The 57,191-nt window shown below is 70.8% G+C and carries 51 protein-coding genes (2 of these 51 cut by a window edge); 18 read left to right on the top strand and 33 right to left on the bottom strand.

Annotated elements, in window-relative coordinates; translation table 11 throughout:
- Positions 1-724 carry the 5' end (the start) of a sigma-70 family RNA polymerase sigma factor gene (locus tag KXC43_RS21090; RefSeq protein ID WP_221377815.1) on the bottom strand. 1,127 nt of this gene lie to the left of the window's left edge, so 724 of the gene's 1,851 nt are visible here — the first part of the coding sequence; the start codon lies at positions 722-724; its stop codon lies beyond the left edge, outside the window.
- Positions 725-886: 162 nt separating this feature from the next.
- Between KXC43_RS21090 and KXC43_RS21085 the strand changes: the two genes are divergently transcribed.
- From KXC43_RS21085 to KXC43_RS21075, 3 genes are all read left to right on the top strand, one after another.
- Positions 887-1,279: an ATP-binding protein gene (locus tag KXC43_RS21085; RefSeq protein ID WP_221377814.1), complete on the top strand. Its 393-nt coding sequence runs from the start codon at positions 887-889 to the stop codon at positions 1,277-1,279.
- Between the two features lie 92 nt (positions 1,280-1,371).
- Positions 1,372-2,514 (top strand): PP2C family protein-serine/threonine phosphatase, encoded by a 1,143-nt coding sequence (locus tag KXC43_RS21080; RefSeq protein WP_221377813.1) that lies wholly within the window; start codon positions 1,372-1,374, stop codon positions 2,512-2,514.
- Positions 2,515-2,582: 68 nt separating this feature from the next.
- On the top strand, positions 2,583-3,041 hold the full coding sequence (locus KXC43_RS21075; protein WP_221377812.1) for a MarR family winged helix-turn-helix transcriptional regulator: 459 nt from the start codon (positions 2,583-2,585) through the stop codon (positions 3,039-3,041).
- 80 nt (positions 3,042-3,121) lie between these two features.
- Here the strand turns inward: KXC43_RS21075 and KXC43_RS21070 are convergent, their stop codons facing one another.
- Entirely contained in the window at positions 3,122-3,475 is a 354-nt protein-coding gene (locus KXC43_RS21070; protein ID WP_221377850.1) for a histone-like nucleoid-structuring protein Lsr2, read from the bottom strand.
- A 233-nt stretch (positions 3,476-3,708) separates the two neighbouring features.
- Here KXC43_RS21070 and KXC43_RS21065 point away from each other — a divergent pair, with 233 nt between their 5' ends.
- Positions 3,709-4,137 carry a hypothetical protein gene (locus KXC43_RS21065; protein ID WP_221377811.1) on the top strand — a complete coding sequence of 143 codons (429 nt, stop codon included), beginning with the start codon at positions 3,709-3,711 and terminating at the stop codon, positions 4,135-4,137.
- Complete coding sequence (locus tag KXC43_RS21060) at positions 4,137-5,381, top strand: D-alanyl-D-alanine carboxypeptidase family protein (protein WP_438870905.1); 1,245 nt, start codon at positions 4,137-4,139, stop codon at positions 5,379-5,381. Before KXC43_RS21065 ends, KXC43_RS21060 begins: the two co-directional genes overlap by 1 nt.
- Before the next feature lie 8 nt (positions 5,382-5,389).
- Here KXC43_RS21060 and KXC43_RS21055 read toward each other — a convergent pair whose 3' ends face one another.
- Complete coding sequence (locus KXC43_RS21055) at positions 5,390-5,905, bottom strand: DUF456 domain-containing protein (protein WP_221377810.1); 516 nt, start codon at positions 5,903-5,905, stop codon at positions 5,390-5,392.
- Between the two features lie 344 nt (positions 5,906-6,249).
- On the opposite strand from KXC43_RS21055, the gene KXC43_RS21050 reads away from it, so the two are divergent.
- Positions 6,250-7,167, top strand: coding sequence for a sigma-70 family RNA polymerase sigma factor (locus KXC43_RS21050; protein ID WP_221377809.1), 918 nt, complete (start codon positions 6,250-6,252; stop codon positions 7,165-7,167).
- 39 nt (positions 7,168-7,206) lie between these two features.
- On the opposite strand, the gene KXC43_RS21045 is transcribed toward KXC43_RS21050, so the two are convergent.
- On the bottom strand, positions 7,207-9,492 hold the full coding sequence (locus tag KXC43_RS21045; protein ID WP_308129177.1) for a HelD family protein: 2,286 nt from the start codon (positions 9,490-9,492) through the stop codon (positions 7,207-7,209).
- Between the two features lie 302 nt (positions 9,493-9,794).
- On the opposite strand from KXC43_RS21045, the gene KXC43_RS21040 reads away from it, so the two are divergent.
- Complete coding sequence (locus KXC43_RS21040) at positions 9,795-10,310, top strand: hypothetical protein (protein ID WP_221377807.1); 516 nt, start codon at positions 9,795-9,797, stop codon at positions 10,308-10,310.
- A 64-nt stretch (positions 10,311-10,374) separates the two neighbouring features.
- On the opposite strand, the gene KXC43_RS21035 is transcribed toward KXC43_RS21040, so the two are convergent.
- Positions 10,375-11,214, bottom strand: a complete 840-nt coding sequence (locus KXC43_RS21035; protein ID WP_221377806.1) for a sigma-70 family RNA polymerase sigma factor — start codon at positions 11,212-11,214, stop codon at positions 10,375-10,377.
- Positions 11,215-11,508: 294 nt separating this feature from the next.
- Here KXC43_RS21035 and KXC43_RS21030 point away from each other — a divergent pair, with 294 nt between their 5' ends.
- Positions 11,509-13,002 (top strand): DEAD/DEAH box helicase, encoded by a 1,494-nt coding sequence (locus tag KXC43_RS21030; protein WP_221377805.1) that lies wholly within the window; start codon positions 11,509-11,511, stop codon positions 13,000-13,002.
- 58 nt (positions 13,003-13,060) lie between these two features.
- On the opposite strand, the gene KXC43_RS21025 is transcribed toward KXC43_RS21030, so the two are convergent.
- Positions 13,061-13,894 carry a helix-turn-helix domain-containing protein gene (locus KXC43_RS21025; RefSeq protein ID WP_221377804.1) on the bottom strand — a complete coding sequence of 278 codons (834 nt, stop codon included), beginning with the start codon at positions 13,892-13,894 and terminating at the stop codon, positions 13,061-13,063.
- Between the two features lie 100 nt (positions 13,895-13,994).
- On the opposite strand from KXC43_RS21025, the gene KXC43_RS21020 reads away from it, so the two are divergent.
- Positions 13,995-15,065, top strand: coding sequence for an NAD(P)/FAD-dependent oxidoreductase (locus KXC43_RS21020; protein ID WP_221377803.1), 1,071 nt, complete (start codon positions 13,995-13,997; stop codon positions 15,063-15,065).
- On the opposite strand, the gene KXC43_RS21015 is transcribed toward KXC43_RS21020, so the two are convergent.
- From KXC43_RS21015 to KXC43_RS21005, 3 genes are read right to left on the bottom strand one after another with little or no spacing between them, the layout of a single operon-like run.
- Positions 15,041-15,574: a YceI family protein gene (locus KXC43_RS21015; protein ID WP_221377802.1), complete on the bottom strand. Its 534-nt coding sequence runs from the start codon at positions 15,572-15,574 to the stop codon at positions 15,041-15,043. The genes KXC43_RS21020 and KXC43_RS21015 overlap by 25 nt on opposite strands.
- 35 nt (positions 15,575-15,609) lie before the next feature.
- A complete protein-coding gene (locus tag KXC43_RS21010; protein WP_221377801.1) occupies positions 15,610-18,255 on the bottom strand; it encodes an ATP-binding protein in 2,646 nt (881 codons plus the stop codon).
- 16 nt (positions 18,256-18,271) lie between these two features.
- Positions 18,272-18,934: a hypothetical protein gene (locus KXC43_RS21005; RefSeq protein WP_221377800.1), complete on the bottom strand. Its 663-nt coding sequence runs from the start codon at positions 18,932-18,934 to the stop codon at positions 18,272-18,274.
- Positions 18,935-18,951: 17 nt separating this feature from the next.
- Here KXC43_RS21005 and KXC43_RS21000 point away from each other — a divergent pair, with 17 nt between their 5' ends.
- On the top strand, positions 18,952-19,128 hold the full coding sequence (locus KXC43_RS21000; protein WP_221377799.1) for a hypothetical protein: 177 nt from the start codon (positions 18,952-18,954) through the stop codon (positions 19,126-19,128).
- Here the strand turns inward: KXC43_RS21000 and KXC43_RS20995 are convergent.
- The 5 genes from KXC43_RS20995 to KXC43_RS20975 all read right to left on the bottom strand — a co-directional run bounded on the left by KXC43_RS20995 (position 19,102) and on the right by KXC43_RS20975 (position 22,851).
- Entirely contained in the window at positions 19,102-20,169 is a 1,068-nt protein-coding gene (locus KXC43_RS20995) for an App1 family protein phosphatidate phosphatase (protein ID WP_221377798.1), read from the bottom strand. The genes KXC43_RS21000 and KXC43_RS20995 overlap by 27 nt on opposite strands.
- 80 nt (positions 20,170-20,249) lie before the next feature.
- The gene (locus KXC43_RS20990; RefSeq protein ID WP_221377797.1) at positions 20,250-20,978 is read right to left on the bottom strand and encodes a hypothetical protein; all 729 of its coding nucleotides are present in this window, start codon (positions 20,976-20,978) and stop codon (positions 20,250-20,252) included.
- 82 nt (positions 20,979-21,060) lie between these two features.
- Positions 21,061-21,609 (bottom strand): hypothetical protein, encoded by a 549-nt coding sequence (locus KXC43_RS20985; RefSeq protein ID WP_221377796.1) that lies wholly within the window; start codon positions 21,607-21,609, stop codon positions 21,061-21,063.
- A gap of 121 nt (positions 21,610-21,730) precedes the next feature.
- Positions 21,731-21,946, bottom strand: coding sequence for a hypothetical protein (locus KXC43_RS20980; RefSeq protein ID WP_221377795.1), 216 nt, complete (start codon positions 21,944-21,946; stop codon positions 21,731-21,733).
- A gap of 83 nt (positions 21,947-22,029) precedes the next feature.
- The gene (locus KXC43_RS20975; RefSeq protein ID WP_221377794.1) at positions 22,030-22,851 is read right to left on the bottom strand and encodes a class I SAM-dependent methyltransferase; all 822 of its coding nucleotides are present in this window, start codon (positions 22,849-22,851) and stop codon (positions 22,030-22,032) included.
- A 102-nt stretch (positions 22,852-22,953) separates the two neighbouring features.
- On the opposite strand from KXC43_RS20975, the gene KXC43_RS20970 reads away from it, so the two are divergent.
- Positions 22,954-24,192, top strand: coding sequence for an ROK family protein (locus KXC43_RS20970; RefSeq protein WP_221377793.1), 1,239 nt, complete (start codon positions 22,954-22,956; stop codon positions 24,190-24,192).
- Between the two features lie 139 nt (positions 24,193-24,331).
- Here the strand turns inward: KXC43_RS20970 and KXC43_RS20965 are convergent, their stop codons facing one another.
- The 8 genes from KXC43_RS20965 to KXC43_RS20930 all read right to left on the bottom strand — a co-directional run bounded on the left by KXC43_RS20965 (position 24,332) and on the right by KXC43_RS20930 (position 33,889).
- Positions 24,332-25,720 (bottom strand): GH1 family beta-glucosidase, encoded by a 1,389-nt coding sequence (locus KXC43_RS20965; protein ID WP_221377792.1) that lies wholly within the window; start codon positions 25,718-25,720, stop codon positions 24,332-24,334.
- A 66-nt stretch (positions 25,721-25,786) separates the two neighbouring features.
- The gene (locus tag KXC43_RS20960) at positions 25,787-26,791 is read right to left on the bottom strand and encodes an ABC transporter ATP-binding protein (RefSeq protein ID WP_221377791.1); all 1,005 of its coding nucleotides are present in this window, start codon (positions 26,789-26,791) and stop codon (positions 25,787-25,789) included.
- Between the two features lie 63 nt (positions 26,792-26,854).
- A complete protein-coding gene (locus KXC43_RS20955) occupies positions 26,855-27,937 on the bottom strand; it encodes an ABC transporter permease (RefSeq protein WP_221377790.1) in 1,083 nt (360 codons plus the stop codon).
- Between the two features lie 3 nt (positions 27,938-27,940).
- On the bottom strand, positions 27,941-28,921 hold the full coding sequence (locus KXC43_RS20950) for an ABC transporter permease (protein ID WP_221377789.1): 981 nt from the start codon (positions 28,919-28,921) through the stop codon (positions 27,941-27,943).
- Positions 28,918-29,991 (bottom strand): ABC transporter ATP-binding protein, encoded by a 1,074-nt coding sequence (locus KXC43_RS20945; RefSeq protein ID WP_221377788.1) that lies wholly within the window; start codon positions 29,989-29,991, stop codon positions 28,918-28,920. The genes KXC43_RS20950 and KXC43_RS20945 overlap by 4 nt, the downstream gene beginning before the upstream one ends.
- A gap of 73 nt (positions 29,992-30,064) precedes the next feature.
- Entirely contained in the window at positions 30,065-31,753 is a 1,689-nt protein-coding gene (locus tag KXC43_RS20940; protein WP_221377787.1) for an ABC transporter substrate-binding protein, read from the bottom strand.
- A gap of 108 nt (positions 31,754-31,861) precedes the next feature.
- Positions 31,862-32,863, bottom strand: a complete 1,002-nt coding sequence (locus KXC43_RS20935) for a LacI family DNA-binding transcriptional regulator (protein ID WP_221377786.1) — start codon at positions 32,861-32,863, stop codon at positions 31,862-31,864.
- A 165-nt stretch (positions 32,864-33,028) separates the two neighbouring features.
- Positions 33,029-33,889: an NAD-dependent protein deacetylase gene (locus tag KXC43_RS20930; protein ID WP_221377785.1), complete on the bottom strand. Its 861-nt coding sequence runs from the start codon at positions 33,887-33,889 to the stop codon at positions 33,029-33,031.
- 46 nt (positions 33,890-33,935) lie between these two features.
- On the opposite strand from KXC43_RS20930, the gene KXC43_RS51060 reads away from it, so the two are divergent.
- From KXC43_RS51060 to KXC43_RS20910, 4 genes are all read left to right on the top strand, one after another.
- A complete protein-coding gene (locus KXC43_RS51060) occupies positions 33,936-34,439 on the top strand; it encodes a TM2 domain-containing protein (RefSeq protein ID WP_308129176.1) in 504 nt (167 codons plus the stop codon).
- Positions 34,440-34,568: 129 nt separating this feature from the next.
- Complete coding sequence (locus tag KXC43_RS20920; RefSeq protein WP_221377784.1) at positions 34,569-34,931, top strand: DUF2203 domain-containing protein; 363 nt, start codon at positions 34,569-34,571, stop codon at positions 34,929-34,931.
- Positions 34,932-35,031: 100 nt separating this feature from the next.
- A complete protein-coding gene (locus tag KXC43_RS20915) occupies positions 35,032-35,697 on the top strand; it encodes a hypothetical protein (RefSeq protein ID WP_221377783.1) in 666 nt (221 codons plus the stop codon).
- Positions 35,694-36,449 carry a hypothetical protein gene (locus KXC43_RS20910; protein WP_221377782.1) on the top strand — a complete coding sequence of 252 codons (756 nt, stop codon included), beginning with the start codon at positions 35,694-35,696 and terminating at the stop codon, positions 36,447-36,449. The genes KXC43_RS20915 and KXC43_RS20910 overlap by 4 nt, the downstream gene beginning before the upstream one ends.
- Before the next feature lie 152 nt (positions 36,450-36,601).
- On the opposite strand, the gene KXC43_RS20905 is transcribed toward KXC43_RS20910, so the two are convergent.
- From KXC43_RS20905 to KXC43_RS20895, 3 genes are all read right to left on the bottom strand, one after another.
- Positions 36,602-39,124: a DNA gyrase/topoisomerase IV subunit A gene (locus KXC43_RS20905; protein WP_221377781.1), complete on the bottom strand. Its 2,523-nt coding sequence runs from the start codon at positions 39,122-39,124 to the stop codon at positions 36,602-36,604.
- 14 nt (positions 39,125-39,138) lie between these two features.
- Positions 39,139-41,190: a DNA gyrase/topoisomerase IV subunit B gene (locus KXC43_RS20900; RefSeq protein ID WP_221377780.1), complete on the bottom strand. Its 2,052-nt coding sequence runs from the start codon at positions 41,188-41,190 to the stop codon at positions 39,139-39,141.
- A 150-nt stretch (positions 41,191-41,340) separates the two neighbouring features.
- Positions 41,341-41,973: an adenylate/guanylate cyclase domain-containing protein gene (locus tag KXC43_RS20895; protein WP_221377779.1), complete on the bottom strand. Its 633-nt coding sequence runs from the start codon at positions 41,971-41,973 to the stop codon at positions 41,341-41,343.
- A 188-nt stretch (positions 41,974-42,161) separates the two neighbouring features.
- Between KXC43_RS20895 and KXC43_RS20890 the strand changes: the two genes are divergently transcribed.
- Positions 42,162-44,963: an ATP-binding protein gene (locus tag KXC43_RS20890; protein WP_221377778.1), complete on the top strand. Its 2,802-nt coding sequence runs from the start codon at positions 42,162-42,164 to the stop codon at positions 44,961-44,963.
- A gap of 166 nt (positions 44,964-45,129) precedes the next feature.
- Positions 45,130-45,906, top strand: a complete 777-nt coding sequence (locus tag KXC43_RS20885; RefSeq protein ID WP_221377777.1) for a DUF5995 family protein — start codon at positions 45,130-45,132, stop codon at positions 45,904-45,906.
- Here the strand turns inward: KXC43_RS20885 and KXC43_RS20880 are convergent.
- From KXC43_RS20880 to KXC43_RS20865, 4 genes are all read right to left on the bottom strand, one after another.
- Positions 45,892-47,106: an RNA polymerase sigma factor gene (locus KXC43_RS20880; RefSeq protein WP_221377776.1), complete on the bottom strand. Its 1,215-nt coding sequence runs from the start codon at positions 47,104-47,106 to the stop codon at positions 45,892-45,894. The genes KXC43_RS20885 and KXC43_RS20880 overlap by 15 nt on opposite strands.
- Positions 47,107-47,132: 26 nt before the next feature.
- Positions 47,133-47,501 (bottom strand): YciI family protein, encoded by a 369-nt coding sequence (locus KXC43_RS20875; RefSeq protein ID WP_221377775.1) that lies wholly within the window; start codon positions 47,499-47,501, stop codon positions 47,133-47,135.
- 243 nt (positions 47,502-47,744) lie between these two features.
- The gene (locus tag KXC43_RS20870) at positions 47,745-49,304 is read right to left on the bottom strand and encodes a methyl-accepting chemotaxis protein (RefSeq protein WP_221377774.1); all 1,560 of its coding nucleotides are present in this window, start codon (positions 49,302-49,304) and stop codon (positions 47,745-47,747) included.
- Between the two features lie 190 nt (positions 49,305-49,494).
- The gene (locus tag KXC43_RS20865; protein ID WP_221377773.1) at positions 49,495-50,529 is read right to left on the bottom strand and encodes a LacI family DNA-binding transcriptional regulator; all 1,035 of its coding nucleotides are present in this window, start codon (positions 50,527-50,529) and stop codon (positions 49,495-49,497) included.
- Between the two features lie 156 nt (positions 50,530-50,685).
- Between KXC43_RS20865 and KXC43_RS20860 the strand changes: the two genes are divergently transcribed.
- Positions 50,686-52,083 carry a DUF1996 domain-containing protein gene (locus KXC43_RS20860; protein WP_438870904.1) on the top strand — a complete coding sequence of 466 codons (1,398 nt, stop codon included), beginning with the start codon at positions 50,686-50,688 and terminating at the stop codon, positions 52,081-52,083.
- Positions 52,084-52,132: 49 nt separating this feature from the next.
- Here the strand turns inward: KXC43_RS20860 and KXC43_RS20855 are convergent, their stop codons facing one another.
- The 4 genes from KXC43_RS20855 to KXC43_RS20840 all read right to left on the bottom strand — a co-directional run.
- Entirely contained in the window at positions 52,133-52,705 is a 573-nt protein-coding gene (locus KXC43_RS20855; RefSeq protein ID WP_221377772.1) for a DUF305 domain-containing protein, read from the bottom strand.
- Positions 52,706-52,806: 101 nt separating this feature from the next.
- On the bottom strand, positions 52,807-53,178 hold the full coding sequence (locus KXC43_RS20850) for a VOC family protein (RefSeq protein WP_221377771.1): 372 nt from the start codon (positions 53,176-53,178) through the stop codon (positions 52,807-52,809).
- A 121-nt stretch (positions 53,179-53,299) separates the two neighbouring features.
- Positions 53,300-56,371: a discoidin domain-containing protein gene (locus KXC43_RS20845; protein WP_221377770.1), complete on the bottom strand. Its 3,072-nt coding sequence runs from the start codon at positions 56,369-56,371 to the stop codon at positions 53,300-53,302.
- A 195-nt stretch (positions 56,372-56,566) separates the two neighbouring features.
- Positions 56,567-57,191, bottom strand: the 3' portion of a protein-coding gene (locus KXC43_RS20840) for a calcium:cation antiporter (RefSeq protein WP_221377769.1). The gene runs 476 nt beyond the window's last position; the window shows 625 of its 1,101 coding nt (coding positions 477-1,101); its start codon lies off the right edge, out of view; the stop codon is at positions 56,567-56,569.

Here is a 57,191-nt window from a genome sequence, read left to right as displayed (position 1 = left end):
CGGCCAGCAGGCGCTCGGCCGCGACCAGACCGTTCCAGGAGGGTGAGCAGGAGCGGCACTCGCGGGTGTGCCGGGCGATGCGCTTGCGCCAGAGCGGGCTGGGCCGCCCGTCCCACTCGACGGTGATCATCTGCAGCTCGGCGCAGGGCGGGCTGGCGGTGAGCGCCCGCACCACGACCCGGGCCGTCTCGAGCTGGCCCTTCATGCGCTGGATGCGGACGGCGGCGTGCTGGCGGGTCACCTCGGTGGCCTCGACGATCTCGTCGCGGGTCAGCTCGCCCGAGGCCTCCAGCCACCACAGCGACAGCAGTTCGCGGTTGTCCTCGTCGAGCCAGCGGGTGGCCTCGGCGGTCTCGCGGCGCTGGCCGCTGAGTTCGAGCCGGGTGATCGCCAGATCGGTGAAGTCGGCGCCGGGATCGCGGACGTCCTCATGCAGAAGCGGCTCGGGGGCGCCGCGGCGGGCCCGGAAGCGCTCGCGCACCTGCCGCACGGTGATGGCCACCAGCCACGACCGGAACGCCTCGGGCTCGCGCAGGTCGCCCAGGTTGCGCAACACGCGCAGCATGACGTCCTGCACCACGTCGTCGACGTCGGCGTGACCCTCGAGCGCCCGCCCGACGATCGTGTAGACCAGCGGCAGGTAGCCGGCCACCAGCCGGTCGACCGCCACCGGATCGCCGGCGCGCGCGGCGATCACGACCGTGATGTCGGGTTGTTCCGCCATTGTCCAACCTTCCCGAGGGGACTCCCATACCGATGGCCAACCGGCCACGGGAAGGGAGACGTCCGTGCCACCACTGGATAACACGTATTTTCGTGATGATCGGATGAGGCGGTGCGCCGCAGGCCACGATTAGCAGCCGGGCGGAGCGGGCACCACAGGACCATGCGTATGACAGTCCGGCTGGATCTGCCCCGTGAAGCGGGAAGTGTGCCCACCGTCCGCCGGCTGCTGCGTTCCACCCTCGCCGTGCTGCGCGTCGACCACGAGGCCCAGGACGACCTCGAGATCGCGGTCACCGAGGCCTGCTCGAACGTCGTCCGGCATGCGACCGGCACCGACATGTTCGAGGTCTGCCTGGACGTCGGCGACGGCCACTGCTCGATCGACGTGCTCGACAACGGCCCCGGATTCGATCCGGACCAGGTCGGACCGTCGAAAGCCGGGAGCGAGAGCGGCCGGGGGCTGGAGCTGATCAAGGCTCTGGGCGAGAACGTCCGCATGCACTCCGTGCCGAGGAGCGGCAGCTTGATCCACTTCGAGAAGTCATTCGCCTAGGCACCTGGTGCCGGAGTCCCGGGAGCACCGCATATGATGCTTGCTCTTCGGCAACTATTGCCCTGCCCACGTCTTCGCGGAGAGGAGATCGAGTGTCCGTACGTCCGGCTTTCGTCGGCACGTTCCTGCGCGCAGCGCCACCCGACCGACTTCCCGAGGTGGTGGCCCAGCATCTGCGCACCTGGTTTCCCGTCGACGACGTGGAACTGTTTCTGAGCGACCTGACCATGACCGCGCTCTGGCCGGTCATCGACCCCGAGGCCGCGGCCGGCGGCCCGCTCGCGCAGCGCTGTTTCGGCAGCCAGCAGCCGGTCACCGACAACGGCACGGGCACCGTGCTGCTGCCGCTCACGACGTGGGGCGACCGGCTGGGCGTCCTGTACGTCCGGTTCACCAGCACTCCCGACCGGGAGACGCTGGCCGAGCTCGCCTCGGTGGCCGACGAGCTGGCCATCGCCCTGCGCGCCGCCGACAAGGACACCGACCGCTACCGCCAGGTGGCGCGGCGGCAGCGCCTGACCATGGCCGCCGAGTTGCAGTGGGAACTTCTGCCCGGCCGCTCGCTCGCCGGCGAACGGTTCCGCCTGGCCGGTCAGCTCGACCCGGCGTACGCCATGTACGGCGACCACTACGACTGGTCCGTCACCGGCGACCGGCTCACCCTCACCGTGCTCAACGGCGACGGCGACGGCATCGAGGCCGCCCTGCTGACGACGGTCGCGGTCAACGCCATGCGCAACGCCCGGCGCTCCGGGGCCAACATCGTCGAACAGTCCGAACTCGCCTCGGACGCCGTCTACTCGCGCTACGGCGGCAAGTCGCACTTGGCCACCCTGTTGCTCGAGATCGACCTGACCGGCGGCACCGTCGAGGCGGTGGACGCCGGCTCGCCGAAGGCCCTGATCGCCCGCGACGGCGACATCCGTCCGGTCAGCCTGGAACAGCAGTTGCCGCTCGGGATGTTCGGCGACAGCCGCTACGAGACGCAGAAGTTCCAGCTCGAGCCGGGCGACCGCCTGCTCGTGGTGAGCGACGGCGTACACGCGGCAACGCCCGGCGGCAAGCCCCCGTACGGCGACTCCGGCCTGCTCAGCGCGTTGCGCCGGACGCGGCTGCAGCCCCCGACCGAGGCGGTGGGTACGGTGATCCGCGCGTTGCGCGACTACCACGCCGGCGCCGAAGCAGCGGACGACGCAGTGATCGTCTGTCTCGATTGGCTCCGCCGGACGGCATGAATTCGGCCGCGGGCGGGTAGGGGCCACTGCGTAACCGAATACGTCCGACGGACAGGAAAACAGCCGCCATGGATCGGGTCACCGACGTCGCCGCCTCCGTCGAGTCGTCGGTCGGCGCGCTGGTGGCCGTGCTCGACGGCGCCGACCAGGCGCAGAATCCGGGCGTGCCGCCCGCTCAGTTGCGAGTGCTGACGATCGTCGCGCAGAACCAGCACACGAACATGAGCCGGCTCGCCGAGGCGCTCGAAGTGGTGCCGTCGTCGGCGAGCCGGCTGTGTGACCGCCTCGAGGCCACCGGGCTGCTGCGCCGGGTGCCCGACCCGCGCGACCGTCGGGAGGTGCGGCTGCTGCTCACCCCGTCCGCGCGCAAATTGCTCGACGAATTGCGGGAGCGCCGCCGGCAGGCCCTGGCCGACGTGCTCGGCCGCATGTCGGCCACCGACCGCCACGAGCTCGTGCACGCGTTGCGCGCCTTTGCCGACGCGGCCGGCGGCGAGGTCGGGAACGAGACCTTGCGGACGGCCTGAAAGCTTTACTTTCCGGGCAGCTGCCATTGCCCGGCCCCGCTTTTCCTCCGGCCGGGACGCAATTCGCCGCCGGCGGCGGGTCAGTGACCGTTCGCTGCGCGGTATGCCTGCGTCACGCTCTGTGGAATGCGGCCGCGCTCGGAAATCTGATGTCCGTTGGCCGCCGCCCACTCACGGATCTGGCGATTCTCGTCGCGCGAGCCGGCCGTGCGACCGGCCGGCGCGCCCGCACGCCGGGGTGAGACGCGAGCAGTCGCGCGGCCGAGCCGGGTGCCCGCGTTGATGTACGGATCCAGGGCCTTACGCAGCTTCCCCGCATTGGCCTCGGAAAGGTCGATCGTGTAGTTAATGCCGTCCAGACTGAAGTCGACCGTGCGATCGGCCTTCTTTCCGTCCAGATCGTCGATCAGAGTGGTGATTACCTGGCGCGCCATGACGACTCCCGAGTCCATCCGACCAACCGCGCCCAAGTGTTGCGCGCCGCTGCCTTCGTGCGCAACTGTCCCGGCCATATTCGCATTCTTTCGCCTCGTCAATTCCCATCCGGCCGCCCCGTCCGCCGGTCCGGAACAGACGGAAGGCGAATTATGGCCGGCGACATTCACCGGAATCACCACGGGAAAGCTCGGCTTGGCCGGTCGGCCGGGCATCACCTAGTGTCGCTGGCATGGACCGCGACGCCGACTGGCAGGAACAGCGACGGCAGGCCATCGCCGGTCACGCCGCCGCGCTCGAGGCCGGCCGGGCCGCCGAGGCCCGCGAGGCGTCGGCCCTGATCGACGACTTCGTGCGCCGGGCCGCCGAGCGTGGTTTGACACCAAATATCCTGATGGCTCGAACCTTCGACGGCCGCGCCACGTATCGAACCCATGTGCGTGGCTGGTATCTGAAGTCCAACCGTTCGGTCGCCGTGGGCGACGACGGGGAGTACTACGTGCTGACCGTCCCGGCGTCGTTGCGGGCCCGCTTCACCGGGGCCGAGCTGACCCCGAGCACGCCCCGGCTGATCGTCGGCGCGGGCGGCGGTGACGGCGAGACGGTGCCGCTGCGCCAGCTGCTCGATCAGCGTCTCGAGGCGGGAGTCTCCTGGCCTTGATCCGCCGCTCCCTGGCTGCGCTGGGCGCGGCCATGCTGATCGTCCCCCTCGCCGCCCCCACCGCCGCGCACGCGGCGGGCCGGGCGCGTGCCGCGGTCGACGTTCCCTGTCCCAAGCCGAAGGTCGCGCCACCGCCCAACCGGCCACCGCGACCCGTGCCGCCGCCGGACGATCCGGTGGGCAGCGCGATCGGCGGCGACGCGCTGGCCACCCACGGCCTGGTCATCCCGGCCGGGGCCCGGCAGCCGCCCGCCGTCACGGCCACCACCTGGATGGTCGCCGACCTCGACACCGGCGAGGTGCTGGGCGGCTGCGGCCCGCACGTCTTCCAGACCCCGGCCAGCGTCCAGAAGACCCTGCTGGCCGCCACCGTGATCGACAAGCTCGACCCGAAGCAGCGGATCACCGTCGCCCGCAGCGACCTCGACATCGAACCCGGCAGCTCGGCGGTCGGCCTGGTCGTCGGCGGTCAGTACCCGATCTCCACGCTGTGGCTGGGCCTGATGCTCAACTCGGGCAACGACGCCGCCAACGCGCTGGCCCGGCTGGCCGGTGGCGGCGGCCCGGACGGCGTGGCGAAGACCGTGGCGGCGATGAACGCCAACGCCAAACGCCTGGGCGCGTACCAGACCCACGCCGTCACCCCGTCCGGCCTGGACGGACCGGGCCAGTTCACCAGCGCGTACGACTTGGCTCTGATCGCCCGGGTGTGTTTCGCCAATGCCGACTTCCGCCGCTACGTACTGACGAAAAGCGCGCAGATGCCCGCCCAGCCCAAGTTGAAGAAGGGCGGCTTCCAGTTCCAGAACGAAAACAAACTGATCTTCAACTATCCGGGTGCGCTCGGCGGCAAGACGGGATTCACGACGGTGGCCCGGCACAGTTACGTCGGCGCCGCCGAACGCAACGGCCGCCGTCTGGTGGTCACGCTGCTCGGCGCCGAGGCCCGCCCCCAGCGCGGCTGGCAACAGGGCGCCGCCCTGCTCGACTGGGGCTTCGCCCTGCCCCGCGACGAATCCGTGGGCAAGCTCGTCGCCCCCGGCGACCTGGCCCCGGCCGCGCCGACGCCGAAGCCGGCACCCGCCACGCCCCAGGCAGCCGCGACCCGGTCCGATCGCGATGACTCGTCACAACCGTTGTCGTTCGTCGCGGCAATCACGGTGGCCCTGGTGCTGGCCGTGACCCCGCTCCTGCTCCTGCTGACCCAGCGCCGCCGCCGGCGCCCGGGCCGCCGCACCAGCTGATCACGTCGTCAGGGCAACTGCCAGCCTGACCAGAGCAGGCCGAAGACCCAGATGACGGCCACGGCCAGGGCCGCGGTGAACTCGATCAGCAGGGCCATGCCGGCCGCGGCGAGGGCGCGCTTCGTCGAGGGCCAGGCCTGGCCGGGGCCCAGGCGCGTGCGTTCGACCAGGTAGATGCCGAGGACGAAGCCCAGCGGCAGGCCGATCACCGGAATCACGAAGAAGCCGATCACGCCGAGCAGGCCGCCGGCCAGCAGGGCCGAGTTGGGGACGCCGGCGCTCTTCAGGCGGCGTCCGGGAACCAGGTACTTGATCAGGGTGCCCAGCAGCACCACGGCGGTGGCGACGCCGAAGGTCAGCCAGCGGACCGCGACGCTGCCCTCGCCCAGCACGGCCCACAACAGCACGCCGGCCCAGCTCAGCAGCAGGCCGGGGAGGACCGGCACCACAACCCCGACGACGCCCACGGCGATCGCCAGGCCGGCGATCAAGTTGATCACCCATCCGCTGTCGGTCAGACCCATGCGCCCAAGGTGCCAGCCCGGCGCACGCGCGCAAAGACACGAAGCCGAAGTCTCAACCAACCCACAGCCAAACCGATGACCCAGGCAACCAGAACTCGCGATCGCCCCGCTGAGGAGGAGGCAGTCGGTATTTCGACGTCGCGGGGTTTGCGACGGCGGAAAATCGCCTGCCTCCTCCTCAGCCCCAAAGGGGCGAGCGCCGCGGAGCGAAGCGACGCCATGTAACAGCAACAGCAACTGTCGCGCACCCCGATGCGACTTCACCGGGACCCGTCCCCTTCCGAACCTCCTTGTGTACGCCGGAGAGCCCCGCACACGGGCCGCCGACCACAGGGGGAAATCACATGACCAGCACCGCGACGACCGTTGCCGACATCGCTGCCGACACCGCCGCCACGACGGTGCTGTCCGCCGCCGAGCAGGAAGAGATCATCCGCACCCACATGCCGCTCGTCGGCCACCTGGTGCGCGACATGCTCAGCCGCATCCCGAACCACATCCACCGCGACGACCTGACCAGCGCCGGCCTGCACGCGCTGGTCACCGCGGCCCGCGGCTGGGACCCGCAGCGCGGCATCCCGTTCCACCGCTTCGCCGGCACGCGCATCCGCGGCGCCATCCTGGACGAGCTGCGCGCCCTCGACTGGGCGACCCGATCGGTGCGCACCAAAGCCCGCGCCACCGACTCCACCCGTCAGGCGCTGACCACCACGCTGGGCCGCACGCCCTCCGCCGACGAGCTGGCCCAGGCCCTCGGCACCACGACCACCGACCTCAAGCAGACCGACACCGACGTGCAGCGCGCGACCGTGCTGTCGCTGCAGGGCTTCACCACCAGCAGCGCCGACGACCTGGTGACCGAGAAGACCCCGGGCCCGGAGGACATGCTGCTGCGCCGCGAGCAGATCGGCTACCTGCACCATGCGATCAGCTCGCTGCCCGAGCGGCTGCAGGTCGTCATCACCGAGTACTTCCTGCACGAGCGCCCGATGGCCGACATCGCGGCCGACCTGGGTGTCACCGAGTCGCGGGTGTCGCAGCTGCGGGCCGAGGCGCTGTCGCTGCTCAAGGATGGCCTGAACACCCACCTGAACCCCGAGCTGGCGCCGGTTCCGGACAACCCGGAGAGCATCGTCGCGCGGCGTCGCGCCAACTACTACAACAGCATCGCGGAGAGCACGTCGGTGCACAGCCGGCTCGCGATGACCAACGCGCACGGCCACACCTCGTTCAGCCGGGGCATGCCGGTCGCGGCCGCGTAACTGACCGCAGGGGGCTCGGCTTTCGCCGAGCCCCCTTTTTCATGCGAGCGCGCTGAGCACCTTGGGCAGATCGGCCGTGTGCAGCACGCCGAGCCGGCGGGTGGCCCGGGTGACCGCGACGTAGAGGTCGGACAGGCCGCGCGGGCTCTCGGCGATGATCTCGTCGGGCTCGACCACGATCACGGCGTCGAACTCGAGGCCCTTGGCCTGCCGCACGGTCAGCAGGACGACCTGGTTGAGCAGGTCGGGCTGCTCCCCCACGGCCGCGCCGGGGACGGCCTCGACCAGCGCGCGGCCGAGCTCGGCCTCGCGGGCCTCGGGGACGATCACGGCGACGCGCCCCGCACCGGCTTCAGCGGCCTCGAGGCGTACGGCCGCGATCACCTCGGACGGCAGCGCGACGGCCGGCACCCGCAGGGCCCACGGGTCGACGCCGGCCGTGCGGACCGAGCGGGGTGGTTCCAGCGCCGGGTCGACGGCCGCCAGCACGTCGGCCGCCACCGCCATCACCTCGGCCGGGGTGCGGTAGTTGACGGTCAGTTCGACCAGGTTCCAGCGCTGGGCCACGAACGGCTCGAAGACCTGTTCCCACGTGGTGGTGCCGGCCAGCTCGGAGGTCTGGGCGACGTCGCCCACCACCGTCATCGAGCGGCTCGGGCAGCGCCGCATGAGCAGGCGCCACGCCATCGGCGAGAGCTCCTGGGCCTCGTCGACGATCACATGCCCGAAGACCCACGTACGGTCGGCGGCCGCCCGCTCGGCGGCGGTGCGCGTGTCGAGCACCTCGTGCCGCTCGACGAACGCGCTCGCGTCCACGACGTCGGTGGCCGAGAGGATCTCCTCCTCCTGGTCCTCGAAGTCGAGCGAGCGCGAGCCCTCGACGATCTCGAGCACACCCTCCGCGTACTCGATGGCCTCGCGCCGCTCCTGGGCCACCTGCCGGGCCTTGAGCGTGTCGTCGACGCCCAGCAGTTCGGCCAGCTCGTCGAGCAGCGGCACGTCGGCCGGCGTCCAGCGGGCGTCGGGCCCGCGCAGCAGCAGGGCCCGCTCGTCGGCGGTGAGCTCGCTGCCGGCCGACTCGAGCCGGTCGGGGTCGCTGAGCAGTTCGCGCAGCACCCGGCGCGGCGTCAGCACCGGCCAGAAGTCGAACAGCGCCTGCTGGACGTCGATGTCCTCGCGCAGCTCGCGCCGGGTCTCGGCCAGGTCGGCCTCGGAGAGCAGGTTGTCGCCACCCAGGGGGTCGGCCCCGATCCGCTCGGCGATCTGCAGGGAGAGCGCGTGGATGGCCTCGGTGACGAAGATCGACCGGGCCACGTTGTGCGGGCGGCCGGGCCTGCGGGCGGCGGCCCGCGCGTCCTCGAGCACGGCCCGCTCGATGCGCAGCGGGTAGCCGTCGTGGTCGACCTCGACGAAATCGGCGGGCACGGTCTGCCAGTCGGCGACCGCGCGGGCCAGCACGTCGAGCATCACGGTGCGGCCCTTGAGGGCGGCGGTCGCGGCCGGTTCGACGGCTCGGGCCCGTACGCCGGGGAACATGTCGCCGAGCGTCGCGAGCAGCACCCCGGTCTCGGCCAGCGACGGCAGCACCTGTGAGATGTACCGCAGGAACGTCGGGTTGGGTCCGAGGATCAGCACACCCTGCTTGGTCAGCTGCCCACGGTACGTATAGAGCAGGTAGGCCGCCCGATGCAGGGCGACCGCTGTCTTGCCGGTGCCGGGGCCGCCCTGCACGACCATGACGCCGTTGAGTCCGGCCCTGATCACCTCGTCCTGCTCGGCCTGGATGGTCTCGACGATGTCGCGCATCCGGCCGGTGCGGTTCGCGGTCAGCGCCGACAGCAGGGCCGCCTCGCCGGTCACGTCCTCGCGGCCGGCGGCGCCGGACTCGATGTCGAGCACCTCGTCGTCGATGGCGGTCAGCACCCGCCCCTTGGTGCGCAGGTGGCGCCGCCGGGTCACGCCGTCGGGCGACACCGCGGTGGCCAGATAGAACGCCCGCGCGGCCGGGGCCCGCCAGTCGACGAGAAGCGGATCACGATCGTGTTCCTCGGCCGACAGTCCGAGGCGTCCGATGTAGCGCGGCTGATCGGCGGCGAAATCGAGTCGGCCGAAACAGAGACCGTTTTCGACCGCATTCATCTGCGCCAGTTGTTCGGCGTAATGACTGCGAGTTGCCTCACGTTGCGCACGGCCCTGCGGGGTGCCGCCGGCCTCGAGCAGAATCGCCCGGAGACGGTCGTCGGCCTGCGTACGCAGGCTGTCGAGCCGCTTGTAGAGGGTGGTGAGGTACGCCTGTTCGGCACGGAGGTCGTCGTCTCGCGTCACCGCGGCGGAGCTTGACAAAGCCACTCCCCTTTGTGTTAAAATTCGGGCCCTGACGCTCTTTATGAGCGTCTTTTTTGTGCTCGGGAAACGCTTAGATTAGCGCATCGATCCCCGTATCCCCACCCGCGGAGTTTGTTCGTGGCAGTGGAGGACGCCGGCGCCGGTCGCGGCGGCGGCAACTCCGGGGCCGGTCATGACAAAAGCGGGAGACACAGGTTACGGCTCGCCGGAAAACTGTCGCCTATCAGTCAGGTTTCCCGGCGAGCCGTTACGCACGACCGCCGATCCCCATTAACCCGGTCATGACCGACAACCACCCGATCCGCCGCCTCGCCGCTCTGTCCCTCATCGCCGTCGCCACCCTCGCCTTCTCCTCGGCGTGCACCGGCGACGACGAGGCGCCGGCCGGCAACGCGGCCCAGGCGGCCGCGGGCGGCCCTCAGCCCAAGAACATCGAAGCCGCCAAGTCGGCCGCGCAGACCGTCTTCGACCGCTTCGCCGGTGGCGACTTCGCCGGCGCCTGGGACATGTACACGGCCGCGGGCAAGGCCGCAATCACCAAGGACGACTACGTCAAGCTCAACCAGGCCTGCTCCCGCAAGGGCCTGGCGATCCAGCTCACCAGCGCCCGCATGGAGGGCGCCGACCGGGCCGTGGTCATCGCCAAGCAGTTGGTGGCGGCGCAGTCGTACACGATGGTCTACGAGGGCGACGCCTGGAAGCTGGAGCCCGCCAAGGAGGGCCTGGCCCTCTACAAGCAGGGCGCGGCCAAGGCGATCGCGGCCCAGAAGAAGGCCGGCACCTGCGCCAACCAGTAGTCCCCCGGAAACACGTGGGTGCCCGCCGCGAACCGCGACGGGCACCCTCACTACGTGGTGAAACTCAGGCGGCGACGGTCAGGCCGTCCGGGCCGGTCCGGGCGAGCCGGGACGACAGCGTCCCCCGGTTGCCGATCTGGTCGTAGTAGGCGGCGCGACGGCGGGCCACACAGCCCTCCTTGACCCGGTTCTGCGCGGCCAGCGCGGGGTCGAGGTGTGTGTTGAGGCCGTCGCGGAGCAGCGTCAGCGCCTCGGCGCGCAACTGTGACACGCGTGACTCGGTGACCCCGAGCTCCTCGGCGATGCGGGCCATCGGCCGCTCCTCGAAGAAGTAGCCCTGCACCACCGCGCGCAGCCGCTCGGGCAGCGCGTCGATCGCGTCCCGCAGGTAACCGACCCGCTCGCGCCGGATCAGCAGCTCCTCCGGGCCGGCGCTGGGCTCGGTCACCATGTCGTCGGCGCCGACCGTCGCGAAGCCCTGCAGGCTGAACACCACGGCCCGCTGGACGTCGTCGTCGGCGTGCTCGATGTCCTCGACGGAGCAGCCGAGCCGGTCGGCCACCTCGCGAACCGTGGGCATGCGGCCCAGCTCGGCGATCAGCTGCTGACGGGCGGTGTCGGTGCGGCGGGCCCGCTGGCGCACCGAACGGCTGGCCCAGTCCAGGCCGCGCAGCTCGTCGAGCAGCGCGCCGCGTACCCGGGCCGCGGCGAACCGGGCGAACGGCACGCCCCGCGCGTCGTCGTAGCCGCGGGCGGCGTGTACCAGTGCGGCGTACCCGGCGGAGAGCAGGTCGTCCCGGTTGACGTGGGCCGGGACCCGCGTCAGCATCTCGCGGACCAGATGTCCGACGAGCGGCATGTGTGCCTGGACGACGTCCTCCCGCCGGCGGTCGGCAGCGCTCATGGGGGGTCTCCTCGCGTACCTGCCGGAGGGGGGTTTCCGGCACTGAGGAGAAAGGTGATCCCGATAAAGTGCGAAATGGGTCTCGTGGGGGTGCAGAACGGTTGCTTTGCTGCCCGGCATCGACGCCGGCCAAGACCAGGTATGCTTGATCACGCGGCCCGCCCAGTCTTGCCTCGGGCCGCCTGCCGGACCGGCCTAAGACGGTCCTTCGGATCGACCACCACGCGCCGCGACTGAGAACAAAGTCTGCGCCGGGCAGGACGACCCTTTCGATACTTTGGGAGTTCCCGCTACATGACCACCTTCACCGATTTCGGCGTGCCCGCCGTGCTGTCCACGGCCCTCGCCGAACTCGGCATCACCACCCCGTTCCCCATCCAGGCCGCCACGCTGCCCGACTCGCTGGCCGGCCGGGACGTGCTCGGCCGGGGCCGCACCGGCTCCGGCAAGACGTACGCGTTCGCGCTGCCCGTACTGGCCCGCCTGGCCGCCTCGAAGTCGCCGCGCCGCCCGGGCCGCCCGCGCGCGCTGATCCTGGCGCCGACCCGCGAGCTGGCCACCCAGATCGACGCCACGCTGGCGCCCCTGGCGGCCAAGCTCGGCCTGCGCACCCTCACCGTCTTCGGCGGTGTCGGCGCCAACCCGCAGATCAAGGGCCTCAAGGCCGGCGTCGACGTGCTCGTCGCCTGCCCCGGCCGGCTCGACGACCACCTGCGCAACGGGCACGCCTCGCTCGACGCCATCGAGATCACCGTGCTCGACGAGGCCGACCACATGGCCGACCTCGGCTTCCTGCCGGTGGTCCGCCGGCTGATGGACCAGACCCCGCGCGAGGGCCAGCGGATGCTGTTCTCGGCGACCCTCGACAACGGCGTCGACGTGCTGGTCAAGCGGTTCCTGCACAAGCCGGTCACGCACTCGGTCGACTCGGCCACCGAGGCCCCGATCGAGATGTCGCACCACGTCCTGCACGTCCGCGGCGACGACCGCTTCCCGGTGCTGGTCGATCTGCTGTCGGCCCCGGGCCGCTCGGTCGTCTTCACCCGCACCAAGCGACGGGCCAAGGTGCTGACCCGGCAGCTGGTCCAGGCCGGGGTGCCCGCGGTCGAGCTGCACGGCAACCTCGCCCAGAACGCGCGCAACCGCAACATGGCGGCGTTCTCCGAGGGCACCGCCGGCACCCTGGTGGCGACCGACATCGCGGCCCGCGGCATCCACGTCGACGACGTCGCCCTGGTCATCCACGCCGACCCGCCGGTCGAGCACAAGGCCTACCTGCACCGCTCCGGCCGTACGGCCCGGGCCGGCGCGGCGGGCACGGTGATCACGCTGATGACCGACGACCAGCAGTCCGAGGTGCGTGACCTCACCCGCAAGGCCGGCGTCCGGCCCAAGACCAGCCGCACCCGCCCCGGCGACCCGCTGCTGGCCGAGCTGGCCCCGGGCGAACGCACATTCGTCGCGCCGACGGCCGCGCCCGCCCCGGTGGCCACCGCCGGCGGCGCGCCGCGCACCGGAGCCGCCCGCCGGACGGGCCGCGGCCGTGGTCCGGCCCGGCCGGCCGAGGCGGCCGTGCCGGAGCAGAACACCGGCGGCGGACGCCGTCGCGGCGGATCGGGCCAGCCCCGCTCGGGCCAGGCGCGCACGGGCCAGGCACGCACGGGCCAGGGGCGCTCGGGTCAGGCGCGCACGGGTTCGACGCCGGTGCACACGACGCAGTCCCGCAGTGGCGGCGCCGCTGCCTTCTCGTCGGGCACCCGCGTGGGCGGCAGCCGTTCGGGCCGATGACACGCTTCTGAGCTGAAAAAAGGGCGCTGCCGTTGACCGGCAGCGCCCTTTTCAGTGGTCACCCACCCGGCCCGGAGGCGACCAACCTCAGCCGCGCGATCGCCCGCAGCGCCCCGGCGGTGGCCTCGTCGGCCGGCAGCTGGATCACCAGTCGCAGCCCGGTGTCGCCGGGCACCGCCAGGATCTCGTAGGTCATCCGCAACGATCCGGCGCCGGGATGTTCCAGGCGCAGCACGCCGTGAGCCCGGGGCAGGCCGGGCACCCGCTCGGCCCGCTCCGTGAACTCCGTCCCGGCCAGGGCGGTCAGCTCGTCGGCGAAATCGGGCCGGGGCGGGCCGTCTTTGAGGGCCGCGACCTGTTGATCGGCCACGTGGGCCCAGTCCGGGTAGGCCGCCCGGGAGCGTGGGTCGGCAAAGACGTACCGGTTGAGGTTCGGCGCCTCGCCGTCGAGCAACCCGATCGGGCCGGCCAGGCGGCGGAAGCCGGTCGTCCAGGCCAGCACGTCACCGACCTGGTTGACCACCATCGCAGCCGCCGGCTCCAGGTTGTCGAGCACCGCCTGAAGCCCCGGGCGCACGGTTCGCACCGGTTCCTGGGCGAGGCCCACGCAGCTCGTGCCGGAATTCTTGGTGAGCCGGTGCAGGTGGGCGCGCTCGGCCGCGGTGAGTCGCAGCGGGCCGGCCAGGGCGGCCAGCACCTGCGCCGACGGGTGCCGATCGCGGCCCTGCTCGAGGCGGATCAGGTATTCCACGCTGACCCCGGCCAGCATGGCCACCTCGGCGCGGCGCAGGCCCGGGGTGCGCCGCCGGGTGCCCGGTGGCAGCCCGACCTCGGCCGGCGTCACCTCGCCCCGGCGCGTCCGCAGGAAAGTGCCCAGCTCGTTGTCGCCCACGGATCGACTGTAACGACGTTCCGGGCGGCCAAGGTGTCCCCGCCGCTACCACCCTGAGCACGGTCTCCCTGCGAGCCGCCGGCCGCCGCAGGGTCGGGGCATGACGACAAAAGTAGTGGTGGTGGGCGGCGGCTACGGCGGCGTCGTGGTCGCCCGCGCCCTGGATGACATCGCCGATGTGACGCTGGTGGAGCCGAAGGAAGCGTTCGTGCACCACGTCGCCCAGCTGCGGGCGGTGGCCGACCCGGCCTGGATCGAGAAGATCTTCATTCCGTACGACGGTCTGCTGACCCACGGACGGGTGATCCGCGACACCGCCGTGCGGGTCGGGCCCGAATCGGTCGAGCTGGCTTCCGGCCCGCGGCTGGAGGCCGACTACGTCGTGCTCGCCACCGGCTCGACCGGCCCGTTCCCGAGCCGCACCGAGGGCGCCGACCGCAACGCGGCGGCTCAGCGGCTCCTCGATCTGCACGACTCGCTCGCCCGTGCCTCCAGTGTGCTGCTGCTCGGGGCCGGGGCGATCGGCCTCGAGTTCGCCGGGGAGATCGCGGCCGCCTGGCCGGGCCGGCCGGTGACCGTCGTCGACCCGGCGCCCGAGCTGCTCGGCGGCCGGTTCCCCGACGAGCTCCGCTCCGAGCTGGCCCGGCAGTTGGACGAGCTCGGCGTACGGGTCCTGCTCGGCACCAAGCTCGACACCCCGCCCGGCATCCCGGCCGGGACGGTGCGCCCGTTCACGGTGACGACTGGCGACGGCGAGGTGCTCGCAGCCGACCTGTGGTTCCCCTGCTACGGCAGCGAGGTGCCGAGCTCCTACCTCGGCGCCGAGCTGGCCGCGGCCCGACGGCCCGACGGCCGGCTGGCGGTCACCGAGCACCTCCGGGTGACCGGACACGAGCGGGTCTTCGCGGTCGGCGATCTGAACGGCACCCCGGAGCTGAAGACCGGCCGCGCCGCCGACGCCCAGGCCGAGGTGGTAGCGGCCAACATCCGGGCCCTGATCGGGGGCGGGCCGCTCACCGCGTACGAGCCGTTCCCGGACGGGATGATTCTCACTCTGGGCCCGGCCGGGGGCGCCGGGTACGCCCCCGAGTTCGGCATGTTCGGGGCCGCGGAGACCGCTCAGTTCAAGGGCACCTTCCTCGACCACTATCGGGCGAAGCTGGGCGCCTGACCGGCGTACAGGTCCAGGCTGATCGCCACGGGCCGGGCGATGATCGCCCGGCCGGTGGTGACTCCGGCCGCCACCCGGTCGACCACACCCGAGGCGACGACGTGGCAGCCGCCCTCGGTGGGCTCGGCCCGCTCCAGGGTGAGCGTCACGTCGCTGTCCTGGCCGCGAACGCGCAGGACGCCGTCGAGCAGCCAGCCCGCCCCGGCGCGGCGGCAGCCGGTGCTGCGGAACGCGATCACCGGATGCTGGGCGGCGTCGAGGAACTTCTTTCCGGTGATGTCCTTGTTGCGGCGGTGGTCGTCGCTGCGGAAGCTGGCCGCGTCGAGCACGGCCGAGGCGCTGGAGGCAGCCGGGTCGGCGGCCACGGTGATCGTGCCGCCGCGCAGGTCGACGGTGGCCGCCACCGGCTTGAGGCCGAAGACGTGGGTCGCGGTGAGCCGGCACGTGGAACGCTCGGCGTCGATCGTGTAGGTGCCCGGGAGCACGGTGACTCGCACGTTGGTCGTCATGCTCACCAGACTGGGCTCGCGCGCACCCGGCCACCTCAGTGCCGGTACTGAGAAGCACCACGTAATCCGGCCCGGTTGGACAGGCCGAGCTTGCTCAGGATGTTGCGGACGTGGGTCTCGACCGTTCGCTCCGAGAGCACCAGCCGCTCGGCGACGGCCCGATTGGACAGTCCTCCGGCGACCAGCGCGGCGATCTCGCGTTCGCGGGCGGTGAGGTCGTCCCGGGCCAGCTCGGCGGCGGCCTTGGCCACAACGGGCATGCCGAGCCGGCGGGACGTCGCGAGCGCTGCCGTCGCCAGCTCCCGGCTGCGGTGCGGGTCGATGGTGCGCAGATGCCCGGCGTACGCGATCTGGGCCCGGGCCAGATAGCCGGGCGCGCCGATCCGCTCCTCCATGGCCACCGCCTCGGCCAGATGCCGCGAAGCCTCGGGCCGGCCGAGCGTGGCCGCGATCGTCCCCAGCACCCGCGAGACCGCGCCGTGGCAGCTCGACATGGAATTCAGGTAGATCCCGGCCCGCGACGCCATCCGGGCGTAACACTCGGCCGCGAGCTCGTGCTCGCCCACCCAGGCCGCCAGCTCGCCGGTGACCACCGTGACGAAGGTCCGCCGCCCGTCCGCCGGAAGCCGGGGCAGCACGCCCCGCAGCCGCCGGGCCGCGGTCAGCCCGCCGTCACGGTCTCCGCGTCCCATCGCGATCAGACCCAGCTGGGCCAGGGCGATCGGCTGCTGTTCGCTGTCCAACCCGGTCTCGCCGACCCAGGTGTAGTCGCCGGTGAACTCGGCCAGGCCGCTGAGGAAGGCCAGATACAGGTACGGGGCCGAGGCGTCCTGCGATCGGGCGGCCACCTCGAGCGCCTGTTCGGCCAGTTCGCGGGCCGAGTCGAGGCGGCCCGCGACCAGGGCGCGGGCGGCTCGCGCGCGCAGCAGATGCCAGTGGGCCACCGGCCACCCCAGGCGGTCGGCCAGCCCGGCCAGCCGGTTGGTCTCGGCGTCGTACCCGGCCAGATCGCCCCGGGCCAGGCAGGCGTCCAGCCGCCAGGTGCGCCCCCACAGCTCGGCGTCGGGTTGCGCGCTCGGCCCGGCCAGCTCGCAGCTGCGCCGGGCCAGGTCGAGCACCTCGTCCAGGTCGTCGGCGGGGTCGATCGTCTCGTGCCGGGCGTGCACGGCCGCCACCAGCGCGTCCGGCCGCCCGGAAGCCTCGGCCAGGACCATCGCCTCGCGGCTGATCCGGCCCGCACGCTCCGGATCGCGGTCCTCGGCCAGCAGGAACGCGTACTGGGCCAGCACCATGGCCCGGTCGCCGTCGGTCAGGTCGTGCGCGAGGGCACGTTCGCACAGCCGCAGCAGGGCCGGGCCGAGCGGGCCGCCGAACCCGCGGATGACCAGTGCCGCCGGGGCGCCGACCTCGTCGACCACCGCCTCGCAGTCGGCCCGGGCCACGTCCAGCTGCCCGTTCCGGTACGCCGCCCCGGCCCGCTCCAGACGCAGCGCAGCGTCGCCGGGCGCGCTGGCGAGGGCGTGACCGAACCAGCGGACGGCCTCGGCGTGGTCGAGCGCCCTCGTCGCGGCGCGGGCCGCCGTTGTGCAGGCCTCGACGGCCGCTCGGCGTGATGCGGGGTCAGCCGCGGCCCGTACGCGATGACGGGCGACCTCCGCGACCGGAGCGCCGTGCTCCTGCAGGGCCGTCGCGATCGCCGCGTGGGCACGGATCCGCTCGTCCCGGCCGAGAGCGTCGTAGAGCGCCTGACGCACGAGCTCGTGGACGAAGCGGACCCGGGACGGCGCCCACGGGTCGTCGACGAGCACCCCGGCCGCCACGGCCTCGGTCAACGGCTCCACCGCGACGACCCGTTCCAGGACGGAGACGTCGATCTCGGACCCGTACGCAGCCGCCACCCCGAGCATGTGCCCGCAGGCAGCCGACAGCTGAGCCGTGCGCCGGGCGATGACGGACCGCAGGCCGTCCGGCAGATCCACCTTGCCCGCGGGTGCGGCCAGCCGGCCCTCGCGGATCAGCAGGCGGGTCAGCTCGCGGGTGTAGAGCGGGTTGCCCCCACCGAGCCGGTGCACGACACCGGCCCAGCTCGGATGGACCGCGGACGCGTGGGCCGCGAGATAGTCGGCGACCGCCGCCTGCGCCCAGGGTCCGATCGCCAGCGTCTCGATGGTGCTGCCGCCGGGTAGGGCGATCGGATTGCGGCTCGTGCCGAGCACCACGATGCGGGCCGTGCCGATCTCGCGGGCCAGGGCGGCCAGCAGCGCCGACGACGCCTCGTCGGCCCAGTGCAGATCCTCCAGGACGAGCATGAGCGGCTGCTTCTCGGCGACCGCGTTGAGCGCCGTGATCGTCGCCCGGATCGCCCGGAACCGCGCCGCCGCAACCGGCTCCCCCTCGTCGGCCAGCGTCAACAGCCGCGGCGACAGCAATCGCGGGGCGGTGCTCAGCAGGCTGATCCACGGCCAGAAGCTCGGCGCGCCCTCGTCGGGGTCGGCCCGGCCGGTGAGCACCGTGACCCCGGCCGCGACGGCCCGGGACACCGCCTCCTCGACCACGGCCGTCTTGCCGATGCCGGCCTCGCCGACCAGCAGCGCCACCCCGCCCGCGCCCTGTTCGGCCGAGGCGCGCAACCGGTCGAGGGCGACCACCTCGGCCACCCGGCCCACCAACCGCGAACCCATGGGGACAACGTGGCCCCTAGGTGGACGGGATGTCCACCTCGATCTCGTTCGAGAGGGTGAATCCGTCGCAGAGTTCGAGGTCGTCGCCGCTCCAGAAGCGGCCCGGGTCGTACCAGTTGGGCTGCCGGCCACGCGGCAGCAGACCCATGTCCTCATAGGTGACGGCGACGACCTCGGCGCAGTACGCGGTCTCGAGCGCGGCGTCGGTGGCCGGGCCCTTGCCGCCGCGCACCCGCCACCGCGGCCGGATCTGCGGCACCCGGCCGCGGACCCACCGCCAGGCGAGCTGGGCCGAGGACGGGAAGGGCGTGCCGTCGAGGCGGGCCACAGTCTTGAGGGCTCTGTCTTCCATCGCCTGGTCGACGCCGGGCTCGAGCTGGCGCAGCCAGCCGCGCTGACCGTAGCGGAGGCCCCAGACGGTCACCGCGTCGCGCAGGTCGTGCAGCTGGACGCCGCGCTGGAACGTCCCCGACCACAGGTCGGGCAACGAGCGGCCCAGCTCGGCATGCCACATGAGTGGCGGCATGTCCTCGACGACGATCGACATGCCGACGTGGTTGACCGGGCTGTTGGTCAGCGTCTGGATCGCGCGATCGGCGCCGGTGCGCCCGCGGAAGATCCAGATGTCGCCCGTCCGGGTCAGGTCGATGGCCTCATCGAGGCTTAAGGCGGCGTCCACGTGTCTATCCTCAGGTAATGCGTTGGTGGAAAGTAGTGGGATTGGCCGGCCTGGCGGGCGTCGCGGCGACCGGGGCGGTGGTGGCCCGGGCCGAGCGCAAGCGCCGGCAGTACACCCCCGACGAGATCCGCGACCGGTTGCACCAGCGGGTCGCCGAGGCGGCCGAATCAGACGACATCAGTATCGCGGAGTAGCGACCACAAGCCGGCCCCGTCGGGCGCCGAGAACCAGGTCTTGCCGCCGGAGCCCACCGCCTCGGGGTCGCCGGACGGACCGGGGATCGCGCCCGCCAGCACCGACTGGGTGGGTGACAGCTGCCGGATCGCGACTGCGGCCACGTTGTCCGGGTGAGCGTGCGCGAACTCGGAGTAGATCTCCTGGTCGTGCTGCCCGTCGTCGCCGATCAGCAGCCAGCGGATCTTCGGGAACTCACGGGAGAGCCGCTGGAGCGTCGAGCGCTTGTGTTCCTGACCGCTGCGGAACCACCGGTCGGGCGTCGGACCCCAATCGGTGAGCAGCAGCGGGCCCGCCGGGTAGAGGTGGCGGGACAGGAAGCGGGTCAGCGTGGGGGCCACGTTCCAGGCGCCGGTCGACAGATAGAAGACCGGAGCGGTCGCGTTCGCCGTGACCAGCCGCTCGTAGAGCACGGCCATGCCGGGCACCGCCATGCGCGCGTGCTCGTCGAGCACGAACGTGTTCCACGCCGCGAGCAGCGGACGCGGCAGAGCGGTGACCATGACCGTGTCGTCGATGTCGGAGATGAGGCCGAAGCGGCATTCCGGGTCGAGCACGCGGATCGGCGCCTCGGCCGGGGCCGCGCCCTCGGTGAACAGCCGCACGCTGCCCCAGCCGGGCTCGAGGTCACCCTTGACCCGGGTGTCGATGTAGCCGCTGCGGTCGGTGCGGGTCTCGGTGATGCTGTCGCCGATCTGGATCTTCACGACGGCGTTGTTGACCGGTGAGTTGGTGAAGCTGCGCCAGCCGCGCACCTTCTCCAGCTGCTTGGCCGTGCGTGTGCCCCGCGTCAGCACGACCCGCCCCATGACGCGCGCCCAGCCGGGCGCGCCGTATCCCGTGTACGCGGTGATCACCGGACGCCAGCCCCGGTTGCGCAGGCGGCGCTCGATGATCTCGTGGAAGGCGTCCTCCACCCGCGCGGCCCGGTGCATCCTGACCACGGGCGCCTGCCCGCCCGCCGGAGTTGATGCCACGCTCTGGCCCCCTGATTTCCTCATTCGGCGGTCATCCTGCCCGGTTACGGTACCCGGACAACCTGACAACCGCGGGCGAACGGTCCCCGCTCCAAACACGACGTTCAGGCGACAGCTTTCGCCATGGCCGGCATCTCGGTCGTCGCCCACTGGTCGGCGAACCATTGATCGTCGGCGACGACCCGGCCCGCGACGCCCGCGCGCACCAGCGCCGCGGCAGCCTCGGCCCGCAGGCTGCGCAGCGCCTCGGCGGCCAGTTCGGACTCGTGCCAGGCCGCCTGCTCCTGCTTCTGGGCGTTCTCGTACTGCGACAGGCGGTGGGCGCGGACGGCGTTGCGCAGCAGCCCTTCCTGCACCACCGGGTGCAGCCGCGGGTTCCAGCCCCGGTGCGCGAGCACGTCGTTGAGCTGCTCGATCGAGATCTCGCGGCGGCGGCAGGCTGCGGTGGCCGCACTGTGCAACCAGCGCTGGCGGTCGGCGTTCTCGCCCGGTTTGCGGCGGCGGCTCATCAGGGGGAAGGCGGCGGCCCGGGCCCCCTCGCGGGCCTGGCGATCGGCCTCGTCGTAGGCCAGCCAGGCCGCGTCCACCTGTTCCTGCGCGGTGGCCCATTCGGCGCGCAGGCGGTCGGCGGTGGCCGCGGCACGTTCAGCTGCGACGGCGACCTCGCCGGCAAAGCGGAGGGCGTCGGCCTGGGGCCCGGTCAGCGGCGGCGCGGGCGCCTTGATCGGCAGGGACACCAGGGCCCCGGCCAGGGCGACAGCGAGCAGGATGACGACCCACAACGCTGCGGCGTAGGGAAGGGAGACGAAGAAGCTGTGCACAGCGGATTCCATCGCAACCTCACATGGGCTCTACCCGAAGATCATGCGGAGAGAAGCGGCTCCTGGGCCGCGAACGGGATGCGGTAGCAGAGCTTCAGAGAAAAGGCGGTCCGCGTACGGCGTAGGCGCGCACCCGGAAGGCGGAGAGCACGATCATCGCCGCGACCGTGGTCAGCAGCGCCACCGCCGGAGCCATCGGCGCCGCCACAGCCAGCATCACCCAGTGCGCCGACAACCCGCGCGGGCTGCTCAGCGACTCGACGCCTGCGGCCGCCTCGGCAGGCGCCGATTCGGTCTGCGCGGCGGCAACAGCCGACACTGGTACGGGAGCCGGCTCGCTCTGCGCGGCGGCCCGAACCGCTCCCGACTCGCTCTGCGCGACGGCCCGAACCGCTCCCGACTCGCTCTGCGCGGCGGCCCGAACCGCTCCTGAATCGCTCGGCGCGACGGCGATAGCCGAAGCCGCTGCCGGCTCGGGCTGCGCGGCGACCACAGCCGACGCCGGGGCGGGGTCGGCGGGCGAGAGGTGGGCGGGTGCGAGGTGGGCGGCGAAGGCCAGTGCGAGCATGGCCAGTCCGGTGAGAAAGCGCAGCAAGCGGTGCCCGTCCCAGTACCCGGGAAGCACACGCGCCACGGCCGTCACACCGACCAACTTACCGTTTCGACCCGAAACGCGCAGCGCTCCTCCGAGTTACGGCCGTTCCCCCAGAAATCCCCCGGACAGGCGAAAGGCGCCGCAAGCGGCGCCTTTCGAGGGGTTGCTCCTACTTACTGGGTTCCGGTACGTCGACGTCGCACGAGACCTTCGGGTTGACGCCCATCCAGTTGAGCGGGCCGGCGATCGTCGTGACGGCGATCGTGCTGAACTCGGCACAGCTGGTGTCGCTGGTGTCGGAAAAATAGCCACGCTCGTAGGCGGCGACGCCACCGAGCACGAGCCAAATGATCAAAAGCAGCCCGCCGATCGAGCCTGCGCGCATTGGGGGCCTCCTGTGTCGTGGGGATGCCCACCGATACCCAGAATCGTTCAACCTCTAAACGAGACAGCTTCAGCGCGGCTCGTTCAGGCCTTCACGGCCTGCAGCGTGTAGGTGTGCGGCAGCCGGTCGGGCCGGTCGATCAGCTGCCATTCGTTCTCCTGCACCTCGGTCATCTGCCCACCCGGCAGGGCCTCCCACGGCACGGTCTTGTGTTCGACCAGGCCGGTCAACGTGAGGCCCGCGTCCAGTACGGCGGTGACGATCTCGCCCAGGCCGTGGTTCCACTCGTGCGTCGTGTTGTGGGTGAAGGCCGTGTCCTTGGCGGCATAGCTGCCCTCGTCCTCGTAGACCTGCGGCTTCTCGGTCTCGAAGTACGGCTCCTGCAGCGCGAGCACCCCGTCGGTGCGGTCGTAGTCGAGCGACCACAGCACCGGATGCCCCTCGCGGATGAACAGCCGGCCGCCCGGCCGCAGCAGCGCGGCCACGGTCCGGGCCCACTTCCGGATGTCGGGCAGCCAGCACAGCGCGCCGATCCCGGTGTAGACGAGGTCGTAACCGTCACCGACCGCGTCGACCGCGTCGTAGACATCGGACTGGACGAAGCGGACATCCTGCCCGGCCAGCTTGGCGATGCGCCGGGCCTCGTCGAGGGATTTCGGCGAGAAGTCGACGCCGGTCATGGTGGCGCCGAGGCGGGACAGCGACACCGTGTCCGTGCCGATGTGGCACTGCAGGTGCACACCCCGCAGTCCGGAGATGTCGCCCAGCAGCGGAACGTCGAACCGGACCACGGCACTCAGGTGGCCGGGGTCGGCGAAGCGTTGCACTTTGTAGTCGGACGAAGCCGCGTGCGCCGCCGCGCGATCGTCCCAGGCTGCACGGTTCACGTCACGGTAGTCGGTCATCCGGGCACGATATTCGTTCACCGATGTCAGCGGCTTAGGTTTTTGGTTTCGCCTGAGGTTGGATGGCAGTTCGGAACGCGGTCGAACGGCGGGGGTGCGGGTTTGGAGACCAGGCGTACGACGGTGCGTGATGTGCGCCGGGCGAACCGGTCCAGCCTGCTCACCGACCTCTTCCACGGCGGGCTGCAGAGCCGGCAGCAGCTGGCCGCGAGCACGGCGCTGAGCCAGGCCAGCGTCAGCAACCTGATCGGCGAGATGATCGAGGAAGGGCTGGTCGAGGAGGCCGGCCTGGTCGGCTCGGACGGCGGGCGCCCCCGCGTGCTGCTGCGGGTGCGGCCCGGCTACCGCTACGTGGTGGGCGCCGATGTGGGCGAGACCCGGGTGCTGGTCGAGCTGTACGACCTCGAGATGACTCGCCTGGCCGCGGTCACGCTGCAGCACGACGACGGCCCCGAGCAGGTCGCCGGCCGGTTGCTGAGCGGCCTGCGCACAGTGCTCGACGAGGCCGGGGTCGCGCCGCGCGACGTGCTGGGCTTCGGCGTCGGGGTGCCGGGCGTGGTCGGGCAGGACGGCGTGGTCGACTCGCAGTCGACAGCCTGGGACGCCGTGCCGCTGGGCGACATGCTGCGCGCCGGCACCGAGGTGCCGATCTTCGTCGAGAACGGCGCGAAGACGCACGGGCAGGCCGAGATGTGGTTCGGCGCGGGGCGCGGGGCCCGGCACGTGGTCGTCGTCATGACCGGTCTGGGTGTGGGCGCAGCCGTGGTGATGGACGGGCGCAGTTACTACCGCGGGGCCAACAGCAACGCCGGCGAGTGGGGGCACACCACGCTGGTGTACGACGGCGACGAGTGCCGGTGCGGGGCGCGGGGCTGCCTCGAGGCGTACATCGGGTCGGACCGGATCACCCGGCGCCTGGCCGACGCGACCGGCGAGGCGTACTCGAAGGAGCTGTTGCCCCGGCTGCTGGCGACGGCCGACCTGCCGCCGGCGGCCGCGCGGGTCTTCGAGCACACCGCCGGCTATCTGGGCGCGGGGCTGGCCGACCTGATCAACCTGTTCAGCCCGGAGCGGATCGTCCTGGGCGGGGTCACGGGTTCGGTGTTCGGCGCACGGTTCCTGCCCGAGATCCGGGCCGCCGCGGCTCGCCACGCGCTGCGACGGCCGTACGCGCAAACCACCATCACCATCTGCGAGCTCGGCGTCGACGCGGTGGCGATGGGCGCCGCGACCCTGCCGATCGCGCAGCTGCTGGCCGAGGGCGCCCTGCCCGACCAGGCCGAGCAGGTGCTCGCCTTCACCCCGCGTCAGCGCCGCCCGGGGGAACGAACGCGACGCTGAGCCACGGCGCCAGCGCCCGGGGAACGAACGCGACGCTGAACCACGGCGCCAGCGCCCGGGGAACGAACGCGACGCTGAACCACGCGTCAGAGCCGCACTCCAGCAAAGAAAGCGGGCGCGACGCTGACGCGTAAGGGGTTCAGGCTCGCAGGGCGGCGATCGAGTCGCGGAACCAGAGCGCGCTCTGCTTGGGCGTGCGCTCCTGCGTCTCGTAGTTCACGTGCACGATGCCGAACCGCTTGGCGTAGCCCTCGGCCCACTCGAAGTTGTCGAGCAGCGACCACGCGAAGTAGCCACGCACGTCCGCGCCCTGCTCCCGGGCGGCCGCGACGGCCGCGATGTGGGAGGCGAGGTATTCGGTACGGTCGTCGTCGGCCACGTAGCCCGTCGCGTCCGGCTGGTCGTCGAAGGCGGCGCCGTTCTCGGTGATCACCATGGGCAGGCCCGGGTAGTCACGGTGCAGGCGCACCAGCAGCTGGGTGAAGCGCTCCGGGGTGATCGGCCAGCCCATCGCCGTACGGGCCGTGTCGGGAAGCACGGAACGCACGATCGGCTCGCCGTTCGCGTCCTGGGTGCGGCCCTGCTCGTCGGTGCCGGCGAAGTCCTGTCCGAAGTAGAAGTTGACGCCCAGGGTGTCGATCGGCGTCGAGATGATTTCGAGGTCGCCGTCCTGGACCGGCAGCGCCGAGCCGCGGGCGGCCAGGTCCTCGACCATGTCGGCCGGGTAGGCGCCCTTACGCAGCGGGTCGAGATAGAGCCGCAGCCCCATGCCGTCGGCCCGCCGGGCGGCGTCACGGTCGGCCTCGGTGTCGCCGTGCGGGTCGGCCGTGCCCATGTTCAGCGTGATGCCGTAGTTGTGGGGACGGGTCTCGGCGGCCCGCATCCGCTGCGTCGCCAGGCCGTGGCCGAGCAGCAGGTGGTGGGTGGCGGCGAGCGAGGCGTCGAAGTCCTTGCGGCCGGGCGCGTGCACGCCGACGTTGTAGCCCAGCCAGGCCGAGCACCACGGCTCGTTCAGTGTCGTGAACGTGTCCACCCGATCGCCGAGAGCGTCGAAGACCAGCATCGCGTAGTCGGCGAACCGGTAGGCGGTGTCGCGGTGGGGCCAGCCGCCCGCGTCCTCCAGTTCCTGCGGCAGATCCCAGTGATAGAGCGTGACCCAGGGGGCGATCCCGTTCTCGAGCAGCTCGTCCACGAGCCGCTCGTAGAAGCCGAGACCGGCCGGGTTGACCGGGCCGCGGCCGCCGGGCTGCACCCGGGGCCAGGCCACCGAGAACCGGTAGCTGTCGACGCCGAGGCCCTTCATCAGCGCGACGTCCTGGGGCATCCGGTGGTAGTGGTCGCAGGCCACGTCGCCGTTGTCGGCGCCGACGACGGCGCCGGGCACCCGCGAGAAGGTGTCCCAGATGGACGGCGTGCGGCCGTCCTCGTCGTGCGCGCCCTCGATCTGGTACGACGCCGTCGCCACGCCCCAGACGAATTTCGCGGGAAGCCCGGTGGCGAGCGGAACGGAGGTGGTGGTGGGGTTCATGGCACTCCAGTGGGGATGTAAAAGGAAAATAGGGGCCGGTCCGCGTTGGCGGACCGGCCCCCGTTCTCATCCGACGGGTTGCTCCGTGGGATGCAGCCAGCACGCGACGGAACGTGCGGCTCCGTCCGGGGTGCCGGGGCGGCCGAGCACCGGGATGTGCGGTGCGCACGGCTCGAACGCCTGGGGACAGCGGGGATGGAACGAGCAGCCGCTGGGCATGCCGGCCAGGTCGGGGGGTGATCCCGGGATGCCGGTCAGCTCGCGGCGCGGCCCGCGCAGGGCGGGGAACGAGCCGAGCAGACCCCTCGAGTACGGGTGCAGAGCGTCCCGGTAGATCGTGGCGGCCGGGGCCTCCTCGACGATCCGGCCGCCGTACATGATGGCGATCCGGTTGGAGAACTCGACCAGCAGGGACAGGTCGTGCGTGATGAAGATGACCGAGAAGCCGAGCCGCTCGCGCAGTTCGATCAGCTGGCCCAGGATCTGCCGCTGCATCACCACGTCGAGGGCGGTGGTCGGCTCGTCCATGATCACGACCTGCGGCTGCAGGATGAGCGCCATGCCGATCATGACGCGCTGCCGCATGCCGCCCGAGAGCTGATGCGGGTACGCGTCCATCCGGTCGGGCGAGATGCCGACGAGCTTGAGCATCTCGCGGGCCCGGGCGTTGCGGCTGTGCTCGCTCATCTTGGGCTCGTGCGCCCGGAGCACGTCGGTCAGCTGGGTCGAGATCTTGTGCACCGGGTTGAGTGAGTTCATCGCGCCCTGGAACACGATCGCCGTCTCGGCCCACCGGAACGCGCGCAACGCCTTGTCCGAGAGGCCGAGAACGTCGTACGCGTCGCCCTTCTCGGGGTGATAGATCACCTCGCCGCCGGTGATCACACCCGGCGGGGCGAGCAGCCGGGTCAGACCGTAGGCCAGGGTCGACTTGCCGGAGCCGCTCTCGCCGGCCAGGCCGAGCACCTCGCCCCGGTGCAGGGTCAGGTTGACGTCGCGGACCGCGCGGACGGCCCGGTCGCCGAGGCCGTACTCGACGTTGAGGTTGCGGATCTCAAGAACGGGTTCCATGCTGAGCCTCCATGTCATGCCCTCCTGGCCCTACGACCGCTCCGCTCGCTCCGGTGCAGTCGCTCATGACCCGGCCACCTCTCGGGCCACCGGCGTCGCGCCGTCCGTGTTGATGGGGATGGGCCAGGCCCGGGTGTGCGGCTCGGCCGAGTTCGACAGCACCGGGGTGAAACCGATCCGCATGCGTACGGTGCCGCCGGAGGCCGTCTTGAGCTTGGTCTTGCCGGCGCTGCGCAGCCGCGGGCTGACGAACTCGTCGATCGCGAAGTTGATCAGCGACAGCGCCGTGCCGAGGAAGGCGATGGCCAGACCGGCCGGCACGAACCACCACCACGCGCCCTGGGCGAGCGCCTGCTGACCCTGCGCCCAGAACAGGATCGTGCCCCAGTTCCAGCCGGCGGCCGAGACGATGCCGATGAAGGCCAGGGTGATCAGCGACAGCACCGCGAAGATGACCGTGCCGATGAACCCGGAGGCGATCACCGCGGTGAGGTTGGGCAGCAGCTCGAAGCCGACGATGCGCCAGGTCTTCTCGCCGGTGGCCCGGGCCGCCTCGATGTAGTCACGCCGGCGCAGCGACAGCGTCTGGGCGCGCAGCACCCGGGCGTTCCACGACCACGACGTGAGACCGATGATCAGAGCGATCAGCAGGTTGCTGGCACTGTCCAGGATGGAGGTAATGATGATCATCAGCGGGATGGCCGGGATCACCAGGAACACGTTGGACAGCGCCGACAGGGCGTCGTCGGTCTTGCCGCCGAGGTAGCCGGCGGTGATGCCGATGATGACGGACAGCACGGTCGCGATGGCGCCGGCCAGGAAGCCGACGAACACCACGGGCCGGGTGCCGTCCAGCACCTGGCTGAACACGTCCTGACCGAGGTGGGTGGTGCCGAACCAGTGGTCGGCCGACGGCGGCTGGATCAGGTCGTTGCTGCGCGCGTCCGGGTCGTACGGCGTGATCCACGGCCCGATGATCGCGAACAGCACGTACAGGCCCAGGATGAGCAGGCCGAAGGCCGCCTTCTTGTTCTTCAGGAACAGGAACCGCTGCCGCTTGGCCTTGCTCGGCTTGGCGCCCTCCGGCGCCGCCATCGCCCCTTGGCCGGGGATGACCTGGGCGGTGCTCGAGGTGGGGATCGTCATCGCTCAGCCCTCCTTGCGGGTACGCGGGTCGAGGAGCAGGTAGGCCACGTCGGCCAGCAGGTTGGCCACCAGCACCGAGATCGTGATGACCAGGAAGATGCCCTGCATCAGCGGATAGTCCTTGGCCCCGAGCGCCTGCAGCAGGATGAACCCGAGCCCGGGGTACGAGAAGACGATCTCGACCAGCAGCGTGCCGCCGACGATGAAGCCGAGCGACAGCGCGAAGCCGGAGATGTTGGGCAGCAACGCGTTGCGGGCGGCGTAGCTCACCGCGACCCGCCGCTCGGACAGCCCCTTGGCGTGCGCGACGGTGATGTAGTCCTCGGACGCGACGGTCACCATCATGTTGCGCATGCTGAGGATCCAGCCGCTGACCGACGAGATCAGGATGGTCAGCGCGGGCAGCAGGCTGTGCTGCAGGGCGCTCGGGATGAAGTACTGGTCCCAGGCCGGGATCAGCGCCGAGTCGAAGCCGCCGGACGACGGGAAGAAGCTGTCCGGGCCGGTCAACAGGAAGATCGCGATGATGCCGAGCCAGAAGTAGGGCACCGACGAGAAGAACGTGGTGACCGGCAGCAGGCCGTCGGTCCACGAGCCGCGCCGCCAGCCGGCCAGCACACCCAGGCTGGTGCCGATCAGGAAGCTGATCACCGTGGTGATGCCGACCAGCAGCACGGTCCACGGCAGCGCGTCGGCGATGATCTGCGACACCGGCGACGGGAAGAAGGTGAAGGACAGCCCCAGGTCGCCCTGGAACAGCTGCTTCCAGTAGTCGATGTACTGCGTCCACAGGCTCTTGTCGTCGTCCAGTCCGAACAGGACGTAGAGCGAGTTGATGGCCTCGGTGCTGAGCTGGCCCCGGAACTTGGCGATCAGCGACTGCACCGGGTCGCCGGGCACGAGCCGCGGGATGAAGAAGTTCAGGGTGATCGCGGCCCACAAGGTGAACAGGTAGAACGCGATGCGCTGCAGGAAGTACCTCACGCCGCCACCCCCGGCTGCTGGGCGGCCACGGTGGCCTCGTCGTAGAGCCAGCAGGCGGCCCAGTGGCCGGGCTTGTCGCCGATCTCGAGGCGGATCGGCAGGTCGGTCTGGCACCGCGGCATGGCCATCGGGCAGCGCGGATGGAACCGGCAGCCCGAAGGCGGGCGGATCAGGCTCGGCGGCTCGCCGTTGCCCCGGTCCTCCTCCAGCGGGTCGGCGTCGGCGGCCAGCCGGTCCGGGTCGGGCGCCGAGTCGATCAACAGCCGGGTGTAGGGGTGCGCGGGGGTCTGCGTGACGGTCTCGCTGTCGCCGCCCTCGACCATCCGGCCCGCGTACATCACCAGGGTGTCGTCGGCGAAGTAGCGCGCCGAGGCGATGTCGTGGGTGATGTACAGGATGGCCAGGTTGAGCCGCTCCTTGAGGTCCCGCAGCAGGTTGAGCACGCCGAGCCGGATCGAGACGTCCAACATGGACACCGGCTCGTCGGCCAGCAGCGCCTCGGGGTCGGCGCCGAGCGCGCGGGCGATGGCGACACGCTGCCGCTGCCCGCCGGAGAGCTCGTGCGGGAACTTGTCGAGGTAGCGCTCGGGCGGGGTGAGGCTGACCCGGGTGAGCAGCTCGCGCAGCGCGTTCTCGAGATCCTCGTCGGTCTTCCCGGCGTTGTGGTGGATCTTCAGCGCGCGGGTGAGGTGATAGCGGATGGTGTGCACGGGGTTCAGCGAGGCGAACGGGTCCTGGAAGATCATCTGGACCCGGGCCGCGTACGCCCGGAAGGCGCTTCCGCCCTTGACCGTGATCGACTCGCCGTGCAGCTGAATGTCGCCGGCCGTGCGCGGATAAAGCTGGGCGAGCAGCCGGGCCACCGTGCTCTTGCCCGAGCCGGACTCGCCGACCAGCGCGACCACCCGGCCGCGCCGCAGGGTGATGTGCACGTCGTCGACGGCGTGCACGGCCGTCCGTTCCTTCGAGAACAGCTGGCGCAGCCCGCGGCGTACGGGAAAGTGCTTGGTCAGGCCGATCGCCTCGAGCACCACCTCCTCGCCGGAGGGCGCCTTCGCGTCCTGAATCATGCCGGGATTCCTTCTGTCTCAACGGCGGGGCGCCGCTCCCACCCGGCGGCACGGGCGGGAGCGGCGTCCACGATCAGGAGTTGGCGGGCTTGAGCTTTCCGATGATCAGCGACACGTACGGCTGGGTCGGCTGCGCACCCGAGTACGGGTCCGCGTCCGTCGGCCATCCGGTCCAGTTCTTGTCGCTGTAGGCAGCGCCGACGTTGTCCGCGCCGACCGGGAACATCGGGGCCTGCTCCACGAAGACCTTCTGGATCTGGTTCATCGCCGTGGTGCGGGCCTCGTCGCTGGTGGCGTTCTTGTACGCGGTCAGCGCGGCGGTCGCCTCGGGGCTCTTGAAGCGACCGAAGTTACCCTGCTGAGCCGGGGTGCCGATCGGCTTGAGCAGGTCGCCGTCCATCACGGTCTGGTAGATGTCGTACGGCGTGGCGCCGCCGTTCGTCCACCGCATCGAGGCCTCGAACGCGCCGGTCTGCACGTTCTTGTCCCACACGTCCTGGTTGGGCTTCTCGACGGTCGCCGCGATGCCGATCTCGGCGAAGTTGCTCTTGATGATCTCGAGCGAGGTCTGGTAGTCCGACCACGGCGCGGGGTCGCTGAGCTTGATCTTGACCGGCTTGCCGGACGGGTCGCTGAGCACCTTGCCGTTCAGCTTGTAGCCGGCGCTCTGCAGCAGCGCCTTGGCGCCCGCCACGTCGTTCGAGAACTCCTTGCCCTTGTACTCCGGAGCGATGAACGCGTCACCGGCGCCCGGCGGCAGGCCGGTCACGCTCTTGATCTCCGGGTGGAAGTACGAGGCCTCGGCCTGGGTGAAGATGTCGGCCCGGTTGATCACCATGTTCATCGCCTGACGGAGCTTCACGTCGTCGAACGGCTTGATCGTGGTGTTGATGTAGAGGCCGTGGATGCCGAGGACGCCGGGCGCCCACACCTTGTGGTGCTCCGGGTCCTTGTCGATGAACGTCGCCTTCGGGTTCGGCAGGAAGACGAACGACCACTCGGTGTCGCCGTTGGCCAGCGCGGTGCCCTGAGCGTTGTTGTCGGCGTAGGAGACGTAGCGCAGCTCCTTGACCTGCGGCACCGTGCCCCAGTAACCCTCGGTGCGCACGGACAGCGTGACGCCGGCCTGGGTGAAGGACTTCAGCGTGTACGGACCCGAGCCGACCGGCGTCTTGTTGATGTCCGTGGCGGGGTCGCTGATCTTCTCCCAGATGTGCTTGGGCACGATCGGGGTGCTCGCCATGATCTTGTTCTGGTTGACGAACTGCGGCGTCTTGAACGTCACCTTCACGACGTTGCCGGCCACCGTGATCTGGTCGAACGGGATGGCGTTGACGTTCAGCGCCTCGTTGCTCTTCAGCAGGTTGAACGTGTAGGCCACGTCTTCCGCGGTGAGCTTCTGGCCGTCGGACCAGGTTGCGTTGTCCCGCACGGTGACCTCGGCCGACTTGTAGTCGTCGGCCCACTTGACCGCGCTGGCCAGCCACGGGACGGCGGGCTCGGCCGGCCGCACCGGGTTCCACTGGGTCAGCGGCTCGTAGATCATCCACTTGTAACCCAGGGCGTTGGCCGACGACGTGCCGGCGAACGGGTTGTGGTTCTCGGTCTGCGTGCCGTTCGGCATGCCGATCTTGAGGAAGTCGACCGACGACTTGTTCGCGTTGTTGGCGTTGTCGGCGTTGGGCGAGTCGCCGCACGCGGCCAGTCCGCCCGTGGCGAGCACGCTCGCCACGGCGACCGCGAACAGTTTCCTTCTCTGCATCGCGAAAATCTCCTCGGGTGACGGAATCAGGTATCAATCGGGGTGAGAGGGCGTGCGCTATCGCGGCGCCGGCCCTGATTTCTGGCCGGCCCCGGGTGTGCTGCTTGTTTAAGCCACTGTGGAGGGTCGAGTGGTGAAGGTGGTGGGGATGATGGTGGGACGGTTGGGCAGGGGTGTGCCCTCGAAGTGGGCGAGCAGCGTGCGAGCCGCGGCCTCACCCATCTCGCGCAGGGGTTGATGCACGGTCGTCAGCGGCGGCTGGGTGTGCGCCGCGGTCGGTATGTCGTCGAAGCCGACCACCGCCACGTCCTGCGGGATGCGGCGGCCCGCGTCGAGCAGCGCCTGCATCGCGCCGATGGCGGCGAGGTCGTTGTGGGCGAACACGGAGTCGAACTCCACCCCGGACTTGATCGCGACCTGCACGGCCTCGGCGCCCAGGGCGACCGTGAAGTCGCCCAGGGCCAGCCGGTCGGCGGCGATCGGGTGGCCGGCCTCGGCGAAGACCGAGGCGAAGCCGGCGTGGCGCTGCTGGGTGCAACCGAAGCGCTCCGGCCCGGAGATCACGAGCGGCTTCGTACGCCCGATCTCGAGCAGGTGCCGGGCGGCCGAGCCCGCGCCGTCGTGCTGGGTGGTGCCGACGCTCGGGATCTCGCCCGAGGTCTGGTCTCGGTCGTCGATGAGCACGACCGGCAGGCCGCGGCGGTGCAGCGTGGCGATGTAGTCGAGGGTGCCCTCGGGCTCGATGACCAGCAGCCCGTCGAACGACTTGGCGGACACCTGCGCCCCGAACTGGCGCATCGACTCCTCGCCGCGGTTGCAGGTGAACAGCAGCAGGCCGTAACGCTCCGTCTCGAGCACGTCGACCGCGCCCTGGATGACGTCGCCGATCCACGGCCAGGTGAGCGAGGGCACCAGCATGCCGACCACCCGGGTGCGTCCGCGAGCCAGCCCGACGGCCCGGGAACTCGGCACGTAGCCCAGCTCCTCGATCACCGCACGGACCCGCGCGGCGGTCGATTCGTCCAGCTCACCCTTGCCGTTGAGCACCCGGGACACGGTCGTCTTGCTGACCTTCGCCCGGGCCGCCACATCGGCGATGGTGATTGGCACTGGTCCTCCTGACGTGTCACCACTTCATTGCGGCCGGATTTCGGAACCGGTTTCGGAAGCGGTTTCGGCAGTTAACGCCAGTGAAGCCCGTCACGTCAACGGGGCCTCTGAATTATTTAAGTTTCAGTGCGATAACACGGGGGCAGGCACCCGGTTACACGGCGGTCAAATGCGGACCGGTGCGGACATCTCGCCGGCCACCTCGCCGGCCAGGTGCGGCAGAACAATGCCCAATGGGGCATCGATGTGGAGACCCGCGTACGGCTCGCCGCGCGTGACCCCGCGGTTGACGATCGCGACCCGGATGCCTTCCTTGACCGCGCGCAGCACAAACCGGCGGCCCGACATCACGGTCAGCGAAGAACCGAGAACCAGCAGCGTACGGGCGTTGCCGACGAGCGCGAAGCTGCGCGACACCCGCTCCGGCGGCACCGTCTCGCCGAAGTAGACGACGTCCGGCTTCAGCATGCCGCCGCAGCTCAGGCAGTCGACAACCGTGAATCGGTCGAGATCGGTGTCGTCGAGCTCGGCGTCGCCGTCGGCGTTGATGGCCACGGCCGCGGCGTCGAACGCCGGGTTGGCCTCGTCGAGGCGTGCGGCGAGGGCGACACGGGCCGTCAGATCGCCGCAGTCCAGGCAGACGATGCGGGCCAGGTTGCCGTGCAGCTCGACGACGCCGCTCGCGCCGGCCGCCTGGTGCAGGCCGTCGACGTTCTGCGTGATGATGCCATCGACCACGCCGCAGCCCTGCAACGCGGCGACCGCGCGATGACCGTCGTTCGGGAAGGCCTCGCCGATCGTGCGCCAGCCCAGGTGGGACCGCGCCCAGTAGCGGCGGCGGGCGATCGGGTCGCGCGTGAAGGCCTGGTAGGTCATGGGCGTGCTGCGCCGGGCCGACCCCGACGGGCCGCGATAGTCCGGAATGCCGGAGTCGGTGGAGAGCCCCGCGCCACTCAGAATCACCACGCCGCCCTCGGAGATCCACGCCCCGAGCTCGGCCACCTGCTCCACAACCTGTAAGTCCACGCGACAATCGTCCCTCGCCGGACCCGCCGCGGCTATCGTTACGCCGGTGAGCCTGCCCGGAGCCGTTCCCCACTCCCCCAGCGGCCCGCCCGGCGCCGCCTCGGCCGCCGCCCAGCCCACTGCGGCCGGACTGCCCGCCACCTGGCCCGCCGCCGCCCCGCACGACGCTGCCGGCTTGCCCGCCACCTGGTCCGCCGCCGCCTCGCACGACGCTGCCTGCTTGCCCGTCGCCTCCTCCGCCGCCGTTCCCCACGGCGCTGCCGGACTGCCGGAGTGGGACCGGTTGCGCGTGTTGCGGGCCGAGGCGGAGTTCGCCTCCGTGCGCAAGGACGCCCGGGTTGCCTACGCCCTGTGGTGCGTGGTCGGCCTCATCGGCGGTCACCGGTTCTACCTGGGCGACACCGGCCGGTCGATCGCCATGCTCTTCACGCTGGGCGGCCTCGGCGTGTGGTCGCTGCTCGACGTGTTCTTCGTGGCCCGCCGGGTGCGGGCGGTCAACCGCGCCCGCCGCGCCGCGATCATGGCCCGCCACGGCTTGATCGACGCCTGACCCAGCCCGCTCTGGCGGCCACATCGCCGCGCCACGGCTTGATCGACCCCGGACCGCAGACCACTTGCGCGGCCACATCGCCGCGGCTGCTACTTGATCGACGCCTGCCCCGCTGGCACTCTCAGTGGCATGGGGTTGTTCACGCTGGGTGAGGCGCGGGACGAACTGAAGCGGTTGCGGCCCGTACTGGAAGAGATCGTTGCTCTGCGAGCGGACGCGGCCGAGCTCGGCGCCGTGATCGGGGCCGGCGGTCCCTCGACACCGCTGGGCGGGATGCCGGAGTGGAAGGCGACCACCGCGCGCCTCGACGACCTGATGACCGAGGTGCAGCAGACCGGCGCGGTGCTCAAGAGCCTGGCGCCGCTGCTCGTCGACTTCCCGGGCGAGGTGGACGGGGTAGACGCCGATCTCTGCTGGCTCGAGGGCGAGACCGACCTCGGCTGGTACCACCGCTCCGATCTGGGTTTCGCCGGACGCCGTCCGCTGCCGTAGGTCTGCTTGCCAGCGGGGCCTCGCCGCGGCCCGACCGGCTACGAAGCAGACGTCTGGATCTTCTTCCGCCGGCTGGCTCCCGCCACCTACCCTGACCTCGATGAGCGTCGAAGTGAGGGCCTGGGTCAGCGCCGGGTGGACGGGCGCCGTCGCCGCGTTGCTGGCCGTGGGCAGCCTCACCCTGCTCGACGCGGTCGCGGAATGCACCGTTGTGCTCGCCCTCGGATTCCTCGCGTATTCGATCCGCTCCGTATTCCGCGCGCGGTCCCTGCGCGCGATGTCACGCTGGGCCACCGCGATGGGATGTTTCCCGGTCGGCCCGGCCGCCCTGGCCTGGCCCTGGCAGAACCTCCAACTGCAAGGAAGCAGCCGGGTCAGGTACGCCTGGAGCGGTGACATCGAAGGGCTGCCGGTGACCTTCGGTGAGGTCCAGTGGTCGGGCGGGGCCTTCAGCGGCGCCGTGGTCGACCGCGACGGCAAGGGCAGTTTTGTCGTGGTGGGCCTGCCCCAGACGCAGCCGCCGATGGCTGCCCGGTTGCCGTACAAGTTCATCGGCGACTCGCCCCGGCTCGAGCAGCCGGCCCTCCGTCACGCGTTCCGCATCATGGAGATCCCACCGTTCACGGTGCGCGACACCGAGCTGTTCACCGTCGAGGCCCGCGACGAGGCTCTCGACCCCGGCTCGGCCTACCGCGCCATACAACGGGCCCTGCTCGTCGTCCGGCTGCTCGACGTCGGCCCCGACCGGCCCCAGGTGGCCGCATGATGCTGATCCGCAGACGCTGGTGGTCACCGTTGTGGCTCGGCGTGCTCGTCGTGGCGCTGCTGCTGGGCCGCGCGCTCAACCGGGGGCGCGACGACTGGTCGGGCCCCATCGCCTTCGCCGTGATCGTCACGGTCGCTCCGGCCGGCTTCTTCCTGGCCCGATTACTGTTCCGGCGTCACCTCCGCCGGTGGGCTGTCCGGGGCGGGTGGACGGAAGTCGATCCGGACGAGCGCCCCTGGCCCTGGCAACCACACGCAGCCAGCCGGACCAAGATCCGCCGGGCCTGGCAACCACAGACGGGCGGCCGGATCAAGGTCCGCCGGGCCTGGCAACCACAGGCGGGCGGCCGGATCAAGGTCCGCCGGGCCTGGCAGCGCGAGATCGACGGGCTGCCGGTGACCTTCGGCGAGCTGAGCTGGAAGAACACCGACTTCGACGGGACAGCCTCACAGCACAGGGGAAAAGGTGCCTTCGTCATCGTGCGCCTACCCCAGACGCAGCCGCCGATGACCCTGCGGCACACCTTCGAGCCGGTGGGCGACTCGCCCCGCCTGGAACAGCCCGCGTTGCTCGAGGCTTACCTGGCCGGCGAGATCGGCCCATGGGCCGTTCGCAACAACGAACTCTTCACGATCGAGCCGCGCGACGCCTGGCTCGACCCCGACATGGCCGACCAAGCCGTGCGGCGCGCGCTACGGGCCGTCCAGCTGCTGGACCTCGGCCCGGACGCCGCTCACGCCGAGCCGAGATAGCCAACCGTTTTCCACAGTGCCGAGTTATCCACAGCGCACCGCGGCCAAGCCCCCACGATCATGCTCAACTTCGCGACAATGGCCAGCGGGGGCTCCCCCAGTGGAGTGGCGGGCTCGGCTTGAACGACGATCATGAACTTGTATTGCTGAACTCAGCCGCGGTCGATCAGGTGGCCGACGATCTGCGGGCCCATCAGGACGGCCTCGCCCGAGCCGTCGCGGCGGGCGTCCGGGTCGGGCAGGTCGATCGGGTCACCGGTGTTGCTGGAACCGACCGGCCGCGGACCGACCCAGGCCACCGTCAGCCGGGTCTCGCCCTTGAGGAATCGCTGCACGCGGACGCCGCCGGTCGCCCGGCCCTTGGCCGGGTAGGACGCGAACGGGCTGACTTTGACCTGGGTGCCGGTCGAGGTCACCACCATCGGCTCGCCGTGGTCGTGGTCGGCCGTGGCGACCGCGTTGAACGAGATCGCCTCGGCCCCGGCCGACAGGTTGACGCCGGCCATGCCGCCGCCCTTGAGGCCCTGCGGCCGCACGTTCTTGGCCGGGAAGCGCAGCAACGCCGCGTCGGAGGTCACGAAGACCAGCGCCTCGGACCCGTCGGTCAGCCACGTGGCCTGCAGAACCTCGTCGCCCTCCTTGAGCGTGATCACCTCGAACTCGTCGGAGCGCACCGGCCACTCGGGGGCGCACACCTTGATCACGCCCTGCCGGGTGCCCATCGCGAGGCCCGGCGAGCCGGCCGCGGCCAACGGGGCCAGACCGACCACCTTCTCGCCCTTTTCCAGCGGGACCAGCTCGGACGCGGACATGCCGCCGCGGATCGACACCGTGCCCGACTGCTCGGGCAGCACCGGCAGCGGGAGCACGTCGGTCTTGAACGCGCGGCCCCGGTTGGTGACCAGCAGAATGCGGCCCCGCGCGGTCGAGTGCACCACGGCGCGTACGGCATCGTGCTTGACCCGCCCGGACCGGCGCCGGGCCTCCGTGGCCTCCTCGCTCTCGGCCGCCGTCCGGGCGATGAGCCCGGTCGCCGAGAGGATGACCTGACACGGGTCGTCGGCCACCTCGAGCGGCCCGGCCGGCGCGGACGCGGCCAGCACCTCTTTCAGGTCGCCGTCGATCAACGTGGTGCGCCGCTGCCCGCCGAACTCGGACGCCACCGCGGCCAGCTCGTCGGAGACAAGCTGCTGAAGCACGTCGAAGTTGTCGAGGATGTGGCTGAGCTCCGCGATCTCGCTCCGCAGCCGCTCCTGCTCGGTCTCGAGCTCGATGCGGTCGAAGCGGGTGAGCCGCCGCAACGGAGTGTCGAGAATGTACGTGGCCTGAATATCGCTGAGGCTGAATTCCTGCATGAGCGCGGCCTTGGCCGACGCCGCGTCGTCGCTGCCCCGGATGATCGCCACCACCCGGTCGATGTCGATCAGCGCGATGAGCAGGCCGTCGACCAGGTGCAGCCGGTCCTGTCGCTTGGTGCGGCGGAACTCGGTGCGCCGGGTGACCACGTCGTAGCGGTGCTGGACGAAGACCTCGAGCAACGCCTTGAGCCCGAGCGTCTGCGGCTGACCGTTGACCAGCACCAGGTTGTTGATGCCGAACGACGACTCGAGCGGGGTCAGCCGGTAGAGGTCGGCCAGCAGGGCCTGCGGGTTGACGCCCACCTTGCACTCGATGACCAGCCGGGTGCCGTGCTCACGGTCGGTGAGGTCCTTCACGTCGGCGATGCCTACCAGCCGGGCCGCCTGCCGCTGCCCCCGCTTGGGCCCGGAGACGATGAGCTTGCCCTTCACCTCATCGGTGATCGCCTCGATGATCTTCTCGGTGCCCACCCCGTACGGAAGTTCGGTGACGGTGATGGCCTGCCGCCCGCGCCCCCCTTCGAGCAACCCGGTCTGCGCCTTGGCCCGCATGCGCACCACACCACGCCCGGTCTCGTAGGCCCGCCGAACCTCGTCGAGCCCGAGCAACTGCCCACCGGTCGGCAAGTCAGGCCCGGGAACGAAGCGCATCAACTTGTCGAGACTCGCATCCGGATTCTTGATCAGATGCTGCGCCGCCGCCACCACCTCACCGAGGTTGTGCGGAATCATGTTGGTGGCCATGCCGACCGCAATGCCCGACGTGCCGTTCACCAGCAGATTGGGGAAGGCGGCGGGCAGCACCTTGGGTTCGAGATCGGACCCGTCATAGGTCGACTTGAAGTCGACCGTCCCCTCCCCCAGTTCGCCGACCAGCAACATCGCCTCACGCGACATGCGCGCCTCGGTGTATCTCGCTGCCGCCGGTCCGTCGTCCGGGCTCCCAAAATTTCCATGCCCGTCGATGAGTGGGGCGTTGAGCGAGAAGTCCTGGGCGAGCCGCACAAGAGCGTCGTAAATCGCGACATCCCCGTGCGGATGGTATTTACCCATCACATCGCCGACAACTCGGGCACTCTTCACATAGGGGCGATCGGGGCGGTGGTTCTGCTCCGACATCGACCAGAGGATGCGACGGTGCACCGGCTTCAGGCCGTCGCGGGCGTCGGGGAGGGCGCGCGAGTGGATGACCGAGTAGGCGTACTCGAGATAGGAGTCCTCGACCTCGGTGGTCAGCGGGTTGTCGATGACGTGGGCGCCGGCCTGGTCGAAAGCGGACAGGTCGACGCGGTTGTCGGTGTTCTTACGGCGTGCCATCTAGCTTCGGCCCCTCAGGCGTCGATCGTCTCTTGGTCGATGCGGCCCGCCGCCTCGATCAGCCAGTTCTTGCGCGGTTCGACACGCTCGCCCATCAGCAGCTCGAGGGTGGCCTCGGCGCGTTCGGCGTCGTCGAGCGTGATGCGCCGGACGGTGCGGGTGGCCGGGTTCATCGTGGTGTCCCACAGTTCGTCGGCGTCCATCTCGCCTAGGCCCTTGAATCGGCTGACCGGCTTGTTGACCGCGCCGCCCTCGCGCTCGATGCGGCTGACCGTCGCGTCCATCTCCTGCTGGGTGTAGGTGAAGATGGTCTGCGAGTTGCGGCCCTTGGTGACCACCTTGTGCAGCGGCGGCATGGCCGCGAAGAGCCGGCCCTGCTCGATCACCGGGCGCATGTACTTGGCGAACAGGGTGATCAGCAGCGTGCGGATGTGGGAGCCGTCGACGTCGGCGTCCGCCATGATCATGACGCGGCCGTAGCGCATGGAGCTCAGCTCGAACGTGCGGCCCGAGCCGGCTCCCAGCACCTGCACGATGGCCGAGCACTCGGCGTTGTCGAGCACCTGCTGGAGCGACGCCTTCTGGACGTTGAGGATCTTGCCGCGGATGGGCAGCAGCGCCTGGTATTCCGAGCTGCGGGCCATGCGCGCGGTGCCGAGGGCGCTGTCGCCCTCGACGATGTAGAGCTCGGAACGGGAGATGCCGGTGGCGCGGCAGTCGACCAGCTTGGGCGGCATCGAGGCGCCCTCGAGGGCGGTCTTGCGGCGGGCCGCGTCCTTCTGTTGCTTCTGGGTGAGGCGGACGCGGGCGGCGTCGACCACCTTCTGCAGGACGGTGCGGGCCTCGGCCTTGGTCCTGCGACCGTCGATCCATTCCTTGATGTGCGCCTCGACCAGGCCCTGGAGCACGCGGGTGATGCCGGCCGTGGACAGCTCGTCCTTGGTCTGGGAGGTGAACTGCGGCTCGGGGATGCGCACGTGGATGACCGCGGTCATGCCCTCGAGCAGGTCGTCGAGGACGGGCGGGTCTTCCTTGGGCTTGAGCAGGCCGCGCGTGTTGCGGATGGCCTCGGTCAGCGCTCGTACGAGGGCTCGCTCGAAGCCCTTGCGGTGGGTGCCGCCGTGCGTGTTGCGGATCGTGTTGGTGAAGCACTCGATCGTGCGCTCGTAGCCGGTGCCCCACCGGAAGGCGATCTCGACCTCGGCCCGGCGCTCGACGTTGGACTGCATCACGCCGTTGGCGTCGGCCGCGTTTTCCTTGTACGTGCCCTCGCCGTTGACCTGCAGCAGGCCGGAGACCGGCTTGTCGCCCGCGTGGGTCAGGAACTCGACCATGTCGGTGAGCCCGTGCGGGAAGTGGAAGGTCTCGTTCGTCGTCTCCTCGGCCGTCTCGTCGCGCAGCGTGTACATCACGCCGGGGACGAGGAACGCCGTGTTGCGCAGCTTGGCGCGGACGGCGTCGACGTCGAGCCGGGCGCCCGTCTCGAAGTACCGCGCGTCGTACCAGTAGCGGATGGACGTGCCGGTGGGCTCGCCGCGCTTCATCTTGCGGACGACGCGCAGCCCGGACTCGGGATGAAAACGGGCCTGCGGGCCGGGACCGTCGAAGGAGCCGGGCACGCCGCGCTGGAACGAGATCTCGTGGACCTTGCCCTCGCGCTTGACGGTGACGTCGAAGCGCAGCGAGAGCGCGTTGACCGCGGAGGCGCCGACGCCGTGCAGGCCGCCGGACGTCTTGTAGCCCGAGCCGCCGAACTTGCCGCCGGCGTGCAGGCGGGTGAGCACGAGCTCGACGCCGTTGAGGCCGGACTTGGTGTTGATCGCGGTCGGGATGCCGCGCCCGTCGTCGTCGACCTGCAGCGAGCCGTCGGCGTGCAGGATGACGGCCACCTTGGTGGCGTGACCGCCGACGCCCTCGTCGGTGCAGTTGTCGATGATCTCGTTGGCGAGGTGGTTGATGCCCCGGCTGTCGGTGGAGCCGATGTACATGCCCGGGCGTTTCCGGACGGCGTCCAGCCCCTCCAGGTGCGTGAGGTCATCAGCCCCGTACAGGATCTCCGCGGTCACGAGGTGGCACTCCCGATCAGCCCAAGGTGGTGGTCAATTCGCGGCGAGCCTACCGGGACCCCCCGACACTTCTGGTCAACCGAGCCGGGAGGGCCCACCTGTGAACAGATAATTCGGACAAAAGAAACGGTTGGTGACCTACAACACGCGTCACGCCGCGGCCGGCACCGCCCACAGGTGGCGCGTCGCCGTGCGGGCGTACTGCGGGCCCAGCGCTCGCCAGAGGTCGAGCGGCCGCGGCTTGCCCGACACCCGTACGGGCGGAAGCTCCTGATACGCGACCAACTGGTCGGTGACCGCCCGCGTCCCGGCGCAGACCACCACGGTGTCGTGCGGCGCGTACGCCTGCAGGCGCGCGGCCGTGACCACCACACTGCCGCTGATCATGCCGTGCCCGAACTCGCGCGTCGCGTCCAGGTCGACGATGACGTCGCCGGTCGCGAGCCCGACCCGGGTCCGGACGGCGAACCGGCCGGCCAGGAGACGCCCCCTCAACGCCTCCTGGACCGACAGGCCCACCCGCACCGCCGCAGCGGCGGCCTCCGCGCCGAAGCCGCCCGGGCCGGTGCCGAACACCGCCATCACCGCGTCCCCGACGTACTTCTCCACCACTCCGCCGCCCGCGCGGACCACGTCGGACACGATGCCGAAGTAGTCGCGCTGCAACGCGCGGACGTCCGCGCAGTCCAAGTCGTCGACCAGTGAGGTGAAGCCCACGATGTCGATGAAGAGGACGGTGACGGTCTGACGCCGCTCCTGCTCCGCCATAGCGATTGCGGTCATGTCTTCACGCTCCCCCAGGTCACTGCTTGCCCCGGGAGTACGGTGCCAGCCGCAGTCGCGTAGCGGATCTGCAGAACGACGTATCTCCGACAGTGTGTTGACCTTGTCGCGGTCCGGTCACTCATGTGACCGAGAACCGACCGAACCGCCGAGAACGTGTCGGGTCGCTGGGCATTAGGGTGACCTTCATGGCCGGCGAGGGGGACGACGGGCCACTTGTCGGACGCACCGGCACGTTGGCTCAGATCAGGTCCGACCTGCGCAACGCGGGATCGGGTGGCACCTCCGCGGTGTTCGTCACCGGGGAGAGCGGAGTGGGCAAGAGCCGACTGCTCCGCGAGACCGTCCTGTCCATGCGTGACGCGGGTTTCGCCGTGCTGTCCGGCACCTGCCTCGACATCGGCGACGCCTCGCCGTTGCATCCCGTTCTTCAGGCCTTGCGGCAGTTCGACCACAATGTTCAGCCCGCCGGATCCGCGGGCGCCCTGCTCGACCGGGTCTCGCAAGACCTGCGGGCGGTGGCCGGCGAGCGCCGTCTGCTGCTGGTGCTCGACGACCTGCAGTGGGCCGACCGCAGCACCCGCCAGCTGCTGCTCTATCTGCTGGCCGGCCTGGGCGACGTCAAGATAGCCGTGCTGGCGGCGGTCCGGGCCGAGGCGCTGCAGGGCGCCCACCCGCTGCGCAAGGTGCTGGCCGAGCTGCGGCGCCTGCGGTCGGTCCGGGTGGTCGAGCTCGCTCCGCTCGACCGTGACCAGACCGTCGAGCTGGTCACCGCGATCACCGGCGGCCGGGTCGAGAGCGAGGACGCCGACCAGGTCTACAAGCGCAGCGGCGGCAACCCCTTCGTGGCCGAGGAGCTGGCCCGTGACCTGCGCGACGGCCGGGTCGAGCTGTCCGACACGCTGCGCGAGATCTTCCTGTCCCGGGTCGACGAGCTGCCTCCGAACGCCCACTCGGTGGTCCACGCGATCGCGGCCGGGGTCGAGCCGGTCGGCCACGACGTGCTGGCCCGGGTAGTGCCGCTGCCCGAGGCTGAGCTGATCGAGGCGGTCCGGGCCGCGGTCGCCCACCGGTTCGTGGCCAGCGCCGACGACGGCTACCGGCTGCGCCACCGCCTGGTGGCCGAGGTGCTGGCCGGCGAGGTGCTGCCGGCCGAGGCCACGGTTCTGCACCGGCGCTTCGCCGAGGCGCTGGCGGAGGCGGGCGGCACGCCCGATCACGCCCGCCTGGCCCATCACTGGCAGAAGGCCGGCGAGCCGGGCCGCGCGCTGCCCTCGGTGATCGCCTCGGCCCGGTCGGCCGAGAAGCTGTACGGCTTCACCGAGGCCCACCGCTACTGGTCGTCAGCGCTCGAGCTGACCACAGACGACGCGCCCGAGCGCACCGAGCTGCTGGCCCACGCGGCCGAGTCGGCTCACCAGTGCGGCGAGCACCTGCGGGCCCTGTCCCGCCTCGACGACCTGTCCCGGCGGCCCGACGCGCCCAGCCAGTGCGACCTGCACCTGCGACGGGCGCGCTACCTGGCCGCCGCCGGGCGCACGGCCACCGCCGAGGCGGAATACGAGCGGGCTCTCGAGGCTTCCGACTGCTCCCCCCGCCAGCGGGCCTCCGCCGCGGCCTACCTGGCCGAACTGCTGCTGCATCTGGGTCGTTACGCCGACGCCAACGCACGCGCCGTCGACGCGCTCGAGATGGCCGAGGTCAACGGATCGACGGCCGATCTCGTACGGGCCAGTGCCGCGCTCGGCTTCAGCGCCGCGTTCCGCGAGGACCCCGACGCCGGGCTGGCCGTGATCCGCAACGCCGTCGACATCGCCGAGCGCAGCGGACACCCCGACGAGCTGGGCGTCGCCTACCTGCACCTGGCCGAGCTGCTGACCGGCCCGCTCAACAACATCGAAGAGGGCGTGCTCGTGGCCCGCCGCGGCGCCGAGAGGCTGGCCGCGCTGGGCGCGGGCCGCACCTACCAGACTCGGCTGCTCGCCATCGCCGCCAACGGCCTGTTCCGGGTCGGGCAGTGGAGCGAGGCCGACGCGGTGCTGGCCGACGCCATGCGGCACCGGCCGTCCGGCGCCGACGCGGTCGAACTGCTGCTGGCCCGCTGCCGGCTCTGGGTCGGCTTCGGCGACATCGACGCGGCCCACCGCGACCTCGACGCCGTGGCCACGCTGCTGGCCGGGGGCGGGGCGCGGCACGTGCTGCCGATGCTCACGCTGCGGGCCGGGCTGGCCATGTGGCAGGGCGAGCACCCGACCGCGCGGGCGGCGGTGCAGCGCGGGCTCACCGAGACCCGCTCCGACGACCTGGTGCTCATCGGCGTGCTGGCCTGGCACGGCCTGCGGGCCGAGGCCGAGGCGTTCGCGGCCGGCCAGCCGGTCGACGCCGGGGCGCTGCGCCGGCTCAAGGTGGCGGCCGAGCGGATGGCGGCCGGGGTCGGCAATGCGGCCCTGCCCGTACGCGGGGTGATCGACGGCTACCTCGACCTGTGCGCCGCCGAGCTGAGCCGCATCGAGGGCCGGCAGGACCCGGCGCCGTGGGCCAAGGCCGCCGCCACCTGGGACAAGCGGCGGCAGCCGTACCCGGCGGCGTATTCGCGGCTGCGGCAGGCTGAGGCAGCCCTGCAGCGCCGCACGCGGAAGGCGGCGGCGATCGGGGCGCTGCGGGAGGCGTACGCCACGGCGATCGCGATGGGGGCGCGCCCGTTCGCGGCCGAGATCGTCGGGGTCGCTCAGCGCTACAAGGTGGCGCTCGCCGATGACATCCCCACCGTGCCGCTGATCGAGACGGACACCAAGGACGAGCTGAGCGTGCTCACCACCCGCGAGCGTGAGGTGCTGTCGGCGCTGGCCGAGGGGCTGACCAACCGCGAGATCGGCGAGCGGTTGTTCATCAGCGAGCGCACGGTCGGTGTCCACGTCGGGCACATCTTCGACAAGCTCCAGGTACGCACGAGGGTGCAGGCGAGCCGGGTCTTCCTGACCGCGGCGTGACCTTTTCGTTATCTTCCGGCCTTCCGCGCGCCACGAATACGTAGATCTACCGATCCCTACGTACGCGGGCTTTGGAAGTCTTTGGCCACGGGGGAGCACCACCCGGCGGCCACCGCCGCCGGGTGGTGCTAGGGGGCCCTCCGCCGATGTTCGTGGAGGAGAACCGATGAGCCAGTCGGTCTGGGGACCTGTGCAACGGGAGATGACCGATCTCCTGCAAGGCCACCCCGACGACGTCCCCGCCGTGGTCGAGCAGCTCAAGGCGCTGCAGGACGTCCTGGGTCACGTGCCACCGCTGCGGCGGGAGAACCCGCTGTGCGACTTCAACCAGCTCTACCTGACGATCACCGAGGGTGTGCTGGAGCGGTTGTACGCCGGCAAGTTCAAGGATCCGGCCTTCCTGTCCCGCCTGGACGTGGAGTTCGCGGCCCGTTACTTCGACGCGCTGCGGGCCTGGGCCGGCGCCGGGACGAGCCCGCGCTGCCCCGAGGTGTGGGCCTGCCTGTTCCAGCGCATCCCGGGACCGGACTGCCGTCCGCTGCCGTCGGCCTGCGCCGGCGTCAACGCGCACATCAACTTCGACCTGCCGTTCGCGCTGGTCACCACGTTCGACCACCTGGGCAGCGACCCGGTCGACGACAGCGACCAGCACCACGACTACCTCGAGATCAACGACATCTTCGCCGAGGCGATCCCCGGGCTGCGGCGCGGCTACCTCGAGAAGTGGCAGCTGCTGATCGACACGATGAACGGCTGCCTCGACGACTGGTGGCAGGGCGAGGCCGTGGAATACACCCGCAACGTGGCCTGGCGGAACGCGCAGAAGCTGTGGGGCGTACGCCACGACATGCTGGCCACCGACCGCGAGCGCGCCGGCCTCGACAAGACGGCCGCCGGCCTCAGCAAGCTGCTGCTCTCGCCGCTCGGCTCATTCCTGCAATGACGCCCGGGCCGTCAGATAGCGCTGTTCGGGGCCACTGGTGGTGAGTTTGGCCGCGGCCAGATACGCCTCGCGCGCCTGCTCGGCGAAGCCCGCTTGCTCCAGCAGGTGGGCCCGCACCGCGGCCAGGCGGTGGTTGCCGGCCATCCGCTCGTCGCCGGCCAGCTCGCCGATCAGGGCCAGCCCGGCCAGCGGCCCCCGGGTGCGAGCGACGGCGACGGCCCGGTTCAGCGTCACCACCGGCCCGGGCGAGATGGTTTCGAGCACCTCGTACAGCGCGAGGATCTGCGCCCAGTCCGTTCGGGCGTCGGACTCGGCCTCGTCGTGCAGCGCGGCGATCGCGGCCTGCACCTGGTACGGCCCGATCGGCCCGCGCCCGAGCGTCGCCGACACCAGCGCGACCCCCTCGGTGATCCGGTCCTTGCTCCACAGTGAACGGTCCTGGCGGTCGAGCGGCACCAGCTCGCCCCCGGGCGTCGTGCGGGCCGCCCGGCGCGCGTCGGTGAGCAGCATCAACGCGAGCAGCCCGGCCGTCTCGTGGTCGCCCGGCACGAGGTCGCGCAGCAGCCGCGTCAACCGGATCGCCTCACCGGTCAGCTCGGCCCGCTGCAGCTCCGGCCCGCCGCTCGCCGTGTAACCCTCGTTGAAGATCAGGTACAGCACCTGCCGTACGACCTTGAGCCGCTCGACCCGTTCCGCGCCCGGCGCCGGAGCCGGGAAGTCCGCCCCGCTCTTGCGGATGGCTTGCTTGGCCCGGCTGATCCGCTGAGCCATGGTCGGCTCCGGCACCAGGAACGCCGCCGCGATCTCGCCCGTGGTGAGACCGCCGGCCGCCCGCAGGGTCAGCGCGAGCTGCGACGGCGGCGAGAGCGACGGGTGGGCGCAGAGAAAGAGCAGAGCCAGCGTGTCGTCCCGGTCGGGCGCGTCGCCCCCGGCGTCGGCCAGCACGTCGGCCGTCTCGCGCCGGCGCCGAGCGCTGTCACTGCGGAACTCGTCGACCAGCCGCCGGGTGGCCACCGAGATCAGCCACGACCGCGGGTTGGCCGGGACGCCCTCGCGGGGCCACTGCACCGCGGCCGCGAGCAGCGCTTCCTGCACAGCATCCTCGGCCGCGTCGAACTGCCCGTACCGGCGTACGAGCGCCCCCAGCACCTGCGGCGCCAGCTCACGCAGCACCCCGTCCAAGACCCGCGGCTCACTCACTTTCCGCGCCTCTCAACCCACCCAGCTCAGTTCTCGGCGTGGTCGGGCGGACCGTCCGGGACCTCGCGCAGCTCGACCTTGCGCGCCCAGAACGCGACCCGGCCGGCCAGCTCGACCGCCCGTTCCTCCCCCGGCACCTCGAGGATCCAGAACCCGGCCAGCGATTCCTTGGTCTCCGCGTACGGTCCGTCGGTGACCGCCACCTGCCCGTCCTCGTAACTCACGATCTTGGCGGTGGACGGGAAGGCCAGCCCGCGCGCCTCGACCAGCTCCCCGGTCCGGGCCAGTTCGGTGTTGAAGTCGCCCATGAACGTCATCATGTCGCGCACCCAGGCCGGGTCGGCCGTGGCCGCCATCTCGCCGCCGTCACCGAACATCATCACGATGTACTTCATCGCCGGAACCCCTCTCGTTCGCTGCTGTCGACCGGTAGTCGGAGCCGACCGCCCGCTCTCGACATGGCCCGCCACAATTCTTTGCCTGCTTCCGCCGAGACCGCTGACCCCCGTACGAAGGACGGCGCGAAGCTGGGAAGTCTTGTGAGGCACAGCATTTCCGGCGCTGAGTGCCGGCCGCAACCGGAGTCAGCCGATCTGCGAACGAATCGCTGTCTTGCGGCCGACGGTGCGCAGAAGGGTTCAGTATTTGAACTGGTTGACGAGTTGATGCAGCGTAGAGCTCATTCGGGCGACCTCCGCGACGGAGGACCTGGTGTTGACGATGGCGTTCGACGTCTGTGCGGCCGCAGCGGAGACGGAGGTGACGCTGGTGGAGATATCCTGGCTGCCGTTGGAGGCGTCACTGATGTTGCGGGCCATCTCGGCGGTGGTAGCAGTCTGCTCCTCCACGGCCGAAGCGATCGTCGTCTGGTAGTCGTTGACCTGCAGCACGATCCCGCTCATTTGGGTGATCGCCTCGGCGGTGGCGGTGGCGCTGTTCTGGATGTCGGTGACTCGCTGGCTGATGTCCCCGGTGGCGCGGGCGGTCTCCTGGGCGAGGTCCTTGACCTCGGAAGCCACCACGGCGAAGCCCTTGCCGGCGTCACCGGCCCGGGCTGCTTCGATCGTCGCGTTCAGCGCCAGCAGGTTGGTCTGTTCCGCGATCGCCGTGATCAACTTGATCACATTGCTGATCTCGGCCGACGATTCACCGAGCGTGGCGACGGTCCTCGTCGCCTCTTGCGCCACCCGGACTGCCTCGGCGCCGGCCCGGCTGGCATCGGAGGCGTTGGAAGCGATCTCACGGATTGAGGCACCCATCTGTTCGGCGCCCGCGGCGACCGTGGTGAGCGCGCCGCTCATGGTCGTGGAGGCCCCGGCGACTCCGCCGATCTCACGGGAGCTGTGCTCGGCGGAACCGGCAATCTGCTGCGTGCCGGTGGACAACTGTTCCGAGGCCGCAGCCAGTGACGTGGCCTGTTCGCCGATCTGCCGGATGATGGCGGCGAGCTTGTCCACGAAGCGGTTGAAGACAGCGCCGAGCGTCCCGAATTCGTCGCGTCCCCGCGCGTCGACGCGCTGGGTCAGGTCACCCTCGCCGTCAGCGATCTCTCGAAGGCGATCCGTCAACGCGCTCAGCGGGCGCAGGATGCTGCGCGACACGAGTAAGGCGAGCACCAGGACGAGAAGCGCCGCGACACCGACTCCGACTTCGATGGTCGTCCGCGATCCCGAAGCGGTGTCCGCGGTGAGTTTGCCGCGTATGGCCAGCAGGCTCGACTCCGCCGCCGCCATCTCGTCGAGCAGCGACCTGATCTGGTCCATCACCGCCTTGCCCTTGTTGGTCAGGACCGCGGCTTGCGCCGCCTCGAAGCCCTTCGCGCGGCGCAGATCGATCGTTTCCTTCATCTCAGCGAATTTCGCCGTGATCAGCGGGCGCAGGGTCGCGATGCGTTGCTGCTGGGTCGCGTTGTCGGCGGTTAGCACAGCGACCGCGTCCACCGCGGAGGTGGTTGCCGACGAGGCATTGTCGTACGGCGTGAGGTAAGCGTCCGCGCCGGTGATGAGGAAACCACGCTGGCCTGTCTCGGCGTCCTTCAACAACTCCTTGATGCCGTCCAGCGCGTCCAGCACCTCGTAGGTATGGACGACCTGGCCGCTGGTCTCTTCCAGCGTGTTGGTGTTGCGGTAAGCGAGAACACCGACCACACACAGGACCACCAGCGGAACTACGAAGGCTCCGATCAGGCGGGCATTCACCCGGTACAACCATCCCACGGCACACCACTCAATCGAGGTGATTCAAGCTGAGACCCGCGTAGCCGCAGACGGCTACAACCGATCATCCGCCAAGATCACTCTTGACGAAGGCCGTTCACGACAAGGAGACCCGCTTTCCGGCGGGGCGTGCCGGCACCGTGGCGCCACGGGCTGCCCGGGCCGAGAAGCCTCAAGCCGACTCGCGCTCGACCAGGGCCGGCTCGTAGATGACCGACGAGACCCGCATGCCCGGGTCGTCGATGCGGGCCAGCAGCAGGCGGGCGGCTTCGGCGGCCATGTCTTCCAGCGGGTGCCGGACGGTGGTCAGGGCCGGCGAGGCGGCCACCGCCGCGCTGCTGTCGTCGAAGCCGACCACGGCGACGTCCTCGGGCACGCGGCGGCCGGCCTCGCGCAGCACGGCCAGGGCGCCCAGCGCCATCAAGTCGTTGGCAACGAACACTCCGTCGAGGTGGGGGTGGCCGGCCAGGAGCGCGCGCATGGCCGCCTCACCGCTGTCGCGGGTGAAGTTGCCGGATTCGATCGGCACCCAGCCGTGCCCACGGCGGGCCAGGGCCCGGCGGAAACCCGCCACGCGGTCGCTGCTGGCCGGCACGTCGGCCGGGCCCGAGATCATGCCGATCCGCTGGCAGTCGCGGGCGAGCAGGTGTTCCGCGGCGAGCGCGGCGCCGGTGTCGTTGGCCAGATCCACGTAGTCGATCGGCACCGGCTCGGCCGGGCGGCCGATCAGCACGGCGGGGACGCCGCCCTCGGTGAGCATGCGCGGCAGCGGGTCGACCGCGGGCAGGGACAGCACGATCGCGCCGTCGGCCTGGCCGTTGCGCAGGTCGCCGACGAGCCGCTTGCGGCCGTCGTCGGTGCCGACGATCTGGAGCGCCAGCTGGACGCCCCGCCGGCGCAGCACGCTCATCAGCCCGCCCACGACCCGGCCGAAGTACGGATCGGCGAAGAAGCGGCTCATGAACGGGTCGTCGTCGTGCGACTCGGAGTCGGAGACGACCAGCGCGACGGTGCCCGTGCGGCGGGTGACCAGCGAGCGGGCCAGCCGGTTGGGCACGTAGCCGGTGCGGCCCACCGCGTCCCACACGACCTCGTGGAGCTGGGGGTCGACGTTGCGGATCCCGTTGATCACCCGGGAGACGGTGGCTCGGGACACGCCGGCGATCCGGGCCACGTCCTCGAGGGTCGGGAGCCGCTCGGTTCGCATAGACGTCTTTATAGCACAGAGGGAGAGCGCTCTCCGTGGGCGCTCCGGAGCGACGAGGCGAAGTTCCGGAACCAGCAGAAACGCGCGTACGTATTGACGGCCTTGACATCTCGGCGTAACACTCGGAAAGCGCTCTCCAACCCCGAAGGAGACCTCGTGAATCCCCTACGCCCCCGGCGCATCCTGACCCTGAGCGCGGTCGCGGCCCTCACCGCGACCGCTGTCCTCACCGGTGTCCACGCTGCTCAGGCTGCCGACACCCTGCTTTCGCAAGGCCGTCCCGTGCTCGCCTCGTCGACCGAGAACGGTGGCGCCCCCGCCGCCGGGGCGGTCGACGGCAACCTCACCACCCGGTGGGGCAGCGCATGGAGCGACCCGCAGTGGCTCCGCGTCGACCTCGGCGGCACGGCCACCATCAGCCAGGTCAAGCTGACCTGGGAGGCCGCGTACGCCAAGTCCTTCCAGATCCAGACCTCGGCCGACGGCAACAATTGGTCGAACGTCTACAGCACCACCACGGCCACCGGCGGCACCCAGACGGTGCCGGTCACCGGCTCCGGCCGCTACGTGCGGATGTACGGAACGCAGCGGGGCACCGGCTACGGCTACTCGCTGTACGAGTTCCAGGTGTACGGAACGCTCACCTCCACACCGCCGACGAGCGGCCCGGGTTACGTGCCGGCCGACCCGCCGGTGACCGGCGTGATCCCGTCGACCGCGACGCCGCCCGACACCAACCCGCCCACGACCCACCACGAGTTCCAGATGAACTGCTCGGTGAGCCGCAGCAACCTCAACGACGACCCGATCGTCTTCCCCGGGCTGCCCGGCGCCTCGCACTCGCACACGTTCATGGGCAACACCACCACGAACGCCGGTACGACGTACGCCAGCCTCAAGGCCGGCAACACCTCGTGCATCACGCCCGGTGACAAGACCGGTTACTGGATGCCGACCCTGCTGAACGGCGACACCGCCGTGCAGCCGGTGGGCCGGCAGGTCATCTACTACAAGTCGGGCGTCATCGACTACCGCAGCGTGCGGCCGTTCCCGGCCGGCCTGCGGTACCTGGTCGGCAGCCCGACCGCCACGATCGACGATTTCCGCAACCACCCGGGCGCGGTCGAGGGCTTCGAGTGCGGCGACCTGTCGTTCAACTGGGACATCCCGGCCAACTGCGCGCCGGGAACCCAGCTCAACGTCCGGTTCCAGGCCCCCAGCTGCTGGAACGGGCTGCACCTGGACACGCCCGATCACAAGAGCCACATGGCCTACCCCGTGCTGGGGGTCTGCCCGGCCTCGCACCCGGTGGCCGTCCCGATGATCGAGTTCAAGATGGCCTGGCCGGTCAGCGGCAACATGGCAGGAGTCCGCTTCTCCAGCGGACGCGGATTCTCGTTCCACTACGACGTGTTCAACGCCTTCGACGGGGCGACGCTGGCCGCCCTGGTCCGCCACTGCATCAACGGCGGCCTGCAGTGCGACCCGCGTGGCTACGACCTCTACAAGCCGGAACGGGGCGCGGCCCTCAACCAGAACTACGAACTGCCGTAACCGATCGCTGAAGGAACGGGCGCCGTCTTTATCGACGGCGCCCGTTTTCCTATTCGGCCGGTGCGCTCGGCATTGTGGACAGTGCGACCCCGCGGGTGCGCAGAATCTGCAACGCCAAATCGCGGGTCTGCGGCTCGACCCCCGATTTCTCCTCGCTGCGGGCCAGGCTCTCGCTCTGTTCCAGGTGGGCCCGGATGTGCTTGGTGACCGTCTCGTCGAAGGCGGCGCCGGCCAGCGAGGCGGCCTCGCGCACCTGCTCGGCGGTGACCATGCCGGGCATCGGCATGCCCTCGTGCGGGTTCTCGTCGGGCAGGCCGGCCCGCGCGTGGAGCTGGCGCAGAATGCTCAGCTCGGCCTCGGTGAACGCCTTGACCTGCACGGCCATGGCCAGCGTGGCCGGCGTCGTGGTGCGCTTGGGCACCAGCGTGAGCAGCGGCAGCACCTGCTCGTCCATCGCGATGTTGATCTCGATCCAGGCCAGGTCGGTGCCGCCGAAGCCGGCCGCCGCGACGGGCGCCGCCGAGGCGCCGGCGGAGGGGGTGGTGGCGGCGTCACTCCCCGTCGCCGAGCAGCCCGCCAATCCGAGCACACCGACGAGCAGCAGACGGGGAAAAGCTTTCACGTCCGCGATTCTGACCGTTTAACGGCATCGGTGTCAATGAGTCGATATTGATGGATGTTTTTGTTATTCGCGCTCTCGTTCCCCGTCGCACATGATGGGAATTACGCGCTCTCCCAGAGGCCGATGAGATTGCCCTCGGTGTCGTGGAAGTAGGCGCTGAAGCCCATCGTGCCGACCGGGGACCGGCCGATGGCCACCTTGCCACCCAGTTTCTCGATCCGGGCCACCGCGTCGTCGATGCTGTCGACCCCGATGGTGATGACCGGGGCGGTGATGGGCCCCTGGCGGGCCAGCAGGCCACCGTTGATGCCGCCCTCGGTGGGCCGGCCCTGGTCGTCGGCCGGCGTCGTCGTGGCCAGCGAATATTGATAATTGGGCATCGAGTTGAGCTGCCAGCCGAAGGCCTGGGCATAGAACGTCGTGGCGCGCTCGCCGTCCTCGAACGGCACCTCGAAGTGGATCACCTTGTCCATCTCGCCACCTCCTCGCCGACGACCCTAGAACTCCGGGCACGGCGCGAGAAGGGTCGAAAGTACGGGGTCATCCTGACGAAGGGCGCCGCGACCGAATCCGCGACGCCCTTCGTCGGAGTGCTCAGCGGCGGTAGACGCCGAACTCCCACAGCGAGTACCCGTACGAGGTGGCCCGGGCGATCCCGTTCATCCGGACATAACGACCGGTGCCCGAGACGCTCAGCTCGTCGAGGCCGCCGTCCCCGCTGGTTGTCGCGTAGACGTTGGTCCAGCTGGAGCCGTCGTTCGAGGTCTGGATCTGGTACCCGGTCGCGTACGCCGCCTCCCAGGCCAGCCGCACGTGGTTGAACGACTGCACCGAGCCCAGGTCGACCTGCAGCCACGCCGTGCCGGTCCATTCGCTGGCCCAGCGGGTGCCGTAGTCACCGTCGGTCGCGTACGAGGGCAGCTGCGGCCCGTTCGTGCCGGTCGGCTGATAGGTGGAGGCCGTGGTCGTCCGGCCCCGCGACAGGTTGGCGCCGGTCTCGGCCGGCGCGACCACACGGATCGACTTCTGCTCGATGCCGACGTTGCCGTGCCCGTCGAACGCGTACACGTAGACCTTCCACACCCCGAGCCGTTCCGGGGCTTTCGCCGTGAACGTGCCGTTGCCGTTGTCGGTGAAGGTCACGTTGGTCAGCCCGGTGCCGCCGCCCGCGTGCTTGTCGGAGTACATGAGGTTGTAACGGATGAGGTCACCCTGCGGATCAGTGGCGGTCACCCCGACGGTCAGGGCACCCCCGGCCGGTACGGCGGTCTGGTTCGAGACCGTCATGGCCGTGATCTCCGGCGGCGTGTTGGCCGGCGTCTGCCCGGTCCAGGCCCGGCTCAGCGAGTAGTAGCCGTGCCGCCGCCACCCACCGGTGAACGTGTTGAGCCAGACCCCGCCGAAGTCGTTCTCGAGCCCGTAGTGGAACTCGGTCGCCCCCAGCGCCACCGTCGGGTGGGCGTTGATCGCGGCCCAGCTGCTCGCGTACTGATCGCGCTTCTGCAGGTCGGTGGGCTCGGTCGGTACCCCGTTGACGTCGTTGGGCACCTCCCACTCGCCCGCCGGGCCGGCCTCGGTGATGATGTACGGCTTCGTGTAGGCGCCGGCCTGCCAGTCCGGGTGGATGTTGCCGATCGCGCCGTACGAGTTGACCGCCAGCAGATCGAGCGCCGGCGCGTGCTGCTTGTAGTAGGGCCAAGCCCCGGTGTACGCGTCGGTCGAGGTCACCGGGTGGTTGGGGTCGGCCGCGTGGATGGCCACCGCGACCTCGTTGACGAACTTGGCGTACCCGACCCGCCGCGCCTCGACCTCGGCCGCCGGCAGCCCGTGGTCCTGCATGGTCAGGATGACCTCGTTGCCGACGTCCCACATCAGGACGCCCGGGCTGTTCTTCAAGGTGTTGACCCGCGCCACGATCTCGGCCTTGACCGAGTTCTTGTACGCGGTGTCGTTGACGTAGTCGGCGCCCTGGTTCAGCCAGTGCCCGACGATCACCTTGATGCCCTGCCGGGCGGCCCGGTCGAGCAGCGTCGGAGTGTTCGCGTCGTCCACGCCCCAGGTGCGGATCGTGTTGACGCCCATGTTCCTCAGGTCGCGCATGTACCCGTCGGCCGCGGCCTGCGGCGGTCCATAGGTCAATCCCTTCACCTGGTACGGGGCTCCGTTGACCTGCAGCTGCCAGTTGCCCTGGCTGCCGGTCACCCGCACCACGTTCGGCGCCGCCGGCGCGGCCGGGTCGGTCATCGCGGCCGGAACCGTGCCGGTCGCCGTGCGCGCCACACTGACCGAGTCGACGCTGAGCACGCCGCCCGACGTGGTGTCCGCGGTGGGGGTGGTGCGCCCGGCGATCGCGTTGGGCAGCGAGCCGCCGATGGCCAGGTCGAGGCGCAGGAAGAAGCCGTTGTGCACGGCCGCCCGCCACGCCGTGACGCCCACCTGCGACTGGCGGACGACCCAGGTCTGCCGGCCGTCGAGGTAGAAGCGGATCTCCTCGTCGGTCTTGGTGCGGTCGATGATCTGGGTGTACTCGTGGTAGCCGGTCTGGCAGCCGGCGCAGCTCGCGAACCCGGACGAGCGGCCGCTGTACTCCGCGCACGGCCCGTCCGGGGCAGTGCCGCAGTGCAGGGTCTGCGCCAGCTGGCTGCGACCGTTGACGCCGGTCATGATGTCGGTCTCGCCGACGCCCGGCCAGTTGTTGTAGTTGCCGCGGTAGGCCGCACCGGTAGCCCGGAAGCCGGGCCAGTAGCCGAGCGCGTTGGCCACCGACGGCTGCTTGAGCACGGCGGTGAACTTGGTCTGCTGCCCGGCCGGCGGCTCGAAGTCGGTCCGCTGCGTCTCGAGCCGGCCCGAGGTCCAATTGCCGCTGCCGTCCCGGATGGCCTTGATCGACAGCTTGCCGGCGCCGTCGAGCGACACGTTGGCCGTGCTGTTGCTGGCCGTCTCGACCTCGCCGGTGCCCCAGTTGGCGGCGCCGCCGGGATAGGACGTCCCGGTGCGCATCAGCCAGTTCGCCGCCGACGGCGATGTGCCGGCCGCGCCGTCGAAGGTGTCCTGCCAGACCGTGGTGAACTCGCCGGGCGGCTGGGTGGTCGGCGGCGGGTCGGTCGGCGTCGTGCCCCCGGTCGAGCCGTAGACCTTGAACTCCCACAGCGAGTAGCCGTAGCCGCCGTTGCGGGTGGTGCCGTAGAGCCGCACGTACCGGCCGCTGCCGTTCACGGTCAGCGTCTCGGTGCCGCCGATGCCGCCGGTCTTCGTGTAGATCGAGGTCCAGGCGTTGCCGTCGGGTGAGGTCTGAATTTGGTACGCCGTGCCGTAGGCGCCCTCCCACTGCAGCACGACCGAGGTGATGGTCGCGGTGGCGCCGAGGTCGACGCGCAGCCACTGCGGGTCGGCGAACTGGCTCGACCAGCGGGTGCCGGCGTTGCCGTCGGTGGCGTTGGCGGCCACCGTGTCGGCCGTCTCGTTGGACGAGGCGGTGGTGGGCTTGCCCTGCGAGAGCAGGGCGTCAGCGGCGTAGGCGCCGTGCGGCGCGGCCAGGGTCAGGTACGCGGCGGCGAGGCCGAGCACGAGGGGGATGACGAGGCGCCGCCACACGCGTGGCGGGGAGTAAGCCGGGTTCACGGGGACTCCTGGGGATGTCGGGACGCCGGGGAAAGCGCTCTCCATGAATGGCCGAAGTGTTACGCCGGGCTTTCACGCGTGTCAATAGCCGACGGTGAGTCGCGCCCCTGAATGACCTCTAAACTACGCATTACCGGCCGCCGGCTGACCGAATGGGCAAGTGGCTCGTCGCCGCTTGGAGAGCGTTCTCCAAAGCCTGGCGCACCTGCTTCCTCCGATGGACCGGCTGACCCGAGCGCGCTACGGGCTGGCGGCCAGGAAGAGGAACGCGGCCAGCAGGGCCAGATGGACGCCGCCCTGCAGCACGTTGGCCCGGCCGGGGACGATCGTCAGGGTGCCGACCACGACGGTCAGGCCGAGCAGCACCATCTGGGTGCCGCCCAGGCCCAGCAGCAGCGGGCCCTCGAGCCAGATCATCGCGATGGCGATGGCCGGGATGGTCAGGCCGATGCTCGCCAGCGCGGAGCCGACCGCCAGGTTGAGGCTGGTCTGCACGCGGTCGCGGGCGGCGGCGCGGACGGCCGCGATCGTCTCGGGCAGCAGCACCAGCAGGGCGATCACGACACCGACGACGCCGGGCGGCAGGCCGATCGACTCGACACCGGACTCGATCGACGGTGACACGCCCTTGGCCAGGCCGACCACCGCGATCAGGGCGACCATGAGCACACCCAGGCTGGCCAGGGCGAGCCGGCCGCTCGGCGGGTCGAGGTGCTCCTCGACGTCGATCACCTTGCCGCTCGACGTGATGGGCAGGAAGTAGTCGCGGTGGCGGCGGGTCTGCACGGTGACGAACAGCAGGTAGAGCGCGAGCGACGAGACGGCGGCGAAGGCCAGCTGGGCCGGCGAGAACTGCGGGCCGGGG

It is taken from the genome of Paractinoplanes polyasparticus, from assembly GCF_019710575.1.
Lineage (GTDB): Bacteria > Actinomycetota > Actinomycetes > Mycobacteriales > Micromonosporaceae > Actinoplanes > Actinoplanes polyasparticus.
The sequence above is the reverse complement of the archived record's forward strand: the minus strand, read 5'-3'. Positions and strand labels throughout refer to the sequence as shown.

Coding starts and splice junctions, on each gene's coding strand:
- KXC43_RS20845 (WP_221377770.1), bottom strand. CDS start 56,371: ATGGAGAGCGCTTTCCCCGGCGTCCCGACATCCCCAGGAGTCCCCGTG.
- KXC43_RS21055 (WP_221377810.1), bottom strand. CDS start 5,905: ATGGGTCTGACCGACAGCGGATGGGTGATCAACTTGATCGCCGGCCTG.
- KXC43_RS20885 (WP_221377777.1), top strand. CDS start 45,130: ATGAGCCAGTCGGTCTGGGGACCTGTGCAACGGGAGATGACCGATCTC.
- KXC43_RS21040 (WP_221377807.1), top strand. CDS start 9,795: ATGACCGACAACCACCCGATCCGCCGCCTCGCCGCTCTGTCCCTCATC.
- KXC43_RS21010 (WP_221377801.1), bottom strand. CDS start 18,255: ATGGGTTCGCGGTTGGTGGGCCGGGTGGCCGAGGTGGTCGCCCTCGAC.
- KXC43_RS20945 (WP_221377788.1), bottom strand. CDS start 29,991: ATGATTCAGGACGCGAAGGCGCCCTCCGGCGAGGAGGTGGTGCTCGAG.
- KXC43_RS20875 (WP_221377775.1), bottom strand. CDS start 47,501: ATGAAGTACATCGTGATGATGTTCGGTGACGGCGGCGAGATGGCGGCC.
- KXC43_RS21050 (WP_221377809.1), top strand. CDS start 6,250: ATGACCAGCACCGCGACGACCGTTGCCGACATCGCTGCCGACACCGCC.
- KXC43_RS21000 (WP_221377799.1), top strand. CDS start 18,952: ATGCGTTGGTGGAAAGTAGTGGGATTGGCCGGCCTGGCGGGCGTCGCG.
- KXC43_RS21065 (WP_221377811.1), top strand. CDS start 3,709: ATGGACCGCGACGCCGACTGGCAGGAACAGCGACGGCAGGCCATCGCC.
- KXC43_RS20990 (WP_221377797.1), bottom strand. CDS start 20,978: ATGGAATCCGCTGTGCACAGCTTCTTCGTCTCCCTTCCCTACGCCGCA.
- KXC43_RS20850 (WP_221377771.1), bottom strand. CDS start 53,178: ATGGACAAGGTGATCCACTTCGAGGTGCCGTTCGAGGACGGCGAGCGC.
- KXC43_RS20895 (WP_221377779.1), bottom strand. CDS start 41,973: ATGACCGCAATCGCTATGGCGGAGCAGGAGCGGCGTCAGACCGTCACC.
- KXC43_RS20920 (WP_221377784.1), top strand. CDS start 34,569: ATGGGGTTGTTCACGCTGGGTGAGGCGCGGGACGAACTGAAGCGGTTG.
- KXC43_RS20980 (WP_221377795.1), bottom strand. CDS start 21,946: ATGCGCGCAGGCTCGATCGGCGGGCTGCTTTTGATCATTTGGCTCGTG.
- KXC43_RS20865 (WP_221377773.1), bottom strand. CDS start 50,529: ATGCGAACCGAGCGGCTCCCGACCCTCGAGGACGTGGCCCGGATCGCC.
- KXC43_RS20995 (WP_221377798.1), bottom strand. CDS start 20,169: ATGAGGAAATCAGGGGGCCAGAGCGTGGCATCAACTCCGGCGGGCGGG.
- KXC43_RS20905 (WP_221377781.1), bottom strand. CDS start 39,124: ATGGCACGCCGTAAGAACACCGACAACCGCGTCGACCTGTCCGCTTTC.
- KXC43_RS21070 (WP_221377850.1), bottom strand. CDS start 3,475: ATGGCGCGCCAGGTAATCACCACTCTGATCGACGATCTGGACGGAAAG.
- KXC43_RS20965 (WP_221377792.1), bottom strand. CDS start 25,720: ATGAACCCCACCACCACCTCCGTTCCGCTCGCCACCGGGCTTCCCGCG.
- KXC43_RS21075 (WP_221377812.1), top strand. CDS start 2,583: ATGGATCGGGTCACCGACGTCGCCGCCTCCGTCGAGTCGTCGGTCGGC.
- KXC43_RS20975 (WP_221377794.1), bottom strand. CDS start 22,851: ATGACCGACTACCGTGACGTGAACCGTGCAGCCTGGGACGATCGCGCG.
- KXC43_RS21035 (WP_221377806.1), bottom strand. CDS start 11,214: ATGAGCGCTGCCGACCGCCGGCGGGAGGACGTCGTCCAGGCACACATG.
- KXC43_RS21030 (WP_221377805.1), top strand. CDS start 11,509: ATGACCACCTTCACCGATTTCGGCGTGCCCGCCGTGCTGTCCACGGCC.
- KXC43_RS20910 (WP_221377782.1), top strand. CDS start 35,694: ATGATGCTGATCCGCAGACGCTGGTGGTCACCGTTGTGGCTCGGCGTG.
- KXC43_RS21085 (WP_221377814.1), top strand. CDS start 887: ATGCGTATGACAGTCCGGCTGGATCTGCCCCGTGAAGCGGGAAGTGTG.
- KXC43_RS20915 (WP_221377783.1), top strand. CDS start 35,032: ATGAGCGTCGAAGTGAGGGCCTGGGTCAGCGCCGGGTGGACGGGCGCC.
- KXC43_RS21015 (WP_221377802.1), bottom strand. CDS start 15,574: ATGACGACCAACGTGCGAGTCACCGTGCTCCCGGGCACCTACACGATC.
- KXC43_RS20890 (WP_221377778.1), top strand. CDS start 42,162: ATGGCCGGCGAGGGGGACGACGGGCCACTTGTCGGACGCACCGGCACG.
- KXC43_RS21020 (WP_221377803.1), top strand. CDS start 13,995: ATGACGACAAAAGTAGTGGTGGTGGGCGGCGGCTACGGCGGCGTCGTG.
- KXC43_RS20955 (WP_221377790.1), bottom strand. CDS start 27,937: ATGACGATCCCCACCTCGAGCACCGCCCAGGTCATCCCCGGCCAAGGG.
- KXC43_RS20960 (WP_221377791.1), bottom strand. CDS start 26,791: ATGGAACCCGTTCTTGAGATCCGCAACCTCAACGTCGAGTACGGCCTC.
- KXC43_RS20940 (WP_221377787.1), bottom strand. CDS start 31,753: ATGCAGAGAAGGAAACTGTTCGCGGTCGCCGTGGCGAGCGTGCTCGCC.